The organism is Shewanella sp. 10N.286.51.B7 (assembly GCF_002873615.1).
GTDB lineage: Bacteria > Pseudomonadota > Gammaproteobacteria > Enterobacterales > Shewanellaceae > Shewanella > Shewanella electrodiphila.
This window is the reverse complement of record NZ_MCUF01000036.1, coordinates 1-45,630: the sequence shown is the minus strand read 5'-3', so window position 1 is coordinate 45,630 and position 45,630 is coordinate 1. Positions and strand designations below refer to the sequence as shown.

At 39.8% G+C, this 45,630-nt stretch carries 40 protein-coding genes; 13 read left to right on the top strand and 27 right to left on the bottom strand.

Annotation, left to right across the window (positions count from 1 at the left end):
• Positions 1-95: 95 nt before the first annotated feature.
• Complete coding sequence (soxR, locus tag BCU84_RS11245; protein ID WP_102528181.1) at positions 96-548, bottom strand: redox-sensitive transcriptional activator SoxR; 453 nt, start codon at positions 546-548, stop codon at positions 96-98.
• Positions 549-754: 206 nt separating this feature from the next.
• On the opposite strand from soxR, the gene BCU84_RS11240 reads away from it, so the two are divergent.
• The 3 genes from BCU84_RS11240 (at position 755) to BCU84_RS11230 (ending at position 1,910) form a co-directional block, all read left to right on the top strand.
• Positions 755-949 (top strand): hypothetical protein, encoded by a 195-nt coding sequence (locus BCU84_RS11240; protein ID WP_102528180.1) that lies wholly within the window; start codon positions 755-757, stop codon positions 947-949.
• A 92-nt stretch (positions 950-1,041) separates the two neighbouring features.
• Positions 1,042-1,461: a VOC family protein gene (locus tag BCU84_RS11235; RefSeq protein WP_102528179.1), complete on the top strand. Its 420-nt coding sequence runs from the start codon at positions 1,042-1,044 to the stop codon at positions 1,459-1,461.
• Positions 1,462-1,487: 26 nt separating this feature from the next.
• Positions 1,488-1,910 carry a VOC family protein gene (locus BCU84_RS11230; RefSeq protein WP_102528178.1) on the top strand — a complete coding sequence of 141 codons (423 nt, stop codon included), beginning with the start codon at positions 1,488-1,490 and terminating at the stop codon, positions 1,908-1,910.
• 111 nt (positions 1,911-2,021) lie between these two features.
• Here BCU84_RS11230 and BCU84_RS11225 read toward each other — a convergent pair whose 3' ends face one another.
• The 4 genes from BCU84_RS11225 to BCU84_RS11210 form a co-directional block, all read right to left on the bottom strand.
• Positions 2,022-3,446, bottom strand: a complete 1,425-nt coding sequence (locus BCU84_RS11225) for a DEAD/DEAH box helicase (RefSeq protein ID WP_102528177.1) — start codon at positions 3,444-3,446, stop codon at positions 2,022-2,024.
• A 208-nt stretch (positions 3,447-3,654) separates the two neighbouring features.
• Complete coding sequence (ilvN, locus tag BCU84_RS11220) at positions 3,655-4,149, bottom strand: acetolactate synthase small subunit (RefSeq protein WP_102528176.1); 495 nt, start codon at positions 4,147-4,149, stop codon at positions 3,655-3,657.
• Entirely contained in the window at positions 4,149-5,867 is a 1,719-nt protein-coding gene (locus BCU84_RS11215) for an acetolactate synthase 3 large subunit (protein WP_102528175.1), read from the bottom strand. Before BCU84_RS11215 ends, ilvN begins: the two co-directional genes overlap by 1 nt.
• Positions 5,868-6,347: 480 nt before the next feature.
• Complete coding sequence (locus BCU84_RS11210) at positions 6,348-7,505, bottom strand: multidrug effflux MFS transporter (RefSeq protein ID WP_102528184.1); 1,158 nt, start codon at positions 7,503-7,505, stop codon at positions 6,348-6,350.
• Positions 7,506-7,808: 303 nt separating this feature from the next.
• On the opposite strand from BCU84_RS11210, the gene BCU84_RS11205 reads away from it, so the two are divergent.
• The 3 genes from BCU84_RS11205 to BCU84_RS11195 all read left to right on the top strand — a co-directional run bounded on the left by BCU84_RS11205 (position 7,809) and on the right by BCU84_RS11195 (position 11,060).
• The gene (locus BCU84_RS11205; protein WP_102528174.1) at positions 7,809-9,689 is read left to right on the top strand and encodes a choice-of-anchor I family protein; all 1,881 of its coding nucleotides are present in this window, start codon (positions 7,809-7,811) and stop codon (positions 9,687-9,689) included.
• A 247-nt stretch (positions 9,690-9,936) separates the two neighbouring features.
• Entirely contained in the window at positions 9,937-10,575 is a 639-nt protein-coding gene (locus BCU84_RS11200; protein WP_102528173.1) for a GNAT family protein, read from the top strand.
• Positions 10,576-10,652: 77 nt separating this feature from the next.
• Positions 10,653-11,060, top strand: a complete 408-nt coding sequence (locus tag BCU84_RS11195; protein ID WP_102528172.1) for a hypothetical protein — start codon at positions 10,653-10,655, stop codon at positions 11,058-11,060.
• A gap of 108 nt (positions 11,061-11,168) precedes the next feature.
• On the opposite strand, the gene BCU84_RS11190 is transcribed toward BCU84_RS11195, so the two are convergent.
• The 14 genes from BCU84_RS11190 to BCU84_RS11130 all read right to left on the bottom strand — a co-directional run bounded on the left by BCU84_RS11190 (position 11,169) and on the right by BCU84_RS11130 (position 23,615).
• Positions 11,169-11,927, bottom strand: a complete 759-nt coding sequence (locus BCU84_RS11190; RefSeq protein WP_102528171.1) for a transporter substrate-binding domain-containing protein — start codon at positions 11,925-11,927, stop codon at positions 11,169-11,171.
• Between the two features lie 386 nt (positions 11,928-12,313).
• Entirely contained in the window at positions 12,314-12,634 is a 321-nt protein-coding gene (locus BCU84_RS11185) for a YdbL family protein (RefSeq protein WP_102528170.1), read from the bottom strand.
• 19 nt (positions 12,635-12,653) lie between these two features.
• Complete coding sequence (locus tag BCU84_RS11180) at positions 12,654-12,797, bottom strand: YnbE family lipoprotein (RefSeq protein ID WP_102528183.1); 144 nt, start codon at positions 12,795-12,797, stop codon at positions 12,654-12,656.
• A 66-nt stretch (positions 12,798-12,863) separates the two neighbouring features.
• Entirely contained in the window at positions 12,864-16,115 is a 3,252-nt protein-coding gene (locus BCU84_RS11175) for a YdbH domain-containing protein (protein ID WP_102528169.1), read from the bottom strand.
• 302 nt (positions 16,116-16,417) lie between these two features.
• Positions 16,418-17,263, bottom strand: a complete 846-nt coding sequence (locus tag BCU84_RS11170) for a D-hexose-6-phosphate mutarotase (RefSeq protein WP_102528168.1) — start codon at positions 17,261-17,263, stop codon at positions 16,418-16,420.
• A gap of 131 nt (positions 17,264-17,394) precedes the next feature.
• Positions 17,395-18,015, bottom strand: a complete 621-nt coding sequence (locus BCU84_RS11165; protein WP_102528167.1) for a DUF938 domain-containing protein — start codon at positions 18,013-18,015, stop codon at positions 17,395-17,397.
• The gene (locus BCU84_RS11160) at positions 18,009-18,671 is read right to left on the bottom strand and encodes a response regulator transcription factor (RefSeq protein WP_102528166.1); all 663 of its coding nucleotides are present in this window, start codon (positions 18,669-18,671) and stop codon (positions 18,009-18,011) included. The genes BCU84_RS11165 and BCU84_RS11160 overlap by 7 nt, the downstream gene beginning before the upstream one ends.
• A gap of 320 nt (positions 18,672-18,991) precedes the next feature.
• Positions 18,992-19,489, bottom strand: a complete 498-nt coding sequence (locus BCU84_RS20830; RefSeq protein WP_198589566.1) for a hypothetical protein — start codon at positions 19,487-19,489, stop codon at positions 18,992-18,994.
• A 41-nt stretch (positions 19,490-19,530) separates the two neighbouring features.
• Positions 19,531-19,767 (bottom strand): hypothetical protein, encoded by a 237-nt coding sequence (locus BCU84_RS20825; RefSeq protein ID WP_198589565.1) that lies wholly within the window; start codon positions 19,765-19,767, stop codon positions 19,531-19,533.
• A gap of 140 nt (positions 19,768-19,907) precedes the next feature.
• Positions 19,908-20,369 (bottom strand): acyl-CoA thioesterase, encoded by a 462-nt coding sequence (locus BCU84_RS11150; protein ID WP_102528165.1) that lies wholly within the window; start codon positions 20,367-20,369, stop codon positions 19,908-19,910.
• A gap of 90 nt (positions 20,370-20,459) precedes the next feature.
• Entirely contained in the window at positions 20,460-20,747 is a 288-nt protein-coding gene (locus tag BCU84_RS11145; RefSeq protein ID WP_102528164.1) for a Rho-binding antiterminator, read from the bottom strand.
• A gap of 164 nt (positions 20,748-20,911) precedes the next feature.
• Positions 20,912-21,505 carry a phosphoglycerate mutase family protein gene (locus BCU84_RS11140; RefSeq protein WP_102528163.1) on the bottom strand — a complete coding sequence of 198 codons (594 nt, stop codon included), beginning with the start codon at positions 21,503-21,505 and terminating at the stop codon, positions 20,912-20,914.
• A 26-nt stretch (positions 21,506-21,531) separates the two neighbouring features.
• Positions 21,532-22,251 carry an SIMPL domain-containing protein gene (locus BCU84_RS11135; RefSeq protein WP_102528162.1) on the bottom strand — a complete coding sequence of 240 codons (720 nt, stop codon included), beginning with the start codon at positions 22,249-22,251 and terminating at the stop codon, positions 21,532-21,534.
• A gap of 284 nt (positions 22,252-22,535) precedes the next feature.
• Positions 22,536-23,615 (bottom strand): TonB family protein, encoded by a 1,080-nt coding sequence (locus BCU84_RS11130; protein WP_102528161.1) that lies wholly within the window; start codon positions 23,613-23,615, stop codon positions 22,536-22,538.
• A gap of 207 nt (positions 23,616-23,822) precedes the next feature.
• On the opposite strand from BCU84_RS11130, the gene BCU84_RS11125 reads away from it, so the two are divergent.
• The gene (locus BCU84_RS11125) at positions 23,823-25,064 is read left to right on the top strand and encodes an HD domain-containing phosphohydrolase (RefSeq protein WP_102528160.1); all 1,242 of its coding nucleotides are present in this window, start codon (positions 23,823-23,825) and stop codon (positions 25,062-25,064) included.
• An 88-nt stretch (positions 25,065-25,152) separates the two neighbouring features.
• Here the strand turns inward: BCU84_RS11125 and BCU84_RS11120 are convergent, their stop codons facing one another.
• Positions 25,153-26,217 carry a 3-deoxy-7-phosphoheptulonate synthase gene (locus BCU84_RS11120; RefSeq protein ID WP_102528159.1) on the bottom strand — a complete coding sequence of 355 codons (1,065 nt, stop codon included), beginning with the start codon at positions 26,215-26,217 and terminating at the stop codon, positions 25,153-25,155.
• Between the two features lie 206 nt (positions 26,218-26,423).
• Positions 26,424-27,242, bottom strand: a complete 819-nt coding sequence (locus BCU84_RS11115) for a pyruvate, water dikinase regulatory protein (protein ID WP_102528158.1) — start codon at positions 27,240-27,242, stop codon at positions 26,424-26,426.
• Between the two features lie 124 nt (positions 27,243-27,366).
• On the opposite strand from BCU84_RS11115, the gene ppsA reads away from it, so the two are divergent.
• Together ppsA and BCU84_RS11105 are read left to right on the top strand one after the other, a co-directional pair.
• Positions 27,367-29,736 (top strand): phosphoenolpyruvate synthase, encoded by a 2,370-nt coding sequence (ppsA, locus tag BCU84_RS11110; protein WP_102528157.1) that lies wholly within the window; start codon positions 27,367-27,369, stop codon positions 29,734-29,736.
• A gap of 504 nt (positions 29,737-30,240) precedes the next feature.
• Positions 30,241-30,936, top strand: coding sequence for a DUF4937 domain-containing protein (locus BCU84_RS11105; protein ID WP_102528156.1), 696 nt, complete (start codon positions 30,241-30,243; stop codon positions 30,934-30,936).
• Between the two features lies 1 nt (position 30,937).
• Here BCU84_RS11105 and BCU84_RS11100 read toward each other — a convergent pair whose 3' ends face one another.
• On the bottom strand, positions 30,938-31,690 hold the full coding sequence (locus BCU84_RS11100; protein WP_102528155.1) for a tRNA (adenine(22)-N(1))-methyltransferase TrmK: 753 nt from the start codon (positions 31,688-31,690) through the stop codon (positions 30,938-30,940).
• A 444-nt stretch (positions 31,691-32,134) separates the two neighbouring features.
• Between BCU84_RS11100 and BCU84_RS11095 the strand changes: the two genes are divergently transcribed.
• The 3 genes from BCU84_RS11095 (at position 32,135) to BCU84_RS11085 (ending at position 36,419) form a co-directional block, all read left to right on the top strand.
• A complete protein-coding gene (locus tag BCU84_RS11095; RefSeq protein ID WP_102528154.1) occupies positions 32,135-35,191 on the top strand; it encodes an FAD-binding and (Fe-S)-binding domain-containing protein in 3,057 nt (1,018 codons plus the stop codon).
• 164 nt (positions 35,192-35,355) lie between these two features.
• A complete protein-coding gene (locus tag BCU84_RS11090; RefSeq protein WP_102528153.1) occupies positions 35,356-35,856 on the top strand; it encodes a DUF1285 domain-containing protein in 501 nt (166 codons plus the stop codon).
• A 152-nt stretch (positions 35,857-36,008) separates the two neighbouring features.
• Positions 36,009-36,419 (top strand): MarR family transcriptional regulator, encoded by a 411-nt coding sequence (locus tag BCU84_RS11085; RefSeq protein WP_102528152.1) that lies wholly within the window; start codon positions 36,009-36,011, stop codon positions 36,417-36,419.
• Between the two features lie 173 nt (positions 36,420-36,592).
• Here the strand turns inward: BCU84_RS11085 and BCU84_RS11080 are convergent, their stop codons facing one another.
• The 5 genes from BCU84_RS11080 to BCU84_RS11060 all read right to left on the bottom strand — a co-directional run bounded on the left by BCU84_RS11080 (position 36,593) and on the right by BCU84_RS11060 (position 43,879).
• Complete coding sequence (locus tag BCU84_RS11080) at positions 36,593-39,700, bottom strand: efflux RND transporter permease subunit (protein ID WP_102528151.1); 3,108 nt, start codon at positions 39,698-39,700, stop codon at positions 36,593-36,595.
• Positions 39,697-41,061, bottom strand: a complete 1,365-nt coding sequence (locus BCU84_RS11075; protein ID WP_102528150.1) for an HlyD family secretion protein — start codon at positions 41,059-41,061, stop codon at positions 39,697-39,699. Before BCU84_RS11075 ends, BCU84_RS11080 begins: the two co-directional genes overlap by 4 nt.
• A 2-nt stretch (positions 41,062-41,063) precedes the next feature.
• On the bottom strand, positions 41,064-41,720 hold the full coding sequence (locus BCU84_RS11070; protein ID WP_102528149.1) for a TetR family transcriptional regulator: 657 nt from the start codon (positions 41,718-41,720) through the stop codon (positions 41,064-41,066).
• 274 nt (positions 41,721-41,994) lie between these two features.
• Positions 41,995-43,152, bottom strand: coding sequence for an iron-containing alcohol dehydrogenase (locus BCU84_RS11065; protein ID WP_102528148.1), 1,158 nt, complete (start codon positions 43,150-43,152; stop codon positions 41,995-41,997).
• Between the two features lie 31 nt (positions 43,153-43,183).
• Entirely contained in the window at positions 43,184-43,879 is a 696-nt protein-coding gene (locus BCU84_RS11060; protein WP_198589564.1) for a type 1 glutamine amidotransferase domain-containing protein, read from the bottom strand.
• Positions 43,880-44,076: 197 nt separating this feature from the next.
• Between BCU84_RS11060 and BCU84_RS11055 the strand changes: the two genes are divergently transcribed.
• Entirely contained in the window at positions 44,077-44,994 is a 918-nt protein-coding gene (locus tag BCU84_RS11055) for a LysR family transcriptional regulator (RefSeq protein ID WP_102528147.1), read from the top strand.
• Positions 44,995-45,630: the final 636 nt, after the last annotated feature.

The following is a 45,630-nucleotide window of genomic DNA, read 5'->3' as shown; positions in this document are numbered from 1 at the left end:
TAATAATATTATTCATGACAATTCCTTTTGTTTTAAATAATATTAAAGGAATTTTTCATCGTAATTACAAGCTACTAAAGTAGTATTCTATGATTTTATTTTTTCACCGAATTATCTAAGATGACAGAGCCAACGCCATCGATACCAAGTGCATCTTCTGGGTTGTAAATTGGACAACTTTTCATAGATAAACAACCGCAACCAATACATCCATTTAGTGAATCTCTTAGCTCAGTAAGGTAATGAATACGTTGAGTGAGTTTATCGTGCCATGCTTGAGATAATTTAGCCCAATCCTCTTTTGTTGGTGTTCGTTCATTGGGTAAAAAGCTCAAGGCTTGTTTTATTTCTTGTAAACTGACGCCCATTTTCTGCGCCGCTTTGATAACTGAGATACGCCTGATCACATCTCGGCGATATCGTCGCTGATTACCTTGATTGCGTAAGCTGCTAATCAATCCTTTAGTCTCGTAAAAGTGCAGACTAGACACCTTTATACCGCAACGTTTTGCAACTTGACCAACGGTTAAATCCGCTTCATTTAACATATGACTCCCATTTCCTTTTTAGTCGCAGCTCGTTCAAATGATTGTCTCAATGAAAAATTAACTACTTTTCTAATAAAAATACTTTACCTCAACTTAGGTTGAGGTTTTATAGTGACTTCATCTTATATAACCGTTCACTAAATTGACAGGCGTTCATTTAATAAACCGCTATCAAGTCAACGAACAGAAATTTGCAGGAGGCAGATATGAGTAAAGCGATGAGTTATTCCACAAGCGTTAATAAGAGTGCAATCAAGGACAACAAGCCATTCAAGATGACAAGTTCTGTAAGCGAGAGAATCAAGCAAAAGCTAATGACTGATGAAGATACTCAGAAAGCGATTGAGGATGTGATAGCGAAAAGCCAACTACTTTTTTGCCAAACGATGAACATCAAATAACGACAGAAAAGCAACGACATAACAAATGACTTGAACATAGTTAGGTATTTATAGAAAACAGCTAGTTAAATCAAAATCAAAAATAAGGAAATATTATGCGCTTAGAGCACTTAAATTTTGTCGTAAACGATTTAGAAACAACACTTAAATTTTATCAAGCGGCATTTCCTCATTGGAAAGTCAGAGGTGGTGGAGAAGGGGAATGGCATGGGGTGCAGCGAAAATGGATTCATTTTGGCGATGACTATAACTACCTTTCTTTCAATGATAATGGCAAAGGAAAAATCCGCCCAGTTGAAGGCTATGATTTAGGACTTGCTCATTTCGCCTATGTGGTGACAGATTTAGCAAGCTTAAATCAAAGGCTGATTGCAGCAGGTTTTGAAATAGCGATTATTGGCGGCAAAGACGCGAACTACAACAGCGTGTATTACATCGATCCTAATGACCACGAAGTAGAATTTGTTGAGTATTTAACGGATATCCCGAGTGAGCGTAATTGCTATTTATAGATCACGGTCTAATTGGAATAAATACTATGAGATTAAATCAAATCACGATCCCTGTTAATGATATGGCTAAAGCTTGTGAGTTTTACCTAACCTTGGGGTTTACACAAATTGTAAGTACTGCAGCCGATGGTAATCATTATGCACGATTTGCTTGTCCTGAAGGTGAGGCGACATTCTCTTTGTCTTTTTTGGGTGGAGAGTCTTTGCAAGGATCTGATTCTATACAGAAGAGAGAAAATAGCAGCGTGATCTACTTTGAGCACCAAGATTTAGATGTGTGGGTTGAAGCGTTAATACAACAGGGAATTATATTTGAACAGTTACCTGTTGATGAGTCTTATCTTTGGTGTGAAGCGGTGTTATTTGATCCGTCAGGGAATAAAATCAAACTGTATTGGGCGGGAGAAAACCGCTTAAATCCGCCATGGCGAGTGAATATAAAGCAGTGAACTTGTGCTAAGCGAAATAAAATATAATAGAAAACTAAATCTAACTCTAAATCTAAATCTAAAACAAAAAGCCTGCATCATTAATTTGAAATGCAGGCTTTAGAATTTAGATTACTGTTTCCATGGGTTCACACTGCCACTACCATTTGGGACTGATGCAGGTTTTGACTCAGATGAACCTTGTGAACGGCGATCATCAGAAGTGCGCTGTGTACTTTTAGCGCCATAAGGTGAACTCGCGGCTTCTTCTTGGTTGAATTTTTTAGCTTTATTTTTGTTGTAGTGGTTATTCTTTGGTTTGTCAGATTTACCACGTGACATCTTAGGCTTATCTTGATCTGTTTTAGGCTTTGGCGCTTTTGGATTTTTAGGCACAAAATCTAAAATGGAAATAGGCACTTCTTTTCTTGGTGCAAAACCTTCAACCTCTTTGCGTTCAATAATATGGCCTAAACGACGCTCAATTGCGCACAGGTTTTTAAAGTCATCTTTTGACACCAATGAGACAGCAGTACCTTGTGCGCCAGCACGGCCTGTACGACCAATACGATGAACATAATCGTCAGCAGGAAATGGTAAGTCATAGTTAATGACTATTGGTAAGTCATCAATATCAATACCACGAGCAGCGACACCAGTAGCAATTAAGTAAGTGATTTTACCTGCTTTAAAGTCTGCTAAAATCTGCTCGCGTATCGGCTGACTTCGACCACTATGGAAAGACTCTGCTATGATGCCTCGTTTCTCTAATTGGGTAACAAGTTTCGCTGCACCATGCTTGGTTTCAATAAAGATTAGCGCTTGTTTCCAATCATTTTCTTGGATTAAATGACTTAATAAAGCGGATTTTTTATCTTTATCAACGGTGACTAACCATTGATCAATTTTAGGCTTAGCGTCGGCATCCGTTTCAACAGAAATCTGCATCGGCGTTTTCATTGCCGTTTTTGCTAATGCGCGAACTTGATTTGATAAAGTGGCTGAAAACAACATGTTCTGACGTTCGTCAGGTAACAACTCAATAATGCGATTAATGTCTTCAATAAAGCCCATATCGAGCATGCGATCGGCTTCATCGAGCACTAACACTTCTAGCTCGTCAAAGTGGACTGCACGTTGGGTGTACAAATCTAGCAAACGGCCTGGTGTGGCAACGAGTATATCAATGCCTTCAATGAGGCGCTGTTTCTGTTGTTTACTGTCAACGCCGCCGTACATCACCATTGAATTGATGGTTAAATGCTTACTGTATTGCTGAATATTTTGCTCTACTTGTACTACTAGTTCGCGAGTTGGAGCAAGTACCAGCGCTTTAACTCGTTTACCACGTACTTTACGAGGCTCTTTGAAACGTTCAAGTATTGGCAAGACAAAGCTAGCTGTTTTACCGGTACCTGTTTGCGCTGCAGCAATGATATTTTTACCCGACAAGGCCACTGGAATTGCTTTTTGTTGAATTGGAGTCGGCGCGCTGTAGCCTAACTCATTAAGAGCAAGTGTGATGGGTTCGCTTAATCCAAGCTTGGAAAATGGCATGTGTTATCTCAGGTAAAATGTCAGTAGTGTCTGCAATGTTAGTTGATAACATTGCGACTTTGAAAAGCAGAGTATTATAGCAGAGTGGATAAAGTATAGGATAGCTGAGTTTGTGGCTAAGGATTAAAAAGGGAGCAAATGCTCCCTTTACGGATCATGATTTAACACTATTAAAGCGATACACTGTAAATGTTAATTTTTACAAGGTTTATGCTTTCATGGCCTTATCACCACGCGCAAGACCTACAACACCCGAACGTGATACCTCAATCACTTTAGTGACCTCAGCTAATGCACTGATAAATGCATCGATTTTATCGCTAGTGCCCGCCATTTGAATTGTATAAAGGCTTGAAGTGACATCGACAATTTGGCCACGGAAAATATCAGCAGTGCGCTTTACTTCTTCCCGTAGTTCGCCTTGAGCTTTAACTTTAACTAATGCCAACTCACGTTCAATGTGTGCATTCTCAGTGATATTGGACACTTTTAATATATCTATGAGCTTGTGCAGTTGTTTTTCGATTTGCTCATGAACATTGGCTTCAGCATTAACGGTAATATTTAGACGCGATAATGTGGTGTCCTCTGTTGGCGCTACGGTTAAACTTTCAATGTTATAACCGCGTTGAGAGAATAAACCTACAACACGAGATAACGCGCCCGGTTGGTTTTCAAGTAATACAGAAATAATACGACGCATTAGCTTCTCTCCGTTTTGCTTAACCACATATCTTTCATTGACTCACCACGAATAAGCATTGGGTAAACGTGCTCAGTTTCATCAACACTGATATCAACAAAGACTAATTTGTCTTTCATTGCTAATGCTTCTGCAAGCTTAGACTCAAGTTCATTAGGATCGCTAATCGTCATGCCAACATGGCCATAGGCTTCTGCAATCTTGGCAAAGTTCGGTACTGAGTCCATATAAGAATGAGAGTGACGACCTGAATAAATCATGTCTTGCCACTGCTTTACCATACCTAAGAATCGGTTATTCAAGTTGATGATTTTCACTGGGGTATCATATTGCAGTGCCGTTGATAGCTCTTGAATGTTCATTTGAATTGAACCATCACCAGTAACACAAACAACGGTTTCATCTGGCATTGCCATTTTAACACCCATGGCTGCAGGTAAACCAAAGCCCATGGTGCCTAAGCCACCAGAGTTTATCCAGCGACGTGGTTTATCAAATGGATAATACAGTGCAGCAAACATTTGGTGCTGGCCAACATCAGATGTGACGTAGGCATCACCGTCGGTCAATTTATGCAGTACTTCGATCACTTGCTGCGGCTTAATACGATCGGTGGTTTTATCGTATGCCAAGCTATCACGTTCACGCCATTGATTGATATCAGTCCACCATGCATCGAGTGCTTCGCTGTCATTGGTTTTTTGAGTCTCATCAAGTAGCTTGAGCATGCTGTCTAAAATGTTTTCAGCAGAGCCAACAATTGGGATATCTACTCTGACTGTTTTTGATATCGAAGACGGATCAATATCAATATGTAAGATGGTTGCGTTAGGGCAGTACTTCTCGACATTATTCGTTGTCCGGTCATCAAAACGCACACCGATACCAAAAATAAGGTCACTGTTATGCATTGCCATGTTGGCTTCATAACGGCCGTGCATGCCAAGCATACCTAAGAATTGCGGATGACTGCCTGGGAAAGCACCTAAACCCATTAATGTGTTAATCACAGGAATATTTAAACGTTCTGCCAGTTGCAGGATTTGCTGGTCGCACTCAGAGATAATCGCGCCACCACCTACATATAACACAGGTTTTTTAGCCGCTAATAATGCATGTAAACCACGACGGATTTGGCCCTTATGGCCTGATGTCGTTGGATTGTAAGAACGCATGTTGACTGATTCTGGGTAAACGTAGTCGTGAAGAAGCTCAGGGTTTAAGCAGTCTTTTGGTAAATCGACAACCACAGGTCCAGGGCGGCCAGTTGCAGCAATAAAGAAGGCTTTTTTGATAATTTCAGGGATTTCACGGGGATCTTTCACTAAAAAGCTGTGTTTTACAATCGGTCGAGAAATACCAATCATGTCACATTCTTGGAATGCATCATTACCAATAAGGTTACTGGGTACTTGGCCTGACAAGACCACCATTGGGATAGAGTCCATGTATGCAGTAGCAATACCTGTAATCGCATTGGTTGCTCCAGGACCTGAAGTGACTAGTACTACGCCAACATCACCAGTTGCGCGCGCATAGCCATCAGCCATGTGGACAGCAGCTTGTTCATGTCTTACAAGGATATGTTCTACACCTGCAATTTTATGAAGAGCATCGTAGATATCAAGAACTGAGCCACCAGGGTAGCCGAATATGTGTTTTACGCCTTCGTCTATTAACGAGCGCACTATCATGCTTGCGCCGGATAATTTTTCCATTGCTAAATCCTCTTAAGTTACCGTTGTGGGTAAACAGTATCTTGTTACAACGACGGTAATCGTTCTAAAAGTAGGTTCGAATGGTAATTCGAACTCGTTTATCTTTGCAGTCGATAACCGCCTTAGATAATTGTCTTGTTTTCATATGATATTGAGATAACACCAATTGAAACAAGATGATTTCATCATAATTAATTTTGAACTTGATACAAGAGTGATTTTGAAATTAACTAAGAAACTTGAGTGTATTTCATGAATATTGATTAATAATGACTAATAAGTCAGAAAAACACATTAAATTAAGTGTTATTTGCAGTTTATTGAATATAACTTTTGTTATAGAGCGTACACATAGAACATTTTAGGACGCACATATTGGCTAAAATAGCTGGAACAGGAATTGATCAATTTAATAATGAAAATGGGATAGTGGCATTATTGAATAGAGTGATACATAGCATCACTCTTATTCATAAAATTCTAATGTGCTGGTTGAGTTCGCTGAAATAGCAAACAGACCATGACTAACATAACTGAAATCAGCATCATTGCAGAAAAAGGCACTGCAGTACCTGTGTAAAACACTGCTAGTAAAGGTCCTGCAAGAGAGCCAAACCCAAAGCGCAATGTACCAATCACGGCAGTCGCAGTTCCAGTTTCCTTTTTAAATTTCATCAATACAATCGCATCAGCATTGACTGACATAATCCCTAAACAGCCCATTAATGGAATGAGCATTGCCACTGTGTAATGGTAACTTAGGTCAATAATATTAACGATCAACAACCCAGTGGCTGAAAGCGTTGCAAACACCGTGGCCACAAACAACATTCGGCTAGATCCATAGCGACCGACAATCCTTGAATTGACAATATTAGCGAGCATCAACGCGCCGACATTAGTGCTAAACAAAATCGCGAATAGTGATTTATCTAACCCGAACACTTCCATATATATGAAAGGAGAGGCTGTTAAGTAACAGAAAAAAGCAAACGATGTGAGCACGCCACAAGTGATATTAACCTTGACGCCCTGACGAGTTAACACGGTTTTATAGGACTTAAGAAAAGACTGAGTACTGCGACTGTCTTTTGCCTTATCGCTTGGCATCTTAAGTTTAAACAACACCAGCATTAACAATACAATCGCGTAGCAGCTTTGGCTTATAAAGATCAGCGGCCATTCACCAAACTCTAAAATTAAACTGCCAAGTGTTGGCGCTAATAAAGGGGCAAGCATCATGATTAAACTGACATAAGACATGCCTTTAGCCGTGTTATCACCATAAACCTCTTTGATATAACCAGGAACAACCACAGTTGCAGCGGCGCCAATAAACGCTTGAATAAACCTCAAGGCTAAAAATGTTTCAATGCTGCTACTAAAAGAGATAAATAAACTAATTAGCGTAAAACCACTGAGGCCGAAAATGACCAAAGGCCTACGACCAAAACGATCCGCAACTGGGCCGAATGTCAGCATGCCAAGCGCATACCCAGCTAAATAAATACTTAAAGACTGTTGTACGGTGGTGACGTGGGCATCATAGCTTATTGCAATAGCTGACATCGCCGGTAAATACATATCAATAGCTAATGGCGTGATAGCAACAATGGCCGCAAGCATTGGAATTAACATGGCAAGATGCGGAGAGTTTTGTGCAGTACTATTTGAATGAGTGTTTGAAGACGGGCTCACACATACCTCAGTAATAAAAAAGAGTGAAGGCAAAAGAAGAGGAACGAAGAAAATTCCATAGAGGATTTTAACATGATTAGTGTTTGCTAATGGGAATTATTTAATAAGAACTTGTATCAAAATCTTTACTGGATCAACTAAATAGGATGTAACAATAGCTTAACAAGAGTGTCGCGTGATTGTCATTGAACTTGGGTAGCTTACCTGAAATTTTAATAACAAGTACGTAACAGGAAAGTGATGATGAAAACCAATATTTTACCCATAGCCGCTATTGTTTCTATGATGCTATTAACTGGCTGCGATGGTGACGACGGCTCTGATGGCAGCAAAGGTAGTGATGGTACTAATGGACTAATTTCGTTACTCACGACAAGTTCGTTAGCTTCTGGTCATGCTATTTGTCCTTTTGGTGGAAAGCAAATCGATACCGGCATTGATACCAATGGAAATGGCATTTTAGACAGTGACGAAATCATTACTGCCCAAACTCAGATTATCTGTGATGCTCAGCAAGGCGCTTTATCTTTAGGGCTTATAGGTCGTTACGAGTCTGGTGTGTTTGGGAAAAGTGCTGCTGAAATTGTTGATTATCACGTAGCAAGTCATCTAGCGTTTGTGGTCAATGCTCAAAGTGGCATGGTCGATGCTATTAGCCTTGAGAGTGTTGAGACTCAAGCTGTTGATGCAGCAGAGGCTTCTACATTAAGTAACTTAGAAAAAGTAAACAGTTTAGATGTTGCTACAGATGCAGAATTAACTGGTCTAGGTAGCGTTAATAGCATCAGTATTTATGGCGACCTTTTAGCTGCTGCCGTTGAAAGAGCTGATGATGTAGGCAATGCGACGCAAGGGAACGGTGTTATCGCCTTCTATCAATTATCTGATGTTGATGCGCCAAGCTTTATTAAAACTGTCAACGTAGGTGCATTACCCGATAACGTGGTGTTTACCCATGACGGTACCAAAGTGATTATAGCCAATGAAGGTGAGCCTAACGATGCTTACACGGTAGATCCCGAAGGCAGCATTTCAATTATCGAAGTGGTTGATAATATTCCTGCCGATACTGCTACCTTGATTACCTTTAACGAGTTTGATGCAGGCAATGCACGCCATGATGAATTAAGCGACCTGATTAAACTTAATGGCCCTGGTGCTTCAGTTTCTGAAGATCTTGAGCCTGAATATATTGCAGTCTCTAAAGATAACCAATATGCCTATGTCAGCCTACAAGAAAACAATGCTATTGCAGTGATTAACTTGGCTGATAATACGGTTGAAGCGATTAATGCACTTGGTCTTAAAGATTACGGAAAAGCGGGTAACGAAATCGATGCCAGTGATAAAGATGATGCTATCAACATCACGGCATACGAAGGTGTTTACGGCATGTATCAGCCAGATACGATAGCAAGTTACCAATGGCGTGATCAGGACTTTATTGTTACAGCCAATGAAGGTGACGCACGTGATTATGACGGTTTTTCAGAAGAAGAGCGGGCTGAAGACTTACTGCTAGACCCAAACCATCCACAAATTTTAACAGCACAAGATAAGACTCAGCTAGGACGTTTAAAAATTACCACTAGCATGGGCGATGATGATGGCGACGGTGATATGGATAAAATCGTCTCATATGGCGCACGTTCTTTTTCGATATGGACCCATGATGGCCAACAAGTTTTTGACAGTGCTAGCCAGTTCGAGCGCATTACAGCGGCGATCTTAGGTGATAACTTCAACAATCATAACGAAGAAAGCAAAGGCGATAGCCGTAGTGATGATAAAGGGCCAGAACCTGAAGCGTTAGCTATTGGAGAAATTGGTGATAAAAAATATGCTTTCATCGGAATAGAGCGCACGGGTGGTTTTATGGTTTACGATATTACTAACCCATTTGATGTTAGCTTTATTGATTATGTGATAAATCGAGATTTTGATATTGATTTTGAAATCGATGGTGATGATATTTCAGGTCAACCTGAGCTTGCTGGTGACTTAGGGCCTGAAGGCATGAAGTTTATCGGTGCTGATATGAATCTGACAGGCAAACCATTGTTAGTTATTGGCAATGAAGTGAGTGGCACGACAAGTGTTTATCAGCTGGATTTTAATCAATAAAAGCACACTGTTGTATTAATACTCAACGGCAGCTCTCGCTGTGCAAAGCCAATACTGAAAAGTATTGGCTTTTTATTTGGTTAGCGAAAGCACCTGATGAATATTCCTGATATGGCTAACTAATACTCAGTGAACAACAGTGGCTAATACAGTTATCGTTTTATTGTATAAAAAGGAGATTTTATTCTGCTTAAGATCATGTATTCTGTATTTATGTGAGCAAGTTAACGACTGGGCGGGAGAGATAATGGCAGAAGTAAACAGTGACGCTTGCTTAATTGGTGAGCATGTCATTTTAGAACCGTTGACACTTGAGCATGTGACTGCGTTAAGTCTAGCTGCAACTGATGGGAGTTTGTGGGAATTGTGGTTTACCACTGTGCCTCACCCAGATGATATGAAGGCTTATGTGGAAAAGGCTTTAGTGCAAGAGAGTCATGGTGAAGCTTTAGCATTTGTGGTCAGAGAAAAGACTTCAGGTGAAGTCATTGGTTGTACTCGTATCTGTAATTGGGATCAACCCAATCGTCGCTTAGAAATTGGTTACACTTGGTATGCCAAAAGAGCACAGCGTACAGCGGTGAATACAGAGACTAAATTACTGATACTCACTTATGCATTTCAAACCTTGGATGTGATGGCCGTAGAGTTTAGAACCCATTGGCATAACCAAGCATCTAGACAAGCCATTATGCGCTTGGGTGCGAAGCAAGATGGTGTACTGAGAAACCATAAATTATTGAAAGACGGCACAGTACGAGACACTGTGGTGTATTCGATCATCGATAGTGAATGGGCCACGGTAAAAAAACATTTAAAACATCGCCTAGATTATTATCAACAGCAAAATGCCAATGCCATTTTGCATACAGAGATAAATTACTAACCATAAAGCTGAGTCAATTTAACGGTTATTGTGGTTTAAGTCGTAATCAGTTAAGTATCAGGAATAAAGGATATTTCATGTTAAACAAAGGATTTCAATTAGCTGCAGCAGTGGTTTTACTTACTGCCGCAAGCAGTAGCTATGCACAAGATAAAGCTGAAGAAGCTTTCAGTAACGAGTTAGTGCAATGCGCTGCGTATTACGAAATCGCATCTGGTGTGATCATGGGGATGGATGCACCACAGATGCAAGCCGTTGGCGGCAGACTTAAAGATTCAGGTCTTGAAGCTGAAAAGATTGCTGGACAATATATGCCTGCCGAGAAAGTAGAAGCGGCAGTTGCGATTGCAAAAGAGCAACAAATTGCCAGCCTTGGCGGCTCAAGTGGTTTAGGACCATTAATGGGTAAGTACAAAGATTTATGTAAGAAAGTGGTACTGGATCCAAAGTCTCGCCTTGAATATTGGGCGATGGTAACCATGTAATTTAGCTGTAGAGTTAATAGATGATGCGCTCAGCATCATCTATTGTTTAACAGATTTCTTAGTCAGTATCTTCAAGATGCTGACTTGTGTTTTAAAGCCTAAATCATATTAAATTTCTACATTGTACTTTTCTGCAATACGTTTCAATCTTCCTGAATCGCGAATTTCATTAAACCACTTTTGCACATGACTTGCCGAAACCACAGAATTCGGTTTGAGCAAGATGCTATGAGAGTAAGCTTGATCCAATCTCTCTGAGATCAGCAATTGCGACCGTGCATCAGGGTGAGTTTGCAAATAGTGCATAAGGTATGAATGGGTGACAGGGGCAATATCGGCGCGACCTTTGAGAACACTTTCTATTGATGCTTTATTGGTATTAACAAACTGAATATCAAAATTGAGTGCTAACTCTTGGCTGTCGGTATTCCAGTCTGCAAATTGATAATGATAGCCACTCACAAGACTTAATGATTTATCTTTAAAAGATGAAAAATATTCTTGGTTTTTGTCATTATCTCTAAGGGTGATAAACACTTCACCGTCGACAATATCAAGTGGGATAAAGGTGGTGTCAAAGTTTTGCCAACCCCAAATAGGGCTTTCAAAAATCATCATATCGAAACGACCAATGTCATATGCTTGGTAGCGATTTTCAATGCTGGTATTAACAAATTGGAAGTCGACTTCTGATTGAAGTTCATTGAACGCTGCGATTAAATCAATGGTAAACCCTTGAAACATGCCGGCCTCAGAGATATTCACATAAGGGGCAAACAAGTAACCGCCCACGTTAACGACAGGTTTAGCCTGAACAGGGTTTATTAGTATTATAAGTGCTGCAATGGCAGATAAAATCTTGTTCATATTCTCAAAGGTATATACGCCTGATGTAAAAATGACACCAGACAAAAAAATGACTTATCTCACAAATGTAACACTTTTGTTTTACGAATAAAATACCCACAAGCTCTATAGGGACACCTAAAATTTGTATAATTTAATGGCAAATTTATCAATAATAAAAAGAGAAAATTAACTTAAGAATGAGTATTGCGAATGAAAGCAAAAAGCGAGGTGATAAAGGTTAATAACAACAAGCGCTTATATGCCACATATCGTAAAGGGTGGGTGTTATGGCATAAAGTGAAATATATAATGCCATCAATTTTTATCCTAGTTTAAGTAAACTAAATTGATGATAAAAAATGATGACATTTACACTTTAAGGTGGAAGAACACTCAAAAGTCGCTTATTTCTGCAGCCATTTCCCGGATGAATTTTGAATGAAATGATTTTTATCCGCCGCCGCAATCGCTTTTTTAGCCGCTCTATTGGCAACATCAGTGGTTGAGAGCTTATTTTTTTTAGCTATTTTTTGATAATGTTGTTTACGTTTTGCGTTAACGTCTAACATTAACTGTTTTGCAGCTTTATCATTGACGACTAGGCCTAAATAGCCATTGGTTTGCTCACCAACTAAGCCTTGGCTTTTTGCTTGCTGTAGGGTTAACGCATAAGCATTTGCTGACAATAAAAGCCCTGTTAATAAGGCTATGATGGGTAACTTCATAATGTGATTTCCTTATTAATTAAAATAGCTCGTCATCTTCTAAAAGTATGTCGAGCTCTTTATCAATTCTAATAATGATTTCATGCTCGATTTTGACATTGAGATTTATCTCAATGGGCTTGTCGGGAGGGGCTATTTTGACTGTTGGCGAGCAAGCGCTCATTAACAGACTGCTCGCGCATAAAAGCCAAAGTGTATTAATCGAATGCGTTTTCACTGAGTTGTCCTTTTACTTCACGGATCGTTCGATATCATTTTGCAGTTGGTTGCCAATCTGCGTACTTTTATATAATTGAAATAAGTTCTCTTCATGAGAGTAGTTTAAATGTATTGGCCTTTCAATATCTTGGCTTTGACCTTTCACTTGCACTTTGAGTGAAGCATCCCCATTTTCTGACATGTCAAAACTGCTACTTAGCTGGCTGTACTCTAAATGTTCTAGTGTTTGTACAACAAAATCTAAGTGTGGTTGAGTTGTTCTAATTTGCTCAAGGGCCGGGTTATTTGACACTTGAATTAAGCCTCCTGGTTTCCTTGCTGCCAAGTGTCCACCTGCAATAGTGACTTTACCATCGACTAAGCTTGCTGGTAAAACACCGTCAAAAATACCATTGGCGTAGACACCAACCTGGGGCTGTGCAGCGAGTAACGCTTCTAAGCTAATGCCATTTAAGACAAAGTAACCTTCAGATTTATCGTGTAATTTTAGATAAAACTCAGGCACTAAAAACTCTCCATCTAATAAGTCGCCACTGGCTGTTAAATTAACATCAGTATCGTTAAGCCCGCTAATTTCCTGTAACCAATTTTTGGCGGGTATTTCATCATTTTTCCCTAGTGAAACATTGGTTTTTAGTTGAATATTTTCAAGATTAATACCGACGTAAGCATCAGCAATATTGAGTTCTGCTTGTTGGCACAACAGACGACTTTGGCTGTAGGTCGTAGGTTGAATTGGTGTGCTATGAACTTGCTGCCAATTGAATTGACAATTAGCCGTTAAATTCGCGTTGTTAAAATAGTTTTCGTTATATTGTGCATCAAGCTGCGAGACTTGCTGTTCAAATTTCATTTCAAACAAAGACACGCCTTGGCTTTCATTAAGTGCAAAACCAGCCTTAAGCTTGTTATAGCCTGAAATGGATAAGTTTTCGGGGAGCATTTGAGTTTGCTCTAAGGTATTAACAACCGATGCTAACTCGGTATCGACCAGCCATTGACCTGCTAAAGAAACTGGCATGTTTTGCTGTGGTAACCGCAGCAAGTGATAGCTGGATAAAATTAGTTCATCGAGCTGCCATTGTTCTGAACCTGTTAACAGCTGATGCTGCAGGTTTAAGTGTTGGCTAAGCGATATATCATCAAGTCGCAGTACTTTGTAACGGCGTAACTTTGTTTTGCTTGGAATGAGCTTATCAATTTGAACATCTTGTAACGACCAATTAAGTTGGGTTTGATTTGATTGGGCGAGTAATGTTTCAAGGGTAGACATTTTTGAAGTAGCGCTACCATGGCGATGGTCAGTTTCTTTGATGTTCGAAGAACCCAATAACAAAGCGATATTTTGCGTTGCGTTGATCTCAAATTGGCCTAACTCAACTTCAAAAGTCTCGTTTAGCAGTTGTTTGATGTCATTTGTTTTAAATGAAAAGCGGTCAAAGCCCAATGCAAAATTGCCAATATTGAGTGTAGATTTTCTAGTAGCTTGGTTTATATCTGTGCTTTGGTTTATATCAGTACTGGTCTCAATAGGCGCTTGAATGTGTTCAATACTTGAAGGTTGCGTAAGCTGCCAATGCAGGCTTTCAAAAGACAATGTCTTTTGTGGCATATAAACATTGAGCTTTTCTGTGTGAATTCCTGACTGAGGCAATAGGGTGACTTTTATTGATTGATTATCAGCTCTGGCGTTTGCAGTAAATTTTATTCTGCTTCCATCAAGTGTAATACGTTTGTCAGAACCGCTAGATTTAGTAGACGTTAATGCTAAGCCTTCACTCAATTCGATTAGTTCAATAGGGTGATGCTGATTCAGACTGAAATCTAGTCTTGAGTTCAGTGTCATTCTATTAAGGGTGGATGAGTTATCGTTTGATGCTGAAGAATTCGCAATTGAGAGGCTGTCCACAGTGAAATCATTGATATCTAATGCTGTTGTGAGAGTGTCATGCTTCACAAGTAAGCTGGCATTTGTTGGCAAAACGTTGATTAAAGATGTGTCATCCAGTGGCATTTCAATGGTTAACGGTTTCTTTAAAGATATAGACCAATCAACAGGTTTGGTCATTTTACTTAGCATTTGGTTAGCGAGAGCTGTGAACGGGGTATCAACGAATTCTGTGCGACTCAACAATGCATTGATATCGGCTAATTGCAGTTGAGTCGTGCGTTGCTGCCAAGTTAAAGGTTGCAGTTCAAAGGTCGTCATAGCGGGCGCTGTATCTGACATTGGCAGATAGTTTATCGAAAAATCGATAGGCGAATCTGAGCTGAATTTAATCCCTGAAAGTAATCGACTGCTAATGAGGGGAAGTGCGTCGCCATTTGATGCTGTTACAGGAATAATCTGATGCTGACTGCCGATTGAACCGTGAATCAAATCAAGTTGTGTATCACTCTGCCAAATGCCGTTAACATCAATTGCTAATGCATCAATACTAGTGACGAAGTCATCTAATCCAGTTACAAAATCTGATTGCGAAACGGCTGAGTGATTGCATAAAGCCTCATCAGATGCCATGAGTGTTAACGCACGATTAAACTCAGTCATACTACTAAGTAAGGTATTAAAGTCAGTTTGATGGCTAAGCGTCCACTGTGTTTGAGCGAGTGCCAGTTCAAACGCCAATACTTGCTGTTCCATCAAATTGACTGTTCCAGACAGTACTTGATGTGTATCCGTTTTCTGCGGTGCATCGGTAGATTTTTTGGCAGATTCCACATGGGTTAACTGCAATTTACTCGTTCGTAGAACTGGGGAAGGAACCTTTTTTTGTAGCGACTTAGGTAAATATACGCTGATATTGTCGAGTGTTATTTGTGGAATTTGGTTAATGCTCAGACCTATATTATCCGAGTTTTCACCTTGTTCTTGTCGTTTAAAAAAACTGTCCCCTAATGTGACTTGAATATCACGAATGTGCAGCGCATTGATATCTTCAACAGCTAAGGACATATTTTTGAGGGTATGGTAACCATCTTTTAGATCTAACTTGATATCACGAAACTCAATAAAGCTATCTTGATAACGTAATTGCAGCCATGGGAAATATAAGTGATTAAGATCGGTGAGCTTAAATTGGGTTAATTCAGTCAGTTTAACGTCAACATCAATCACTTCGATATTATAGGGCTCAGTTAATGAGTTGATTAAATTTAGTGCAATGGGCCTGAAGTTTTGTTGAAGCAGGACTAAACCTAATGCGATTATAAAAAAGCACAATAAAAATAATCGCTTAACAGTAAAAATTCGAACTGCCATTAGGGTAATGAGTCTTTTAAGGTTTTGATATATTTGAATCAGGAAAGGATAGCATAGCTTAGGTGTAATGGCTCAGTTGTCATTTAGTTAACAATCAAACAATCAAACAATCATTCAAATCATTCAAATCATTCAAATCATTCAAATCATTCAATCAACTTATCAATCATTCAATAATGCCTAAACTAACGAACGTACATTGAGTTTATTAATTCAATGTACGTTCAGTTTACTAACTGAGCTTACAGATTTAGTTTCGTTAAGCTTAGGCAATAATCTTAGAATGTTATTGTAAGCCTGCTTTATACCCAGCGGATGTGTGTCGTGAGTGTGTGGCTTTCACCTGGTGCTAATGACACTTCGTCTTCAAGCACATTGGCTGTTTCATGACATACCATTGTGAGGTAGTCGTTATTGTTAAAGCGGGAGAGTCGCTCGGATTTATCTATCCAAGGGTTCCAAAGCACAGCTGATTGACTGTTTTCACGACTGACTTCAATAGTGCCATTTGGAGTATGGAGCAACTGAGTACTCGCTAAATCGGTATAGACTCTATCCGTTTCACGAGTAAAGCTAACTTCATCTGAATCTTGGCTATATGGTCCTTTACCAAATTCGATGTATTTCGCGCCGCTAAAACCTGTAGCAGTTAATTGATGGATATCTTCAATGGGGAAGTAAGTATGTAAAGCTTGAGTTAGGTTTACAGGGTAATCGGCATTATTTTTATTAACGATACTCACTGACAGTGTTTCACCTAGAGTGAATAACACACTGACTTCAGTATCATGGGGCCAGAACTGTTTGTTGGCTTCGGTAATTTTAAGAGTGAAAGTCAAATCAACCAGTTGATCACGCATTTTGACTGATGCTAAAGACCAAATGCTGGTTCTAGCAAAACCATGCTGTGGAAACCCTTCGGTTGGACTGGCTCCGAACCAAGGCCAACATACTGGAATGCCTCCGCGGATCCCATTACCCGGTTGATAGTCATCAGCATTTGATACCCAGAGTAATGGTGCTTTATCTTTGGGTTGGAAATAATCTATTTGAGCGCCTTGAAGAAAAATACTTGCTTGGCACAAGTCAGTATTAACTTCGACATAATCTAAACCGTTTGGGTGTTTTTTAGTGGTAACCGAACCCATAATGCGTTTTCCTTATGTGTGATAACAGAAAAATATATTCGCTATTAGCTTACAAATTTTTCATCAATATTTTAAGAGGTTAACTCTTTGTTAATACGGTTTTAGTGTTTGAAAAACGACATAAACAAGGGTTATTTATGTCGACCAAAGTGCAGTAAACGGTTATTGGCTGGCATTTCAACGTCATTGATTAAAGTAAAGGATTGTTGTGCAGCCAAAGCGGTTATCCATTCAATGTCTCTGATCCCGCTCTGAGGGTTATTTTGTTTTAACCATTCATCAAATGACGCATTACTTTCACTACTATATTGGCCTTGATAATTAAAAGGTCCATAAATCACTAGCTGTGCTTTAGGTAAAAGAGCGTTGCCGACACCTTGGAAGAAGGCTTCAACCATAGATTTACTCATGATGTGTAAGGTATTGGCACTAAATACACCATCGAGTTGGGCAGAGATCATTTTTACAGGCCAATCAAGCATGACATCTAAACCAAAGGCTGGTAATAAATTATGAGTTCCGACTAATTCGATGCGGGCATTTAAATGAGTTAAGTAGCTGTTTTGATCACTCGCTTGCCAAGTTAATTGTGGCAGGTTGGCTGCAAAGTGCACACTATGTTGGCCTGTACCACTGCCAATTTCTAATACTTGTTGGTTGTGTTGAAAAATGCGTTGTAGCTCAACAAGTATCGGCCCTTTGTTATTCTCACAGGCTTGTGAAAAGGGTAACTGAGAAACATGGTTTAAGATAAGTCTACCTTTTCCATTTCAAGTTGCTGTAGTGCGATAACGGCTTGGGTGCGGTTTCTTACGCCTAGTTTACGAAATATGGCCGTCGCATGGGCTTTAATTGTCGCTTCGGACACACCAAAGTCATAGGCGATTTGCTTGTTAAGTAAACCTTCAGCAAACATCTGTAATACACGATACTGTTGTGGCGTTAAGTCTGATAATTTGTTGGCCATCTGACTTGTAGGATCATCATCGACTTCAAGGATTTCTGTCCCTTCTGGTAACCAGATGTCACCATAAAGCACAGCATCGAGCGCTTGTTTTAAGGTGTCCATAGAGGCTGACTTAGGAATGAAACCAGAACTACCGTAATGAATCGCACGGCTAATAGTCTGAATATCTTCATGGGCAGAAATAACCACCACTGGAATATCTGGGTAATGGCCTCGTAGGTGAATCAAAGTCGAGTAACCGTGAGAACCCGGCATTTGAAGATCGAGAAGAATCAAATCAAGATCTGTGGCTTTATCATCAAGAATAGTTTGCAGCGCTTCAGCACTGTCAGCTTCAAACCAATTCGTACCTTGAAAAGCATTATTCAATGCTTGTCTTAGAGCATTACGAAATAAGGGATGGTCATCAGCAATAATTATATTTAAATTTTGTAGCTTCATGGCTTTTTAGTTGTCTTGGTTGCACGTGAAGGTAATTTTAATGTAACAGATAACTTGGTTATCGATCCACGCTAAAGTGCAAGAGTATAACGAAAACAGTTAAATAATATTATGGCTTAGACTTTTGTCTAATAATAAACTTTGAGGTGAAAGTATTGTTCGCTAGAGCAGAAAATACAGGAGTCATGATATGACTCCTGTTGTTTAACGATAAATCTAATTAATGGCAAGTGTAGAAGTATGTTTATAGACTTAAGATTTAATTTCAATATTGTCGTTCAACAGCTCGATGATATCGATGTTGATTCAGTTCAAAGCGATTAAAGTTGTTTGTTGTATTCGACTCTGTATTCACCTTTACCAAAACGGGTATTTTCATCCCAGTTGGCAAATAGACGTAGGTTTTGTGTCGGAGTAAATTGATAGCTTACCGCAAACTCATGGGTTAATACGCTATCATCGCCTGAAAAACCACTCGATTTAAAGGCTTCAGAACCTGAAATTGCACCCAAGTACATTGGGTTATAGTTCAGCCATATTTTGTCGTTAATTTCAATTTTAGAATACATACCAACAACATAAAAACTGCCATGCATGTCGTAACGGTCGGTAACTCCAGAACCAGTACTACCATCAAATGGCTCACCAACAGCAATACCAGCACCCGCTAATGGGTAGAGGTTAACTGGCCCCATTTTTGGTAAAGCTTGAATAAAGCTATAAGATGCGCTGCCTTGGTTAGAAGCGAAATCCCATTGAGCATCAAATTGAGAACCACGGCCATTAGTCAGATCAACACCAAAGTTTCTAAAACGCATAGAGTTAATGGAGTTAGTATCTGATGAACCATTCCAACCGGTTAATTCGCCAGCAAACCCTTTCCTTCAATGATATTCATGCCCATAGTTTCTGGGTTGTTTGTATCATAGGTTTGACCAAGTTTTAAATTAAGTCCAGCATCAGTAATGCCACCGCCAACTTGGGTGTATACCGCTAATGGATCTGACATATCTTGTACTTCTTTCTCGATGACTTCTTCGGCATAAGCACTTGAAGTCATAATACTAATGCTGAGTCCAATGAGTAACTTGTTCATTAATGGCGCCTATTCTAGTAAATAATTTAATTATTCCTATGATATAGGCCGCCATAGTTGAACTGAATTGAGCAAAGGTTATTTCGTGTATAACCCTTGGTTCATTATGCTTATTTGCTAATGAAAATTGATATGGTCAGTTAGAGGAGTTCTTTAGCCATGTCTGCTGACTGCCAAACTGGAATAGGGTTTCTGTCTTCATCGACGGCGACAAAAGTAAATACGCCTCGAATCGCATGCTCTCGTAAATCTTGGTACATATCCTCAACGAATATATTCACTTCAACTTTTAATGAAGTATTACCCACATGAATCACTCGCGCGACCAATTCAGCTAAACTGCCAGCGGGAATGGCTTTTTTAAAATCTATTCGATCTGAACTGACCGTCACTAACGCTTTTCGGCAAAAGCGTGTCGCGGCAATAAATGCGGTCTCATCCATCCATGCTAATGCATCACCACCAAATAACGTGTTGTGATGATTGGTATTTGATGGAAATATCGCTTTGATGACCTTTGCTTCAGATTGCTCAATTCGAGCAGTGATATCTTCTGGAAATGATGGGTTATCTTGTGGTGATACGTTACTTGTAAAGGGCATTCAACTACCTAATTTTATTTTTAGTACTTCTAGTTGGATGGCGAATTATACGGATAACGTCACAAAATAGGTAGTGAAACTCAACACGCCCTAGTCATCACTTAAGGTTAAGTGGGTAAACTTTGCATTTTCAGTAAGTACCCTGATGTGTTTTATATTGTGGATTTCGACTGTGACAGGCTGTTGATTCTTGCTTAATTGGCCTTTAATGACCTCTACTTTTTCAATTGATTTACAGGCCGAATCGGACTTTTCCCCGCTAAATCCAGTATCAAAAAACACCCCTTCGATAATAGCGTTATCTTTCATGGTCAACTCTACGCGATATCGGTAAAGGCAGATTATTTCGATGTAATCGTGTAAGTCACATTTAAGCATAAACACTCCGAAAGAATTGTCTGGTCGTTGAATTTCAGTAAAGCTAAATTTAGATGAATATTTAGATTAATATCAGGGGGAGGGAGTGATGAAATTCAATAGTATTAAAATCAACTACGATAAAACCAAGTGCGGCATAATTTTTTAAGCTAGTACCTTAACAACTAGTACCTTAATAAAACTGAGCTGGTTTGTTGTTCCTGGTGATCAATGGTCAGAATGTATAATCGATTAAACTCAGTTGCTTCCACAATTTCATCTCCTGCAATGCCACCTAATAAACTGACCAGTTCAGGAGTGGTATTACTATGGCCAACAATGAGTATCCGCTGGTGGTGATTGGCTTTTATTGCTGTTGCAAAGTCAGACAATTTGCGTGGGTTATAGCTAGTAATCGTTAATGACTGAACTGATGCTGTTGGCTTTGCGGTATCTTGGGTACGATTATAATCTGTGCTGTAAATGGCATCTAAAGGCACTGATTGAAGCAAATTTGATAAGTTTTGCGCGCGTATTTTGCCTTCAGCTGTGAGGAAAGGGTCATTGCCCGATTCTTTTTCAGCATGTCGAACAAGAAATATCGTTTTGGTTTTAACGTCTGTTAGCTGTTCTGAATTAGTTTTTTTTGTATTGGATATCTCGGCTGCAATTAAACCACTGCTAAACATCAAAATAGCTAAAATAGTGATCAGGCCAAATGTCATCAATAGCCCTGTAAAGTATCTTCGGTTTAATTGTTTTCTATAGTGACTGTCCATCTTGTCCTCCTATGGTTAGGGTTAACTTAATCAGCAAGGTAGTATTCAATCGTTGATACCACTCTAACGCGTTTGATATGTGGATTATTCTTATCGCGATTGCTGATGCTAAATTGACCCTGACTTGCGCGTTTAATTTTTCCTAGTTGGCTATCAGAGTCTTTGGCAAATTTGTCGGCCACTAAACGTGCATTGCGGGTCGACTGTTCTATCATTTGCGGTTTAACTTCATTTAAACGTGTGAAAATATATTCAATTTGTGCGTCGTAATTGTTTTGTGAAAAAACGATACCTTTTTTACCTAGTTGGGTTAACTCCGGCATTGCACTTCGTACTTTTTCAATGTCAGTAGAATACACCGTTATGGTCTGCAATGCGGTGTAGCGGTATTCTACTGTTTGGTTACCACCATATTGCTGCGCTAATTTATCCGTAATAGTAGGCGCGGATTGAGTGACTTCATCAGTTGTGATTTCATTACTGACTAGAAATTGATTAATCAATGCTGTCTGACTATCAATTTGCTCATAAAGCGCCTCTAGACCATTGCTAGCAGCAGTAAATTGAATTGGCCAGATAACGACATCAGCTGGGTATTCGTTTTGAGCAAGCCCTTTAACAGTGACACTTCTATCCAATAACTTGTATTCAATAATCGCTTGTTTCAGTAATAATCCCATCACTGATAAACCAACAAGTAATAACACACCTAAAATAGCGGCACTGGATTTGTTTGAATTGTTCAAGAGACGCTCCTTTAATTGAATATTATTTTGAATACTATTTTGAATATTATTGCCGAATTGACGCTCAAATTATTTAAAAATGAATTCAAAATTAACTGGTTTGTAACAAACATTAGCTAAAGACCATAACGGTAAGTTGACGTGCTCGTCAACTTTTGAGTTAAATTGATTGTTTTGCGGACAAGTTGCAAGGAGGAATTGTTTACAAGCGCTAAGGGAGTAGTCAGTATTAAACACTTAAATAAAAAAGGAGGCTTATAGCCTCCTTTAATCGGTAGTTCAAATTAACCAAAGGTATAATCTAATTGGACCGTTGATTCTGCTTTAACAGGTTTACCATCAACAAACTTTGGGGCATAACGCCATTCTTTCAGCACTTTGATACTTTCAGTTTCAAAAGCTTTACCACCTTTAGATTTTAATATTTCTGGATTGATGACAAAACCTTGTTCATCAACGGTAAAGCTTAGCTGTACCATGCCCTCAGTGCGACGTTTGGCTTTAGATTGCGGAAATTTAGGATTTACGCGGTAAATAGGGGTTTGCTGCTGATCTGGGCTCCAAGGCTTCATGCTGCCGATGGCAATGCAATGTTCAGTGGCTTGTTCTGGCTCATCTCGTTGGCTATAAAGTGACACTAGTTTAGCGTGTGAGGCTAACTCATAAGGATGAGAATATTCGAGGCGTTCATATTGATTGATGACTTCTAATAATTCAGCTTCGGCTTTGTCATATTTTTTATCTGCAAAATATACTGCTGCACTGTCGTATCTCGCGTTTACTAATACGGCAGCATCGTTGGGAAGGTTTTCACTGTAAATTTGTTTCGCTTTTAAAATATATCGGCGCACAGAGGGCTTGTCGTATTTAGAATTAATCAATTTGGTAAAACTGGCTGACAAGGTATGTGCATAAAGAATTGGCTTGTCGCTGTCTTGCGCTATGTCACGAGCCTCAGATAACAGAGATTTAGCCAGTTTTATATCTTTAGTTTTGTCTGCATAGGTGAGTAAAGGGTCAATAATTTCAATACTTTCATCGCCATAGTGGGATTTGTACAAATCAAGTGTCAAATCAAAATAGGGTTGCGACTCACTATCTTGCTTATTTTCTGCTAGTGCAATGGCAAGGTTAAAGCTTAAGTTTGCCGTATCTATACTGTCTTTGCCGTATAGTTTTTTACCCAGGTCAAATGCTTGTTGTGCTGATAATACCGTTTGTTGTTTATCGCCAGCAGTCACTGCTTGATTATAGGCTTGGTAAGCTTGGGTGAAATCTTGAGAAGAGGCAAAGGTGTATGTCGAGAAACATAAGCATCCTGTTAATAGGCTGATACAGGCTAATTGAGAGCCAGACTTAATCATAACAAATCCTTTTGATATTTCATTTTGTAGTTTAATTTTCAAAGCTTAATCACATCAGCTTTAGATAACAACATAATTTACTTAGTCATTTATGTGACCATTTATTTTGGCATTCTGTAATTTATTGCAATTTCGAAGAAGTTAACAATAATTATTGATACTGGAACAAGCGTGACAGTTAAACGCGTTGTACTTCAAGGAAGAATTATGTCAGTGGTGGGAAACCTATTCTCTGAGTCAATAACCCTCAATGATTCGTTATCTTATTGGCGAAGAATTATATTCAATCGAATATTTGGTTTATTAGCTATTATTTGCATCCCCGTATACTTCACAAGTGTGTACTTGTGTATTCAATCTGATCTTTTATTAATGGCGGTTTTTGACACCATAGTGTATGCCATTTTACTGTTTATTATTTGGGATAATAAACTCAGTGACAGAAGACGATTTTTAATTGGTTGCGGTTTATCTTACTGTATAGGTGTAGGTTTTTTAATCGCTATTGGCCCAAGCGGAGCTGGCTTCTTTTGGCTGTTTATGTTCCCGCCGTTGACCTGTATTTTACTTGGTAGTCAGGCCAGTAAGTTTGCCCAAATATTTAATTTTATTTCTCTGATACTTTTGGGTGCGGCATTTTATCTTGATTGGCATATATGGCCAGATATTGAAGGTTACAGCGTGGTTATTTGGTTGGTAGTGGTGATTAATTTTGTTGCTACCAATGCGATTGTGGCAATGTCTACGGCGTTTTTACTGGATAAATTATCTAACTCTTTAGAAAGTACATTAACGTCAAGAAGAGCGACAGTGATTGGCTTAGCTAAGTTGGCAGAATACCGAGACAATGAAACAGGTGCGCATTTATTGAGAATGCAGCAATATGCTTCTATGTTGGCGAAACAAAGATACAGTGAGCGTGATGCCCCTGACGAGTTAACGCTCTCATTTATTGAGGAAATAACCCTATCATCGGTACTTCATGATATTGGTAAAGTCGGCATTGCGGATGCTATTTTACTTAAACCTGGAAGATTAACACCTGAAGAGTTCGAACAAATTAAAGCGCACCCTGTAATAGGCTCGTCTGTTCTTGAAAGTATTACTCGCTACGCGCCAGATTGTAATTTTATCAAGATGGGCAGTGATATAGCTGGAGGACATCATGAAAAATGGGATGGTAGTGGTTACCCCAAAGGGCTTGCAGGCGATGATATTCCGCTGTCTGCTCGTATTGTGGCGCTAGTTGACGTGTATGATGCGTTAACGTCCCCAAGATGCTATAAAAAACCGTTTAGTCATCAAGATGCTGTTGGGTTAATTCTTGAAGGAAAAGGGAAGCATTTTGATCCGAAGTTGGTTGAGAGCTTTATGACAATTAATCATTTATTTAAAAAATTATCACTCATCTCAATTGAAGAAGAACAGTCATCTGCTCTTTTGGTTTGAATGAATGGTAGGTCATGGTTAACGAGTAATACAAAAAGAAAAGCCAATCATCACTGATTGGCTTTTCTGACATTACGTAATAGTAAAATTACTTGTTAAGTAGTGCTTTACGGTCTTTTGACGCTTGCGCTAAGTCACGTAATAATTTTTCAGAATCTTCCCAATGCAAACATGCATCAGTAATGCTTTGGCCGTAAGTTAAAGGCTGATCTTCAACAACTTTTTGATTGCCTTCAATCATAAAGCTTTCTGCCATGATACCAGCAACTGCAGTACTACCACTGCGCATTTGTTCCATGATGCTATCAGCAACATTTAACTGATTCTTATGTTTCTTCTCGCTATTACCATGGCTAAAATCAACGACGATACGTTGAGTGACACCAACAGTTTCTAGCTGTGAACGGACGATTTCTACATCTTCCGCTGAGTAGTTTGGTTTTTTACCACCACGTAAAATGATATGACCATAAGGGTTACCATGAGTGCGGTAAACAGCCATTGCACCATCTTTATCTGGTGAGTAGAAAATATGTGGAACTTGCGCTGCACGAACTGCATCAACAGCAATGTTGATGTTGCCATCTGTGCCGTTTTTAAAGCCAACAGGGCACGATAATGCTGAGGCCATTTCACGGTGAATTTGGCTTTCAGTGGTACGTGCACCGATTGCGCCCCAAGTGATGAGATCGGCAATGTACTGACCATTGACCATATCTAAAAACTCTGTGGCAATTGGTAATTTAAGTTCAGTGATTTGCTGTAATAAATGACGCGCCATTCTTAAGCCTTTATTTGGGCTAAAGCTACCGTCTAAGTCAGGATCTGAAATTAAGCCTTTCCAGCCTACGATAGTGCGTGGTTTTTCAAAGTAAACACGCATAACGATACACAAATCGTCTTTAAGTTCGTGATGAAGTGCTGCTAAACGTTGAGCATAATCTAAAGCCGCTTCAGTATCGTGAATTGAACAAGGGCCGATGATAACCAGTAATCGTTGATCTTCGCCTGCAATAATGGCTTCAACTTCACGACGTTGCTCAACTAAGTAGTCAGCAGCATCTTGGGTTAATGGATATTCAGATGCGAGTTGCGCAGGTGAAATTACCTTACATAAAAGGGAGGTACGTAGTTCGTCAGTTTTAATTGTCATTCATTTTACCGAGCATGTTTGCGATGAATTAACATCATATTGCTCGGGATTATAACTAATTAGTTAGCGTTAGACACGTTGAAATCGACTTAGATAGAGAACAAAAGCGGTCAAATAGGAATAAGTTAGCCGAAAATGTTGTGTGTTTAACATTCTCGGCATATATAGGCAGACTTTTTATCAATGACTGCCTAGTTGTAGTAGAGTTAAAACATATGACGTTTCAAGCCTGTAATATCAAGAATTCTTGCCGATATCTCTTCTACTGAATGGTAGGTTGTATTGACGAACGGAATGCGCTCTTTCTTATATAGCATTTCTACTTCTTTCACTTCGATACGACATTGTCTTAACGATGAGTAACGGCTGTTTTCCATACGTCCTTGGCGGATCTCATGTAAGCGATTGGGATCAATCGTTAAGCCAAATAATTTAGACTTATTTCGTTTTAATGCTTCTGGCAATTTTAAGTTATCCATATCGTCTTCTACAAAAGGGTAGTTGGCCGCTTTGATGCCAAACTGCATAGAAAGATACAAACTCGATGGTGTTTTTCCGCAACGGGAAACACCGAGTAAAATAATGTCGGCTTTATCCATGTGTTTCATGGTTTGACCATCATCATTATCTAAAGTGAAATTAATCGCATCAATACGGTTGTCATAAGCTTCGTTAGCGGTGCTCTTGCCGTGAGTTCGGTTAATAACTGGCGCTGCTTTTATACCTAGTTGTTGTTCTAGTGGCGAAACAAAGGTGTTCAAAAAATCATAATCTAGCCCTTCGCTTGAGAAAATAATATCGCGAATGTCGGAATTTACTATCGAATGGAACACAACGGGTCTTAAGCTTGTTGTAATAAAACTATCATTGATTTGTTGTTTCACCTTTTCAGCTTTGGCTACACTGTCAATAAATGGAATGGTAAGTGCTTCAAATTCAACTGGAAATTGCGACAGTACTGCGTGGCCAAATACTTCTGCTGTGATCGCGGTCCCATCTGATATGTAGAATACTTTTGGTGTCATTTCAGCCTCTTGTAGTAATAAAATTACAAATAAAATTATACATTTACGGTTGTTGTGGTGGAGTGTAGAATGCCTCTGCCCTCGTGTGAAGGGGCCATTGAAATAAACTTGTGGAGAGATAACTGTGCAGCAATACATACTCTGGTATCAAGAACTAGGAATGGGTGATGTAAACAAAGTTGGCGGTAAGAATGCGTCACTTGGTGAGATGATCAGTAACCTAGCAAACGCAGGTGTTCAAGTCCCAGGTGGATTTGCTACAACTTCTTATGCGTTTAATGAGTTTCTAGAGCAAAGTGGTGTTAACCAGAAAATTTTCGATATTCTAGCAACATTGGATGTTGATGACGTTAATGAATTAGCGAAAGTTGGTGCACAGATTAGACAGTGGGTTATCGATACCCCATTTCAACCGGAACTAGAAGATGCGATTCGTGAAGCTTACGAGCAACTTTCTAGTGAGACGCAAGAAGCCTCATTTGCAGTGCGTTCATCAGCAACTGCTGAAGATATGCCAGATGCATCTTTTGCAGGCCAACAAGAAACATTCCTAAACGTTAAAGGCTTTGATGCTGTATTACTTGCTATTAAGCATGTTTACGCTTCGCTATTTAACGATCGTGCAATTTCATACCGTGTTCACCAAGGTTATGAGCACCAAGGTGTGGCATTATCTGCTGGCGTTCAACGCATGGTTCGTTCAGATAAAGCGTCTTCTGGTGTTATGTTCACTATGGACACTGAGTCAGGTAACAACGACGTTGTTTTCATCACTTCATCATTTGGTCTAGGTGAAATGGTAGTACAAGGTGCGGTTAACCCTGATGAATTTTATGTTCACAAACCAATTTTAGCGCAAGGGCATCAAGCCGTTGTGCGCCGTAATATCGGCAGCAAGTTGATTCAAATGGTTTACTCTGACGATGCTTCACATGGTAAGCAAGTGAAGATCGAAGATATCCCTGCAGAACAACGCAGTATTTTCTCAATCAATGACGAAGAAGTCATGGAATTGGCTAAACAAGCCGTCATTATTGAGCAACATTATGGCCGTCCAATGGACATCGAATGGGCAAAAGATGGCAATGACGGTAAGTTATATATCGTTCAAGCCCGTCCAGAAACGGTTCGTAGCCGTGAAGATGTACAATTAATCGAACGTTACCACTTAAAAACTCAAGGTGATGTCGTTTGTGAAGGTCGTGCCATTGGTCATAAAATCGGTACCGGTGTTGCTAAAGTACTAGCCTCTATCGAAGATATGGATCAAATTGAACCTGGTGATGTACTCGTTACTGACATGACGGATCCTGATTGGGAACCTATCATGAAGCGCGCAAGCGCTATTGTTACAAACCGTGGCGGCCGTACTTGTCACGCAGCAATTATTGCTCGCGAACTTGGTGTTCCAGCCGTTGTTGGTTGTGGTGACGTAACTGACCGCATTCAAAATGGTCAAGTTGTGACGGTTTCATGTGCTGAAGGTGATACAGGTTTCATTTACGATGGTGAGCAAGACTTTGAAGTCATCACTAATCGTGTTGATTCATTACCTGAACTACCAATGAAAATCATGATGAACGTCGGTAACCCTGATCGTGCATTTGATTTTGCTCGTCTTCCTAACGAAGGTGTTGGTCTTGCGCGTCTTGAGTTCATTATCAACCGCATGATTGGTATTCATCCTAAAGCATTGCTCGATTTCAACTCTCAACCTGCTGAGCTACAACAAGAAATCAACGAGATGATTGCAGGTTATGAATCTCCAGTTGAATACTATGTTGCTCGTCTGGTTGAAGGTATCGCAACGATTGGTAGTGCGTTCTATCCTAAGAAAGTTATCGTACGTATGTCAGACTTTAAGTCTAACGAATACGCTAACCTTGTTGGTGGTGACCGTTACGAGCCTGAAGAAGAAAACCCAATGTTGGGCTTCCGTGGTGCAAGTCGTTATATCTCTGAATCATTCCGTGATTGTTTCGCGCTAGAATGTGAAGCGATTAAACGTGTCCGTAACGATATGGGTCTGAAGAACGTTGAAATCATGATCCCATTCGTGCGTACGGTTGATGAAGCTGCGCAAGTGATTGAATTGCTAAAAGAGCAAGGTCTCGAGCGTGGTAAAGACGGTTTACGCGTCATCATGATGTGTGAATTACCTTCGAACGCTTTATTGGCTGACCAGTTCTTGGAGCACTTTGATGGTTTCTCTATTGGTTCTAACGATTTAACTCAGTTAACGTTAGGTCTAGATCGCGACTCTGGCATCATTAGTCACTTGTTTGATGAGCGTAATGATGCAGTTAAAGCATTACTTTCATTAGCAATCAAAGCGGCTAAAGCAAAGGGCGCTTACGTAGGAATTTGTGGCCAAGGCCCATCAGACCATGCAGACTTCGCTCAATGGTTAGTTGAGCAAGGCATCGATACCGTATCACTAAACCCTGATACAGTAATCGACACTTGGTTATACCTTGCTGAAGAACATGCGTAATTGCTGTTTAAGTTAAGCTAACTTAGTTAGCTTGAAAAAGCCGCTTAAATGCGGCTTTTTTTTGCCTGTAAATTGAGCCTAATCTGCGCTTTTTTTAGTTATTAGGACTTCTTGTTAGTTTATAGCAGCTAGGGCTTGTTGATCTTTGCTGGTTAAGTTTTGTTCGAAACAAGAACGTTTTAATCGAGGCGGATGAGTTGATGCCTAGTCATCTAAGCAGCTTTTATTCACAAAGATTCATCCAACAAAGAGTAAAATGCTTTTAGTCGAACCCTTTGGGCAGCGTTTGTTGGCCATTTTACTGCGTTATCGACTTTTTATGTAGAATGACTACACCACAAAGTCTCTGCCTTGCGCCCTTGATGCATAGAATGGCCAACAACTCGCTGCAAAAACAACCTTGAAAGATCAACAGGCCCTAGGCACATATAGTGGCTTTTTTAAGTCATGCTATGTTTGTTCTTAAGTGTAAATTGAGATTGATGAATAAAAGGATAGATTCAAATGACATTAGCTAAAATCATTATTTGTCAGGTAACGGACGAGAAAATACAGAGTTTTACTCATAGCCAAAGCCTGTGGGGGTTAACTGCATCATGTGAGGGATTCATTGGTCAGCTAGGTGGTTGGGTGCAAGGGGAATGTGCACAAGTTAGCAGGGAACATAGTTCGGATAGTTACAATCAAGCCGTTGTCATTGGATTATGGCAATCACAGCAAGGTTTAACTGATTTCATGGGATCTGCTCATGACAACATCATTGAACAAAACCAGCAAACGTCAACTTATCTAGCATGTCAGGTTAATCGACATCAGCATGTTTTAACAATGGGCTTAAACGCTCTCGATATCCCTGAGATACAACTGATAAGCATGGTTACATGTGAAGGTGCCATTGATAAACAAAAATTTATTGCTGAGCAAAAGGATTTTTGGGTTCCTACATTACAAAAACAACCAGGGTTTATTGGTGGTGATGTTTGGCAACGAGAAAAAGATTCTAATAATTATCTCGTGTTGACGTATTGGTCGAATGAACAAGCTTATAGGGCATATGATATTGGAGTTTTTACTGAGTTAACTCAACTTATTGATCAACAAAACATAACACAAGTCCCGACTAAGAAGCCCTCGGCTAAGAAAGTCTCAAGTAAGACTGTTTTAGTCGAACGTCGTTGGGACGTTATAGCGCATAAGTAAATTACTGCTCAAACGTTTGAGGCATATCAATTGCTTTATAAGCATTAATGATGTGCTGCACCTTTTGTTTACGCCCAACCTGTATACGTTGGTAATGGTTTAATGTTTTGTTGAGGTAACGCCAAGACACACTTTTTTTAGATTCACTTTTATTCAACCAAATTTGCTCTCCGACTTCAGATATAGCCTTCGAAGTCTTATGTTGCTTAGCGTTTAATGAGTCAGCCTTATAAGCTGAACTTGAACAATTAGCAACTAACAGAATTTCATAAAAACGTTTGTTGTCTTCAATTAAACATTCTTGCTTTAAGCTAAAATTTAACGAAATAAGATTCTGTCTTAAGCTGTATTGATGATGAACAGGGCAAAGTAAAAAATCGATATTTAAGTCAGAATACTGCTTTTGAATACTATCGATAAACTGATTCATTAAATCACCGCCAACACCCGCAATAATGATTAAATGCTTACCACAATATTTGTCTAAAGGAAGCTTTGCTACATCTATACAGTGAGTAAACCAGTTGGATTGGACTGTGGGCTTAAGCTTTGAGCTTGAATTAAGTCGGACTAATTTTTGCTCGAGTTCATTCATTAACTCAACAACGATATCAACAAAGTGTATATTTGGCGCAGCTTGGCGCATTAATAAGGCCCCACCTAGAAATCCATGATCGCAACAACAATCCCAAATATGATCGTACCCAGATAAGACCATATCATCTAATTGCTGCAATCTTTTACTGAGTTTCATGGGGTGTATATCCGAGTGTAAGTGGGAGTGTTTATTAAAAAGCGCCGCATTGTAATGGTTTTCAATCTGTGGGTATATGAATTAGTCGTAATAGTGTGAATAATCTGCACCATATAACCGGTACTTTTTAACCTGTAATGGATGCTTTTGAGTTCAAGTTTCAAATCTGCAGATTAAATTGAGATTTACCTGTATTAGATTTGAATAATAGGGTTAATCATCATATTCAAGAAATATGAATCTTACATAATCAACTAATGGCAATTTTTTTAAGTTTTTAACTATTCATTTAGCATATGAAGCAATGGCTTACGTGTATTGTTTTTATTAATGATTAAGTCGTTACTGTATTGAATGTTTCTAATGAAAATTTTTAACTCAACTACTTAGCGGCTCTATTTTTGTTTATAATGATCACAAAATTACTATAAACAGAAGTCGAATATGCTGCCGTTGCTATCTCACCATCAAACTTTAGAGCCTATTTATTTACGTTTTCTAGATGACCTTGAAGCATCGTCTTTTGCCGGTGAAATAGATAAGCGTTACAGCGCCAGACTGATTCAAGCCACAGATAATTCTGTTTACCAGTTTTTACCACAAGCAGTCATTTATCCCCTTAATCAGACAGATGTCGAATTAGTACTCACTTTGGCGTCAGACCCTCAATATAAGCAAGTGACTTTTAGTGCCCGTGGCGGCGGAACGGGCACTAACGGCCAGTCGTTAACTCATGGGTTGATCCTTGATGTTTCAAGACACATGAATCAAGTGATTGAAGTCAATGCAGAAGAAGGCTGGGTTAAAGTGCAAGCGGGTGTGGTAAAAGATGCGCTTAATGATGCCCTAAGACCACATGGTTTCTTTTTTAGTCCCGATTTATCAACCTCAAACCGCGCCACCGTTGGCGGTATGATTAATACTGACGCATCTGGTGCGGGCTCTTTAGTTTATGGTAAAACCTCAGATCATGTATTAGGGCTCACCAGTGTGTTAGTTGATGGTAGCGTATTAACTACAGCTCCAATTGAGGCAGATGCTGCCTTAACTCAAGAAGTTGAACCTAATCCATTTGCTCAAAATATCATTCGCCATATCGCTAAGCGTTGTCATGAAAAGCGTGAATTAATCATTAAGCAATTTCCTGCCTTAAACCGCTTTTTAACCGGTTACGATTTGCGTCATGTGTGGAATGATGATTTAACCCAATTTGATTTATCACGCATATTAGCAGGCTCAGAAGGTACCTTAGCCGTACTAACTGAAGCTAAATTGAATATCACGCCGCTACCTAATACGCGGATGATGTTGAATATTAAATATGACTCGTTTGAATCAGCGCTGCGTCATGCACCATCGTTAGTTGCCGCGAGTGCGACAGTGGTAGAAACCATCGATTCTAAAGTGTTAAACCTTGCTCGAGAAGACATCATTTGGCATTCAGTGTCACACCTGATTGAAGCTGTGCCTAATAAAGTGATTGAAGGACTCAACATGGTTGAGTTTGCTGGTGATGAAGATGATGTTAAGCAACGTATTGGTAAGCTAGAGGTCGTTTTAGCAAGGCAATTAGCCAATGAAGAGGCGGGTGTTGTTGGTTATCAAATCACTTCAGATAAACCGAGTATCAATAAAATTTACGCTATGCGTAAAAAAGCGGTAGGGCTATTGGGCGCAACAAAGGGACGCCGTAAACCATTAGCGTTTGCTGAAGATACCGCTGTTCCGCCTGAAAACCTCGCAGATTTTATTATGGAGTTTCGCGACTTATTAGATGGGCATGATCTCAAATATGGCATGTTTGGCCATGTGGACGCGGGGGTTTTACATGTGCGTCCAGCGCTGGATATGTGCGATGAGGCTGACGAAAAATTATTAAAAACCATATCTGATCAAGTGGCCGAGCTGACGCTTAAATATGGTGGTTTGATGTGGGGCGAGCACGGTAAAGGCGTGCGCGGCGAATATGGTCCTGCAGTATTTGGCGACGAGCTTTATGGTGAGCTTGAAGACATCAAAGGTTTATTCGACCCTGAAAATAGATTAAACCCAGGCAAGTTGGTGGCACCTAAAAACAGTGGCCCAATGATGTTTAACGTTGATAGTGTTAAACGCGGTAAATTTGATCGTCAAATCCCTATTGAAACCAGGGATGCATTTCCTGATGTGATGAACTGTAATGGTAACGGCCTGTGTTTTAACTACAGCAGTTATTCATTTATGTGTCCGTCTTTTAAAGCGACTGGCGATCGTATTCACTCACCAAAAGGCCGTAGTGGCTTAATGCGTGAATGGCTGCGATTATTAGAAGCTGAAGGCGTTGATCTTGATGCTCTTGCAAAATCAAAACCATTAAGCATCATGCAACGGGCGCAAAATAGCCTTAACAGCACCCGAGATTATGACTATTCCCATGAAGTGATGGAATCTTTAAAAGGTTGTTTAGCCTGCAAAGCCTGTTCTGGTCAGTGCCCTGTTAAGGTCGATGTACCTAAGTTTAGAGCGCAGTTTTTCAATATTTATTACAAGCGCTATATGCGACCAGCGAAAGATTACCTTGTCGCGGGTATCGAAGATATGTTGCCAATGATGGCAGCGATGCCAAAGGTCACCAATTTAGCTTCGCAGAATAAACTGAGCCAATGGGTTATCAAAAAGTCGATTGGTTATGTTGATGCCCCCGCTTTGTCAGTGCCAACATTAAAACAACGTTTAGATGGCCATGAAAGCCGTGGTTATGATTTAGAAGCGCTACAAGGGATCCCAGGATCTGAACGGGAAAAGTATGTCTTAGTGGTGCAAGATCCTTTCAATAGTTTCTATGATGCAGAGTTAGTATTCCGCTTTATTCAATTGATTAAAGAAATGGGCCTTAAACCCGTATTATTGCCGTTTAAGCCTAATGGTAAACCGACTCATATTAAGGGATTTTTAGATAAATTTGCTAAAACTGCGCAGTCTAGCGCAGACTTTTTAAATCAAGTTCATGGCTTAAATATGCCGATGGTGGGGTTAGATCCCGCGTTAGTCTTGTGTTACCGCGACGAATACAAAGAAGTATTAGGTGACAAGCGTGGTAACTTTGAAGTCCTATTGGCCAATGAATGGCTAACAGATGCCATTAAAGGCTTACCGCAACTTGCACAAACAGAGCAGAAATACAGTTGGTTCAGTCATTGCACAGAATCAACTGCTAAACCAGCCACGCCATCAGAATGGAAAAAGGTGTTTAGTCACTTTGGCGCCGATTTTGATGTGATTAACGTGGGTTGTTGCGGTATGGCGGGCACTTATGGTCACGAACAAGATAACCTTGGCCGCTCTAGCAAGCTCTTTGCTATGTCATGGCAGCCGACATTAGATGGCATTGACGATAAAACACAAGTATTAGTGTCTGGTTATTCTTGTCGCAGCCAAGTCAAACGTTTTGCAGGCTTTAAACCTAAGCACCCCATTGAAGCTTTATTACAATTACTAAAGGCAGCTAACGAAGCTCAATAACGAAGCTCAATAACGAAGCTCAATAACGAAGCTAATAATGAAGCTAATAATGAAAGTCGAATAAGCTTTAGACATGACTGGTGCGAGTTACTTTTTAATTCTTCGCGCCAGTTATTGTTGCCGCTAAATAACGACATAGAGTGGTATCAAAAGGGAGTTGATAGATGACAAAAACCGCCTCGAAAAATGCTATCAGTGTTTCGGCACAGCTCAAACAACTCAGCTTAACCCAATCAAAAACTCAAACGTATTTACACTCTAAATCAAATACTGATGAATCTGCACTGCTATGCAGTGAAGCGCCCATGTTTGATATTAATAGTGAAGGTGAGTGGTTTTACCTTGATAGCCCATTACCAGCCAAATTTGCTAAGTTATTTGCTAGTGTCCTTAATTGTATTAATGGCGAATACTTTCTGATAACGCCAGTAGAAAAAGTCAAAGTCACGGTTAAACGACACGCAATTGTGTTAGTTGATTACCAGCTAGACGATAAAGATGGATTAACATTCATTAGTAGTATTGGTACTGAGCATGCTATAGCTAATATATCTGAAGTGGCGTTATTAGAAGATGCCATTGAAATAAATATAGAAAGGGGCGTTAAAGCGGGATTAGGCCGTGCTTGTTACTACCGATATATTAATCAATTTGTAACAGACTGACTAAAATTACGGTCTTATACGTACTAGATCCTGTATTGAATGATAACCTGTTTATATGATAGTAATCTAAAGTACAACTCAACAGTCGTATTCTTAGCTTGATTCGTTATCAGACCAGTAGCTAAGGGTTGATGAGCATGTAGGAGCGGTTTATGAAACGTTATGAAAGTCTTTATTATCAAGTATCTCACCTTAATATCATGCTGCAAAATGAGCTTGATCAGCGCCTTAAGCGTTATGATCTCGACATTAAACTCTGGCCAGTTCTATTTTCTTTATGGCAAGAAGAGGGCATCAGTCAAACAGAGCTATCTAAGCTTTGCGATGTGGCCAACTACACTATGACTCGTCTGTTAGATCAGCTTCAGGTCCAAGGCTACATTACCCGTCATCAGGAGTCTGATAATCGCCGTGCTTTTCAAATATTTTTAACCGATGCAGGAAAGGCGTTAGAGCAAGACCTCATTCGCGAAGCTGAGTGGGTTAATCAAAAGTGCCTTGCACGGTTAGATGAGCAAGAACAACAAACCTTGTTACAGCTTCTAAACAAGATTAATCAATAGTAATTAGTGTTTAACTCTTAACTAGTCGTGAAATACATTTTTATCTTAGAAAGACAGTAAATGTATAAAAATAAAGGCCGATAATGATTTCATTAACGGCCTTTATTCGTTTTACAGAAAGCTAACTCTGCCTTGAGTTACAGTGAGCAATATAATTGATACTAGCTGATATCTTATGCTTCTAAGTCTTCATGTTTATGTACGAGATTAAAATCTGCCAGTACTGCATAAGCACTCGGGATGATAAACAGCACTAATAATGTTGAAGTGAAAATACCAAACACAATTGAGATGACAATGGGCTTAACTACTTGCGCCTGTAATGAGGTTTCCATTAACAATGGTAATAAGCCTGCTGCGGTGGTTAAAGACGTCAGGAATACCGCTCTGAAACGATCGCGACTGGCTTTAACGACTGCTTCTTGAATGTTATCGCCTATGTCTACGTGATGGCGAATGTATTGCACCAACAAAATAGAGTCGTTAACCACAATTCCCGCAAGAGAGACAAAGCCTAATATTGATGGCATCGACAGGCTATGGCCTGTGAGCAAATGGCCCCAGAATACGCCGATTAATGCTAAAGGAATGGCTAGCATGACAACGAATGGCTCTAAATAACTTCTAAACTGAAAGCTTAAAATCGCAAATAAGCCAAATAGACCAATGATGAAGCCTTGCATAAACGAAGCGCCAGTTTTAGCCGTTTCTTTTGCAGCGCCTTCATAATCTACTTTGATCCCTGGGTATTTTTCACGAAGCTCATTAGCAAATTCAGTTCTCACTTTACCTACAATTTCACTGCCATTGGCTTTAGTATTGTCGATATCTGCCATCACAGTCACTGTGCGCTGACTTTCAATACGTTGAATACGCACGTATGAACGCTCGTAATCAAGGGTTGCTACCGCGCTGAGCGGTAGTTGGTTGCCATCGCCCAACATAATTGGGAAGTTAGCCAATGCTTGCAAATCACCCGCTTGTTGTTTATTGAGGCGTACCTGAATCTCAATATTTTCTGGGCCAGCTTGTACATCGTCGGCGGTTTGACCAAAGTAGGCGGCGCGCAATTGCGATGCAATCATTTCGCCATCTACGCCGTAGTTTTCTGCGCCATCTCTAAGCTTAACTAAGACTTCTTCTTTACCCGGCCTCATGTCATCTAAAATGCCGTTAACACCCGAGAACTGACTTAAATAGGACTGTAAATCAACCGAGGCCATCTTTAAGGTTTCAAGGTCATCATGTTGTAAGCGTACTTCCACATCGCGCCCAGCAGGCCCCATTGAAGGTTGTTTAAACACTAACGAAATCGGCGCGGCAATATCACCACTTTCAATACGCCAATCTTCGATGAAATTGTCAATTAAGGTTTCACGGGTTTCGGCTGATAATAAATCTAATCTCACGGTTGCAACATGCGGTCCTGATTCTCCGGCATCAGCATTCATATTGTATTGCTCGGTGATATAGCGAATGAGATCTGCGTCTTCTTGATTTTTCTCTGTGTATTTTGCACCGACTTTATTCGCACTGGCGACGAGTTTTTCAACCACTTGCTTGGTCTGATCTAGTGTTGAGCCCGGCGGCAAAATAATCCGCGCTTCAGCGATATCTCCGTCAAGCTCTGGAAACCCAACAAACTTAACTGCGCCACCTGCGACTAATGCCACAGAGATAAACAGTAAGCCTAAAGTCGCGCCAAGACTGGCGTAGCGCCATTTCACCACAAAGGTTACGGCATCCACTAGGGTGTTATTACGAAAGTATTCGAATTTTTCTAAGAATACTTTTTTAAACTTAAGTGGCGGTTTCTCTTTTTTTTGTGATTTAAGAGAATGACTTAAGTGATTTGGAAGAATTAAAAATGCTTCGATAAGGCTGACACTCAGCACCATAATCAATACAAGTGGCACCACGGATAATACATCGCCCATTTGCCCATCGAGCCACAATAAACTGCCGAAAATAAATACCGTGGTTAAAAAGGATGAAAATACACCTGGAGCGACTTTTTTGACTCCTTGGGTGACCGCTTCATTAACGGGCAAACCTTTTTCGACATGGGCTGCAACAGACTCTGCAATCACAATGGCGTCATCCATCATGATACCAATGGCCATCAATAAACCAACAAGGCTCATGATGTTAATGGATACCCCAAATACCCACATTAAGAATAGGCCACCCATAAAGGCGACGGGTAAACCTGCAGAGACCCAGAATGAATAGCGCAACGAAAAAAATAGCCACATTGAGAAGAACACCAAAATGATCCCCTGCCAGCCATTTTTAAGCAGCATAGACAGCCTGTCTTGCAACAGTGATGACATATCATTGGTTAAGGTCAATGTGACGCCATCTGGGGCGACGAGTTGCTCTTGGGCGACAAACTCAGTGACTCTGGCTTTAATTCTAAGGGCATCATCAGCTTTGTTCTTTTGTATTTTAAGTACCGCAGCGGCTTTACCATTAAAAATGGTGTGTTCTTCTTCAAGTTCAAATAAGTCTTCTATTTTGGCTATGTCACGTAATCTGACGACGCCGCCTTCAGGGTTTGAAGAGACAATGATTTTGCCTAAATTTTCAGGCGTGATGCGGCGTTCATCAAAACGAATCAATAGGTTTTTATCTGATAACTCCACGCTACCGGCAGGCATTTGTACATTTTGGCGTCCGACTTTGTCTGCTACTTCAGCGACCGTGAGCCCCAAACGTCTAATATCTGCTTCATTAAGCTCAACCCGTATTTGGTGGTCAGAAAAGCCAGATACTGTGACTAAATTAACTCCCGCATCAATTTTCAGCCGTCGTTTTAAATCTTCTGCATATGATTTTAAATGCGGCAAACTGGCATCTGCAGCAATGGCGATATCGACCACAGGTTCAGCCCAATCAAGCTCTTTAACTGTAGGTGGATCGATTTGCGATGGAAAATCTTTAATGGCGTTAATTTCGGTTTGAATATCCACTAAACTGCGGCCCATATCAGCAGAGCCTGTTAACTTAACCGTTAACGAAGCAAAACCTTCTTGGGCATCACATTTCGTTTCTTCAATATCGCTTAAACCATCAATGGCATCTTCCATGCGTAAACACAGGCTTTCTTCCACTTCAGCTGGCGATGCGCCGGGGTAAACTACACTGGCGATAATGTAGGGCGGACTAAACTCAGGGAAGGTCTCGCGTTTAATTTTACCGATGCTGCTTAAGCCAACAACAAAAAATGCCAACATCATCAAGTTCGCGATGGTGGGGTGGCGAGTGAAAAAGTTAATCACTGATTGTTCTCCCCATTATCTTTTTCATCACTCATTTGTGTGTCACTTGTCTTGGAATCTGCAATTTTAAGACTCATACCTGCAATGGCAGGAATTAAGTCGTTGGTCACGACTTGGTCGCTATTTTTTAACGCAGGCTCACCAGTTTGACTGGCTATGGCAACGCCATTTTTAGTGCGATACACCACATCAACCGATTTTATTTGCAGTTTACCTTCGTTATCCATCAGATAAATTTTATCGCCGTGCAGTGCTTTTTCAGGGATCACAAACTGATTGGATGAGTAACCATTGATGTAGGCTGTTACAAACATGCCATTAGTTAACGGCGGACGCTTAACTAAGTTCATGTCGTTAAAGTCTTGTTCAACCTCAAGATAAAAACCGATAGTAGCCTGGTCTGGGTTAATCGTGTCTGCAATACGGGTTAACTTGGCTTGCCATTGATGATGTTTTTTGCCCATGTTGATTTCAACATGGCTGTTAAAGTTTACTCGCTCAATTGACGGTAATGATGCGCTGTCTCTTGGAATATCAGAGATGCTGGTAATTAAAGTTTCAGCATCTTGCAATGATAACTCAGCTTTGATTTCAACCGCGCCTAACTGATGCGCTTCAAATAGCACTGCACCACTCGATACTGCTTGAGCTCGTTCGATATTCACTTCAGCGATACGAGCATCAAATGGCAAGGTAAACTGGGTATTATCTAATTGTCGCTGGGCATCATTTAATAAGGCCTGATTGACTTTAACTTGAGCCTGCGTGACTTTGCGATCATCTGGCAGCAAACTTAAGCTGCTGTTCAAATCTTGAACCAGATTTCGCTGGGCTAATAATGCTTGTTTCTGGGTTTCTAATTCAGATTTTGAAATCAAGTTTTTGGTGTTAAGGGCTTTTTTACGTTGGTATTCTTGATCCACTAAGGTCAATTTTTGCTGTTCAATTTCTAGACTGGTTTTTAAATTGATTTCTTGTTGATTAAGCTGAACTAATTGCGCCTGAGCGCCGTTATAGTTTGCTTCTGCCTGGGCGAGCTTTAATTCATATTCGAGTGGGTCGATGACCAGCACTAAGGTGTCCGCTTTAATTAATCGACCAGTTTCTAATTCAGGGTGACGATAAATGATTTTGCCACCGACTTCAGCGATGCCTTGCCAGCTGTGTTTAGGGGCGACTCGGCCGTAGGCTTTGATCACAGGCATACTTAGCTGTTTATCTAGGCTTATCACTTCCACTAACCGTGACTTATCGTGACCTGCTTCTAGTTCAGGCGATGAACGCAGCGCAATGGCGGCAAATAAAATCATAAAACCGGCTGCTATTCCGGGAAATACGTAACGTCTTTTTAAGCTAGTCATGTTTAGCGGTCCTGGCTTGGTTGAAATTCATCGGCAATGAGCCCATGACGTAAAAGCCTTGCATTGTGTTTAGCAAGCTTTTGTAAAAATTCGGGGCTGCTTTCAATACCTATTGCTTGTTTAAACAATTCAGGCATTAAAAAAGGAAAAACCAACAAACTGACAAAGCTCATTTTGGCGCACATAATGTCAACTTCGGGTCTGAGAATATCCGCCTGTTTGAGTTGATCAAATACTGTCATTCGCGTTGCTGGAAACAGATCCAATAAATTGGCCTGCAACTCTCGATTACTGTCTGTAGGCGATAGGTTCGCGGTGCGATAAATAAGTTTCGGGAAATCCGGATTTTGACTCATTATTGAATAATATGTCGTGAGAATTTCTTCAGGGGAGCTTGCGGCATTTTGCTTGTTTGTTTGCACAATTTTGTCGAACATTGGTGCAAGGGTCTCTTTAACCATTTCACTGAATAACCCCATTTTAGACTGAAAGTAGTAGCGAATAAGGCTTGCATCAACACCTGCTTGTTGAGCAATGGCGCGAACTGACACTTTTTCATAATCGCTTTCTACAAATAGCACTCTTGCGGCATCAATTAAGGCGCTGCGTTTGTCCATTTGGGTTAATGGTCTTCCTGCTGACTTTTTAATCGTGGCCATGGTATTGCTGAGGTAATGTGTAATTCTTCAAGTGTAGAATATAGTAAGCTAATGTGGTTATATCACTAAGCTAATTAATTCTTCAATATTCAACAATTGATGAATAAATTACGATTTTAGGCACTGGATCACAATTTAATCGGGCAGGTTAAGCGTGGTTTAGCGAGAATAGAAAAGGCTAGCACGATGCTAGCCTTGCATTCGCTTATACTTATTCAAACCAAAAACCTAGGTTGATAAAGTATAAGCTGGTGGACTCAGTGATTAACTTGAATTACAAAGCGGTGGTTAAAATTTCACGGCTGACTGCTAAATCGATATCACCATGTTCACCTAACTTTGTCATGCCATGCTTTTCAAGAGCAGACACTAAAATATCAACTTGCTCCTCACCCACATCAATATCACTTAAACGTGTTGGTACCTGCATCAACTTAAAGAAGTTTTCAGTGGCGACAATCGCTTGATCAATTTTCTGCTCATCGCTACCGGTTGTGATACCAAATACACGCTCAGCATATTGAACTAATTTGGCATGTTTTTGCTCGCGACGAACTTTCATAACCGCTGGCAGTACAATTGATAAAGTACGTGCATGATCAATACCGTGGCTGGCTGTTAATTCATGTCCAATCATATGGGTTGACCAATCTTGTGGGACACCCGCACCAATTAAACCGTTCAATGCCATGGTTGCTGACCACATGATGTTGGCTCTAACTGCTAAATCTTCTTTAGTCTCAGTTGCTAGTGCTTTTGGACCTTCTTCAATTAATGTCTGCAGTAAACCTTCGCTGAAGCGGTCTTGAACTTTACCATTAACGTCGAAGGTTAAATATTGCTCCATAATATGGATATAAGCATCTACAACACCATTACCAATTTGACGATCCGATAAAGATAAAGTCACAGAAGGGTCTAATACTGCAAATAATGGACGCACTAATGGGCTACCAAATGGTAACTTGTTACCGTCACGAGTAATCACAGAGCCACCATTGGACTCAGAACCTGTTGCAGGAAGGGTTAAAACTGCTCCTATAGGTAATGCCTGTTCAACTTTGGCGCCTTTTGCGACAATATCCCAAGGATCTTGACCATCAAATTTAGCTGCCGCAGCAATAAATTTAACCCCATCAACAACTGAACCACCACCTACAGCAAGAATGTAGTCGATATTTTCAGCTTCAATGACAGCTTGCGCTTTCATTAACGTATCGTATTGAGGATTTGGTTCTACACCAGAAAATTCAAACCAAGTGTGGTCTTTTAGTGCCAGTTTAACCTGATCATAAACACCATTTGATTTAATTGAACCACCGCCATAAACCATAAGTACTTTTGCATCAGCTGGGATTTCTTGGCTAATAGCACTGATTTGATTTTCACCAAATAAGATTTTTGTATTGTTTTGAAATGAAAAATTAAGCATGAGAATGTCCTAGTATCAATAATAATCTTTATTAAGCGTTTATGTGTGATGCTAACTTTTGTGCAGTTATTGATGAACTTGCAGGGTTCTGACCAGTAATCACTAAACCATCTTGAACTGAAAACGCATGCCAGTCAGCGACTTTTTGGTAATCTGCGTCACGTTTTTGTAATTCATCTTCAAGCAAGAAAGGCACCACGCTTGTTAATTGCACGGCATCTTCTTCTGTGTTGCTGAATCCTGTGACAGCTTTACCTGCAACTAACATAGTGCCATCGCTGTTTTTAGCATTTAACAGTGCTGCAGTTGCGTGACATACCGCTGCTACCGGTTTGTTTTGGCTAATGAACTGCTCAATTAACTCAATTGATGTTGTGTTGTCGGTTAAATCCCATAATGGACCGTGACCACCAGGGTAAAATACACCATCGAAATCATCAACGTTAACTGTCTCTAACATATGCGTGTTAGCTAATAGAGCTTGTGCTTCTTTGTCATTATCAAAACGGCGAGTGTCATCAGTTTGAAAATCTTCTAGCTCACTACTTGGGTCAATGGGTGGTTGGCCACCTGCTGGTGAAGCTAGAGTAATATTAAAACCAGCATCTTTAAAAACAAAGTAAGGCGCTGCAAACTCCTCAATCCAAAAACCAGTCTTTTTACCTGTGTCGCCTAAAGCATCATGAGAAGTTAATACCATTAATACGTTTTTAGTTACTTGAGTCATGGGAAGTCCTTGTTTAACTGTTCTGGCAAAGCATTGGGTTTTGCACATGCCGTAATATTGAAGCCATTATAGAAACGAGATTAATATCTGACAATGCAGAGTAATTCGACTTCATTGTTTAAATTATTGATACAATGAGCTGATTAAGTTAACGTTAAGCTCATAATAGGGTTATTTGCGATAGGAGGGATTTGACGGTGAATGTTTCTTTTGAACAGCTCAAAAGTATGGTGGTGTTTTCACAAGTAGTGGAACAAGGGAGTTTAAGTGGCGCCGCTAAACATATCGGACTGTCTCGTGCTGTAGTGAGTTACCATCTGAAAAAACTAGAAGCGCACCTGCAAGTTAAGTTACTCAATCGTTCAACAAGAAGTATTAGTTTGACCGAAGAAGGGCAAGCCTATTATCAGTCCTGTAAGGTTATTGCAGAACAAGCTTATTCGGCGAATAAGCAAATTGAAAATATGAAAAGCGAACCAATGGGTTTGATAAGAATGACTTGTCCGGTTAATGCAGGGCTTGAGAACATTGTGCCTGCACTGAATGAATTTAAACGTATGTACCCAAAGATTGAACTGGATGTCATGTTAACAGATGATATCGTGAATATTATTAATCAAGGTATCGATATCGCAATTCGTGGTGCACCTCTGGTGGATTCGACATTACAGGCAACTAAATTGTCTGTACTGCAAACGTGTTTATGTGGCTCGCCTGAATATTTTAATAAACACGGTAGGCCTAAATCACCCAGTGACTTAAGTGTTCACGATTGGGTTATTTATAAACCGTTAAAAAAAGTGCTTGAGCTTAAAAAAGGTAGCCGCTCTTTTAGCATCGAAATGAAGGGCAGTATTAGCACCAATAATGCATCAGCACGAACCGCGTTTGTTGAAGGGGGCCATGGTATTGGCCGGATCCCCACTTATGATGCTTTACCCAAAATCAAACAGGGAACCTTAGAGTCAGTATTAGATGATTATCAATTCAGTGATATTAATATTTATGCGGTGTTTCCGCCTGGCGCTGCAGATTCTAAAAAGATAAGACTTTTATTAGACTTTTTAAAAGCATATTTTGACAAGAAAAGTGTACGTATGGAATTGAACCATTAATTGTTCCTGATTATTCAGGCGTTTAATCAAACATGTAAATCGACTAAAATTTATACTTACTAGATAGTAGGTTTGTACCCTGCTTGATGTCTTGAAACTGTGGTATTTATGCTTTTTTTATTTGAAACATTATTTTAGGTAGGGTAATCAACAGACCATACCATCCGGTAAAGAAAACCCAACCAGCAAACAAGTTTATAACCTTGCCATGTGTTGTTTCGTAATGAAAAGAATAGACATCTAGGTTAGTCATTATTGATAACCAAAAAGTCGATGAAAGCACAATCATTAAGACACTCAATGCAAATAATGAAATGGCAGTAACAGCGTTCACATTCCTTTTCTGTTTTGTTTTTATACTGTTTTGGCAGTGACAAATTTTCAATAGTTCGACTCGTTCCATTTCGCAATGTACGCACAAAATTTTTCTTTTGCCAACTTGACTCATCGATGAAGCTTCCAGTTTATCATTAATGTTATTATTAGTTTATTAACTATAAAGAATAAAACGTTAAGATTCTGTGTATTAAATCAAAGAAAGTAAGTTGATTTTAAATATTGTCACAGTTAATTATTCTTTTTAGAAATAAAGTGGCTGATTTTAAATGATTATTTATTTTTAAATAAAAATAATTC

What these genes read in the sequence shown, in the direction of transcription:
- soxR (WP_102528181.1), bottom strand. Translation starts at nt 548, where the DNA reads ATGTTAAATGAAGCGGATTTAACCGTTGGTCAAGTTGCAAAACGTTGC.
- BCU84_RS11240 (WP_102528180.1), top strand. Translation starts at nt 755, where the DNA reads ATGAGTAAAGCGATGAGTTATTCCACAAGCGTTAATAAGAGTGCAATC.
- BCU84_RS11230 (WP_102528178.1), top strand. Translation starts at nt 1,488, where the DNA reads ATGAGATTAAATCAAATCACGATCCCTGTTAATGATATGGCTAAAGCT.
- BCU84_RS11225 (WP_102528177.1), bottom strand. Translation starts at nt 3,446, where the DNA reads ATGCCATTTTCCAAGCTTGGATTAAGCGAACCCATCACACTTGCTCTT.
- ilvN (WP_102528176.1), bottom strand. Translation starts at nt 4,149, where the DNA reads ATGCGTCGTATTATTTCTGTATTACTTGAAAACCAACCGGGCGCGTTA.
- BCU84_RS11215 (WP_102528175.1), bottom strand. Translation starts at nt 5,867, where the DNA reads ATGGAAAAATTATCCGGCGCAAGCATGATAGTGCGCTCGTTAATAGAC.
- BCU84_RS11210 (WP_102528184.1), bottom strand. Translation starts at nt 7,505, where the DNA reads ATGTTAATTCCAATGCTTGCGGCCATTGTTGCTATCACGCCATTAGCT.
- BCU84_RS11205 (WP_102528174.1), top strand. Translation starts at nt 7,809, where the DNA reads ATGAAAACCAATATTTTACCCATAGCCGCTATTGTTTCTATGATGCTA.
- BCU84_RS11200 (WP_102528173.1), top strand. Translation starts at nt 9,937, where the DNA reads ATGGCAGAAGTAAACAGTGACGCTTGCTTAATTGGTGAGCATGTCATT.
- BCU84_RS11195 (WP_102528172.1), top strand. Translation starts at nt 10,653, where the DNA reads ATGTTAAACAAAGGATTTCAATTAGCTGCAGCAGTGGTTTTACTTACT.
- BCU84_RS11190 (WP_102528171.1), bottom strand. Translation starts at nt 11,927, where the DNA reads ATGAACAAGATTTTATCTGCCATTGCAGCACTTATAATACTAATAAAC.
- BCU84_RS11185 (WP_102528170.1), bottom strand. Translation starts at nt 12,634, where the DNA reads ATGAAGTTACCCATCATAGCCTTATTAACAGGGCTTTTATTGTCAGCA.
- BCU84_RS11180 (WP_102528183.1), bottom strand. Translation starts at nt 12,797, where the DNA reads ATGAGCGCTTGCTCGCCAACAGTCAAAATAGCCCCTCCCGACAAGCCC.
- BCU84_RS11175 (WP_102528169.1), bottom strand. Translation starts at nt 16,115, where the DNA reads ATGGCAGTTCGAATTTTTACTGTTAAGCGATTATTTTTATTGTGCTTT.
- BCU84_RS11170 (WP_102528168.1), bottom strand. Translation starts at nt 17,263, where the DNA reads ATGGGTTCGGTTACCACTAAAAAACACCCAAACGGTTTAGATTATGTC.
- BCU84_RS11160 (WP_102528166.1), bottom strand. Translation starts at nt 18,671, where the DNA reads ATGAAGCTACAAAATTTAAATATAATTATTGCTGATGACCATCCCTTA.
- BCU84_RS20830 (WP_198589566.1), bottom strand. Translation starts at nt 19,489, where the DNA reads ATGCGTTTTAGAAACTTTGGTGTTGATCTGACTAATGGCCGTGGTTCT.
- BCU84_RS20825 (WP_198589565.1), bottom strand. Translation starts at nt 19,767, where the DNA reads ATGAACAAGTTACTCATTGGACTCAGCATTAGTATTATGACTTCAAGT.
- BCU84_RS11150 (WP_102528165.1), bottom strand. Translation starts at nt 20,369, where the DNA reads ATGCCCTTTACAAGTAACGTATCACCACAAGATAACCCATCATTTCCA.
- BCU84_RS11145 (WP_102528164.1), bottom strand. Translation starts at nt 20,747, where the DNA reads ATGCTTAAATGTGACTTACACGATTACATCGAAATAATCTGCCTTTAC.
- BCU84_RS11140 (WP_102528163.1), bottom strand. Translation starts at nt 21,505, where the DNA reads ATGGACAGTCACTATAGAAAACAATTAAACCGAAGATACTTTACAGGG.
- BCU84_RS11130 (WP_102528161.1), bottom strand. Translation starts at nt 23,615, where the DNA reads ATGATTAAGTCTGGCTCTCAATTAGCCTGTATCAGCCTATTAACAGGA.
- BCU84_RS11125 (WP_102528160.1), top strand. Translation starts at nt 23,823, where the DNA reads ATGTCAGTGGTGGGAAACCTATTCTCTGAGTCAATAACCCTCAATGAT.
- BCU84_RS11120 (WP_102528159.1), bottom strand. Translation starts at nt 26,217, where the DNA reads ATGACAATTAAAACTGACGAACTACGTACCTCCCTTTTATGTAAGGTA.
- BCU84_RS11115 (WP_102528158.1), bottom strand. Translation starts at nt 27,242, where the DNA reads ATGACACCAAAAGTATTCTACATATCAGATGGGACCGCGATCACAGCA.
- BCU84_RS11105 (WP_102528156.1), top strand. Translation starts at nt 30,241, where the DNA reads ATGACATTAGCTAAAATCATTATTTGTCAGGTAACGGACGAGAAAATA.
- BCU84_RS11100 (WP_102528155.1), bottom strand. Translation starts at nt 31,690, where the DNA reads ATGAAACTCAGTAAAAGATTGCAGCAATTAGATGATATGGTCTTATCT.
- BCU84_RS11095 (WP_102528154.1), top strand. Translation starts at nt 32,135, where the DNA reads ATGCTGCCGTTGCTATCTCACCATCAAACTTTAGAGCCTATTTATTTA.
- BCU84_RS11090 (WP_102528153.1), top strand. Translation starts at nt 35,356, where the DNA reads ATGACAAAAACCGCCTCGAAAAATGCTATCAGTGTTTCGGCACAGCTC.
- BCU84_RS11085 (WP_102528152.1), top strand. Translation starts at nt 36,009, where the DNA reads ATGAAACGTTATGAAAGTCTTTATTATCAAGTATCTCACCTTAATATC.
- BCU84_RS11075 (WP_102528150.1), bottom strand. Translation starts at nt 41,061, where the DNA reads ATGACTAGCTTAAAAAGACGTTACGTATTTCCCGGAATAGCAGCCGGT.
- BCU84_RS11070 (WP_102528149.1), bottom strand. Translation starts at nt 41,720, where the DNA reads ATGGCCACGATTAAAAAGTCAGCAGGAAGACCATTAACCCAAATGGAC.
- BCU84_RS11065 (WP_102528148.1), bottom strand. Translation starts at nt 43,152, where the DNA reads ATGCTTAATTTTTCATTTCAAAACAATACAAAAATCTTATTTGGTGAA.
- BCU84_RS11060 (WP_198589564.1), bottom strand. Translation starts at nt 43,879, where the DNA reads ATGACTCAAGTAACTAAAAACGTATTAATGGTATTAACTTCTCATGAT.